This is a genomic window from Myxococcus sp. CA056, from assembly GCF_013336715.1.
GTDB lineage: Bacteria > Myxococcota > Myxococcia > Myxococcales > Myxococcaceae > Myxococcus > Myxococcus llanfairpwllgwyngyllgogerychwyrndrobwllllantysiliogogogochensis.
This window is the reverse complement of sequence record NZ_JABUMT010000001.1, coordinates 626,375-683,289: the sequence shown is the minus strand read 5'-3', so window position 1 is coordinate 683,289 and position 56,915 is coordinate 626,375. Positions and strand designations below refer to the sequence as shown.

The 56,915-nt window shown below is 69.1% G+C and carries 47 protein-coding genes and 1 tRNA gene (2 of these 48 running past the window's edge); 22 read left to right on the top strand and 26 right to left on the bottom strand.

Going from position 1 to position 56,915, the window contains the following annotated elements; genetic code table 11:
• The 4 genes from HUA76_RS02775 to HUA76_RS02760 all read right to left on the bottom strand — a co-directional run.
• Positions 1-9, bottom strand: partial view of a phospholipid scramblase-related protein gene (locus HUA76_RS02775; protein WP_141647572.1) — the start only. It extends 633 nt beyond the left edge of the window; the window shows 9 of its 642 coding nt (coding positions 1-9); the start codon lies at positions 7-9; its stop codon lies off the left edge, out of view.
• 32 nt (positions 10-41) lie between these two features.
• Positions 42-1,181 (bottom strand): hypothetical protein, encoded by a 1,140-nt coding sequence (locus HUA76_RS02770; RefSeq protein WP_174457388.1) that lies wholly within the window; start codon positions 1,179-1,181, stop codon positions 42-44.
• Between the two features lie 96 nt (positions 1,182-1,277).
• On the bottom strand, positions 1,278-3,869 hold the full coding sequence (locus tag HUA76_RS02765; RefSeq protein WP_174459922.1) for a VIT domain-containing protein: 2,592 nt from the start codon (positions 3,867-3,869) through the stop codon (positions 1,278-1,280).
• Positions 3,866-4,363, bottom strand: coding sequence for a MerR family transcriptional regulator (locus HUA76_RS02760; RefSeq protein ID WP_141649444.1), 498 nt, complete (start codon positions 4,361-4,363; stop codon positions 3,866-3,868). The genes HUA76_RS02765 and HUA76_RS02760 overlap by 4 nt, the downstream gene beginning before the upstream one ends.
• Before the next feature lie 200 nt (positions 4,364-4,563).
• Between HUA76_RS02760 and HUA76_RS02755 the strand changes: the two genes are divergently transcribed.
• On the top strand, positions 4,564-5,049 hold the full coding sequence (locus HUA76_RS02755) for a DUF2721 domain-containing protein (RefSeq protein ID WP_174457385.1): 486 nt from the start codon (positions 4,564-4,566) through the stop codon (positions 5,047-5,049).
• 9 nt (positions 5,050-5,058) lie between these two features.
• On the opposite strand, the gene HUA76_RS02750 is transcribed toward HUA76_RS02755, so the two are convergent.
• Genes HUA76_RS02750 through HUA76_RS02740 form a run of 3 tightly spaced genes read right to left on the bottom strand, consistent with a single transcriptional unit; the run spans position 5,059 to position 8,574 of the window.
• A complete protein-coding gene (locus tag HUA76_RS02750) occupies positions 5,059-5,904 on the bottom strand; it encodes a slipin family protein (protein ID WP_141645532.1) in 846 nt (281 codons plus the stop codon).
• On the bottom strand, positions 5,901-7,211 hold the full coding sequence (locus HUA76_RS02745) for an NfeD family protein (protein ID WP_174460441.1): 1,311 nt from the start codon (positions 7,209-7,211) through the stop codon (positions 5,901-5,903). The genes HUA76_RS02750 and HUA76_RS02745 overlap by 4 nt, the downstream gene beginning before the upstream one ends.
• A gap of 52 nt (positions 7,212-7,263) precedes the next feature.
• Complete coding sequence (locus HUA76_RS02740; RefSeq protein ID WP_174459921.1) at positions 7,264-8,574, bottom strand: glycosyltransferase; 1,311 nt, start codon at positions 8,572-8,574, stop codon at positions 7,264-7,266.
• 220 nt (positions 8,575-8,794) lie between these two features.
• Here HUA76_RS02740 and HUA76_RS02735 point away from each other — a divergent pair, with 220 nt between their 5' ends.
• Together HUA76_RS02735 and HUA76_RS02730 are read left to right on the top strand one after the other, a co-directional pair.
• On the top strand, positions 8,795-9,016 hold the full coding sequence (locus HUA76_RS02735) for a hypothetical protein (protein WP_174457384.1): 222 nt from the start codon (positions 8,795-8,797) through the stop codon (positions 9,014-9,016).
• Positions 9,017-9,197: 181 nt separating this feature from the next.
• Positions 9,198-10,781 (top strand): amidohydrolase, encoded by a 1,584-nt coding sequence (locus tag HUA76_RS02730; RefSeq protein ID WP_174459920.1) that lies wholly within the window; start codon positions 9,198-9,200, stop codon positions 10,779-10,781.
• An 18-nt stretch (positions 10,782-10,799) separates the two neighbouring features.
• Here HUA76_RS02730 and nhaR read toward each other — a convergent pair whose 3' ends face one another.
• Positions 10,800-11,699, bottom strand: a complete 900-nt coding sequence (gene nhaR, locus HUA76_RS02725; RefSeq protein WP_141645528.1) for a transcriptional activator NhaR — start codon at positions 11,697-11,699, stop codon at positions 10,800-10,802.
• 121 nt (positions 11,700-11,820) lie between these two features.
• Between nhaR and HUA76_RS02720 the strand changes: the two genes are divergently transcribed.
• On the top strand, positions 11,821-12,615 hold the full coding sequence (locus tag HUA76_RS02720; RefSeq protein WP_174459919.1) for a sigma-70 family RNA polymerase sigma factor: 795 nt from the start codon (positions 11,821-11,823) through the stop codon (positions 12,613-12,615).
• Positions 12,616-12,702: 87 nt separating this feature from the next.
• A tRNA-Phe gene (locus HUA76_RS02715) sits at positions 12,703-12,775 on the top strand.
• A 391-nt stretch (positions 12,776-13,166) separates the two neighbouring features.
• On the opposite strand, the gene HUA76_RS02710 is transcribed toward HUA76_RS02715, so the two are convergent.
• Positions 13,167-16,991, bottom strand: coding sequence for a DEAD/DEAH box helicase family protein (locus HUA76_RS02710; RefSeq protein ID WP_174459918.1), 3,825 nt, complete (start codon positions 16,989-16,991; stop codon positions 13,167-13,169).
• A 76-nt stretch (positions 16,992-17,067) separates the two neighbouring features.
• A complete protein-coding gene (locus tag HUA76_RS02705; protein ID WP_174459917.1) occupies positions 17,068-18,687 on the bottom strand; it encodes an LVIVD repeat-containing protein in 1,620 nt (539 codons plus the stop codon).
• A gap of 491 nt (positions 18,688-19,178) precedes the next feature.
• Here HUA76_RS02705 and HUA76_RS02700 point away from each other — a divergent pair, with 491 nt between their 5' ends.
• On the top strand, positions 19,179-20,927 hold the full coding sequence (locus tag HUA76_RS02700; RefSeq protein ID WP_174459916.1) for a hypothetical protein: 1,749 nt from the start codon (positions 19,179-19,181) through the stop codon (positions 20,925-20,927).
• On the opposite strand, the gene HUA76_RS02695 is transcribed toward HUA76_RS02700, so the two are convergent.
• From HUA76_RS02695 to HUA76_RS02670, 6 genes are all read right to left on the bottom strand, one after another.
• Positions 20,856-21,698 carry a glycosyltransferase family 2 protein gene (locus HUA76_RS02695; RefSeq protein ID WP_217439205.1) on the bottom strand — a complete coding sequence of 281 codons (843 nt, stop codon included), beginning with the start codon at positions 21,696-21,698 and terminating at the stop codon, positions 20,856-20,858. The genes HUA76_RS02700 and HUA76_RS02695 overlap by 72 nt on opposite strands.
• A gap of 66 nt (positions 21,699-21,764) precedes the next feature.
• A complete protein-coding gene (locus tag HUA76_RS02690; RefSeq protein ID WP_174459914.1) occupies positions 21,765-22,514 on the bottom strand; it encodes an NTP transferase domain-containing protein in 750 nt (249 codons plus the stop codon).
• Positions 22,515-22,542: 28 nt separating this feature from the next.
• Positions 22,543-24,705, bottom strand: a complete 2,163-nt coding sequence (locus tag HUA76_RS02685) for a lysylphosphatidylglycerol synthase domain-containing protein (protein WP_174459913.1) — start codon at positions 24,703-24,705, stop codon at positions 22,543-22,545.
• Complete coding sequence (locus HUA76_RS02680) at positions 24,702-25,247, bottom strand: HAD family phosphatase (RefSeq protein WP_217439204.1); 546 nt, start codon at positions 25,245-25,247, stop codon at positions 24,702-24,704. Before HUA76_RS02680 ends, HUA76_RS02685 begins: the two co-directional genes overlap by 4 nt.
• Positions 25,248-25,419: 172 nt before the next feature.
• Entirely contained in the window at positions 25,420-25,953 is a 534-nt protein-coding gene (locus HUA76_RS02675) for a hypothetical protein (protein WP_174459911.1), read from the bottom strand.
• A 337-nt stretch (positions 25,954-26,290) separates the two neighbouring features.
• Positions 26,291-27,493 (bottom strand): C39 family peptidase, encoded by a 1,203-nt coding sequence (locus tag HUA76_RS02670; protein WP_174459910.1) that lies wholly within the window; start codon positions 27,491-27,493, stop codon positions 26,291-26,293.
• 222 nt (positions 27,494-27,715) lie between these two features.
• Between HUA76_RS02670 and HUA76_RS02665 the strand changes: the two genes are divergently transcribed.
• From HUA76_RS02665 to HUA76_RS02645, 5 genes are all read left to right on the top strand, one after another.
• On the top strand, positions 27,716-28,258 hold the full coding sequence (locus HUA76_RS02665) for a hypothetical protein (RefSeq protein WP_141645510.1): 543 nt from the start codon (positions 27,716-27,718) through the stop codon (positions 28,256-28,258).
• A 98-nt stretch (positions 28,259-28,356) separates the two neighbouring features.
• Positions 28,357-29,766 (top strand): pitrilysin family protein, encoded by a 1,410-nt coding sequence (locus tag HUA76_RS02660; protein WP_174459909.1) that lies wholly within the window; start codon positions 28,357-28,359, stop codon positions 29,764-29,766.
• Complete coding sequence (locus tag HUA76_RS02655; RefSeq protein WP_174459908.1) at positions 29,763-31,232, top strand: pitrilysin family protein; 1,470 nt, start codon at positions 29,763-29,765, stop codon at positions 31,230-31,232. Before HUA76_RS02660 ends, HUA76_RS02655 begins: the two co-directional genes overlap by 4 nt.
• 276 nt (positions 31,233-31,508) lie before the next feature.
• Positions 31,509-33,068 carry a fibronectin type III domain-containing protein gene (locus HUA76_RS02650; RefSeq protein WP_371823439.1) on the top strand — a complete coding sequence of 520 codons (1,560 nt, stop codon included), beginning with the start codon at positions 31,509-31,511 and terminating at the stop codon, positions 33,066-33,068.
• 238 nt (positions 33,069-33,306) lie between these two features.
• A complete protein-coding gene (locus HUA76_RS02645; protein WP_174459906.1) occupies positions 33,307-34,872 on the top strand; it encodes a hypothetical protein in 1,566 nt (521 codons plus the stop codon).
• A 44-nt stretch (positions 34,873-34,916) separates the two neighbouring features.
• Here the strand turns inward: HUA76_RS02645 and HUA76_RS02640 are convergent, their stop codons facing one another.
• From HUA76_RS02640 to HUA76_RS02620, 5 genes are all read right to left on the bottom strand, one after another.
• Complete coding sequence (locus tag HUA76_RS02640; RefSeq protein WP_174459905.1) at positions 34,917-36,167, bottom strand: DUF1615 family protein; 1,251 nt, start codon at positions 36,165-36,167, stop codon at positions 34,917-34,919.
• Between the two features lie 188 nt (positions 36,168-36,355).
• Positions 36,356-37,000 (bottom strand): hypothetical protein, encoded by a 645-nt coding sequence (locus tag HUA76_RS02635; RefSeq protein ID WP_217439196.1) that lies wholly within the window; start codon positions 36,998-37,000, stop codon positions 36,356-36,358.
• Positions 37,001-37,318: 318 nt separating this feature from the next.
• A complete protein-coding gene (locus tag HUA76_RS02630) occupies positions 37,319-38,128 on the bottom strand; it encodes a hypothetical protein (protein WP_174459903.1) in 810 nt (269 codons plus the stop codon).
• 201 nt (positions 38,129-38,329) lie between these two features.
• Positions 38,330-40,135 carry an acyl-CoA dehydrogenase gene (locus HUA76_RS02625; RefSeq protein WP_174459902.1) on the bottom strand — a complete coding sequence of 602 codons (1,806 nt, stop codon included), beginning with the start codon at positions 40,133-40,135 and terminating at the stop codon, positions 38,330-38,332.
• A 22-nt stretch (positions 40,136-40,157) separates the two neighbouring features.
• Positions 40,158-40,361, bottom strand: coding sequence for a hypothetical protein (locus HUA76_RS02620; protein ID WP_217439194.1), 204 nt, complete (start codon positions 40,359-40,361; stop codon positions 40,158-40,160).
• A 310-nt stretch (positions 40,362-40,671) separates the two neighbouring features.
• On the opposite strand from HUA76_RS02620, the gene HUA76_RS02615 reads away from it, so the two are divergent.
• Positions 40,672-40,926 (top strand): hypothetical protein, encoded by a 255-nt coding sequence (locus tag HUA76_RS02615; RefSeq protein ID WP_174459900.1) that lies wholly within the window; start codon positions 40,672-40,674, stop codon positions 40,924-40,926.
• A 73-nt stretch (positions 40,927-40,999) separates the two neighbouring features.
• Complete coding sequence (locus tag HUA76_RS02610; RefSeq protein WP_371823421.1) at positions 41,000-42,097, top strand: serine hydrolase domain-containing protein; 1,098 nt, start codon at positions 41,000-41,002, stop codon at positions 42,095-42,097.
• A 16-nt stretch (positions 42,098-42,113) separates the two neighbouring features.
• Here the strand turns inward: HUA76_RS02610 and HUA76_RS02605 are convergent, their stop codons facing one another.
• The gene (locus HUA76_RS02605; RefSeq protein ID WP_174459898.1) at positions 42,114-42,671 is read right to left on the bottom strand and encodes an ECF-type sigma factor; all 558 of its coding nucleotides are present in this window, start codon (positions 42,669-42,671) and stop codon (positions 42,114-42,116) included.
• Between the two features lie 553 nt (positions 42,672-43,224).
• Between HUA76_RS02605 and HUA76_RS02600 the strand changes: the two genes are divergently transcribed.
• Entirely contained in the window at positions 43,225-45,273 is a 2,049-nt protein-coding gene (locus HUA76_RS02600; protein WP_174459897.1) for a methyl-accepting chemotaxis protein, read from the top strand.
• Positions 45,274-45,474: 201 nt separating this feature from the next.
• On the opposite strand, the gene HUA76_RS02595 is transcribed toward HUA76_RS02600, so the two are convergent.
• Both HUA76_RS02595 and HUA76_RS02590 read right to left on the bottom strand, forming a co-directional pair.
• Complete coding sequence (locus tag HUA76_RS02595; protein ID WP_174457364.1) at positions 45,475-45,768, bottom strand: hypothetical protein; 294 nt, start codon at positions 45,766-45,768, stop codon at positions 45,475-45,477.
• 55 nt (positions 45,769-45,823) lie between these two features.
• Positions 45,824-46,120, bottom strand: coding sequence for a hypothetical protein (locus HUA76_RS02590; RefSeq protein WP_174457363.1), 297 nt, complete (start codon positions 46,118-46,120; stop codon positions 45,824-45,826).
• Between the two features lie 275 nt (positions 46,121-46,395).
• On the opposite strand from HUA76_RS02590, the gene HUA76_RS02585 reads away from it, so the two are divergent.
• From HUA76_RS02585 to HUA76_RS02560, 6 genes are all read left to right on the top strand, one after another.
• On the top strand, positions 46,396-47,331 hold the full coding sequence (locus tag HUA76_RS02585; RefSeq protein WP_174457362.1) for a proline racemase family protein: 936 nt from the start codon (positions 46,396-46,398) through the stop codon (positions 47,329-47,331).
• A complete protein-coding gene (locus tag HUA76_RS02580; protein ID WP_174457361.1) occupies positions 47,328-48,464 on the top strand; it encodes an FAD-binding oxidoreductase in 1,137 nt (378 codons plus the stop codon). The genes HUA76_RS02585 and HUA76_RS02580 overlap by 4 nt, the downstream gene beginning before the upstream one ends.
• Positions 48,457-48,726, top strand: a complete 270-nt coding sequence (locus HUA76_RS02575) for a (2Fe-2S)-binding protein (RefSeq protein ID WP_174457360.1) — start codon at positions 48,457-48,459, stop codon at positions 48,724-48,726. The genes HUA76_RS02580 and HUA76_RS02575 overlap by 8 nt, the downstream gene beginning before the upstream one ends.
• Positions 48,727-48,882: 156 nt before the next feature.
• Positions 48,883-50,160: an FAD/NAD(P)-binding oxidoreductase gene (locus HUA76_RS02570; RefSeq protein WP_174459896.1), complete on the top strand. Its 1,278-nt coding sequence runs from the start codon at positions 48,883-48,885 to the stop codon at positions 50,158-50,160.
• Complete coding sequence (locus tag HUA76_RS02565) at positions 50,157-51,047, top strand: dihydrodipicolinate synthase family protein (protein WP_141643007.1); 891 nt, start codon at positions 50,157-50,159, stop codon at positions 51,045-51,047. The genes HUA76_RS02570 and HUA76_RS02565 overlap by 4 nt, the downstream gene beginning before the upstream one ends.
• 76 nt (positions 51,048-51,123) lie before the next feature.
• The gene (locus HUA76_RS02560) at positions 51,124-52,698 is read left to right on the top strand and encodes an aldehyde dehydrogenase (NADP(+)) (RefSeq protein WP_174459895.1); all 1,575 of its coding nucleotides are present in this window, start codon (positions 51,124-51,126) and stop codon (positions 52,696-52,698) included.
• 42 nt (positions 52,699-52,740) lie between these two features.
• On the opposite strand, the gene HUA76_RS02555 is transcribed toward HUA76_RS02560, so the two are convergent.
• A complete protein-coding gene (locus HUA76_RS02555) occupies positions 52,741-54,981 on the bottom strand; it encodes a M9 family metallopeptidase (protein WP_174459894.1) in 2,241 nt (746 codons plus the stop codon).
• Positions 54,982-55,117: 136 nt separating this feature from the next.
• On the opposite strand from HUA76_RS02555, the gene HUA76_RS02550 reads away from it, so the two are divergent.
• Entirely contained in the window at positions 55,118-55,921 is an 804-nt protein-coding gene (locus HUA76_RS02550; RefSeq protein WP_254613965.1) for an AraC family transcriptional regulator, read from the top strand.
• Between the two features lie 74 nt (positions 55,922-55,995).
• Positions 55,996-56,592, top strand: coding sequence for a hypothetical protein (locus HUA76_RS02545; protein ID WP_371823420.1), 597 nt, complete (start codon positions 55,996-55,998; stop codon positions 56,590-56,592).
• Between the two features lie 3 nt (positions 56,593-56,595).
• Here the strand turns inward: HUA76_RS02545 and HUA76_RS02540 are convergent, their stop codons facing one another.
• Positions 56,596-56,915: the 3' portion of a hypothetical protein gene (locus HUA76_RS02540; RefSeq protein ID WP_174457353.1), read on the bottom strand. 292 nt of this gene lie beyond the right edge of the window; only the last 320 of its 612 coding nucleotides appear in the window; the start codon falls outside the window, past its right edge — the gene reads right to left on this strand; its stop codon occupies positions 56,596-56,598.

Below are 56,915 nucleotides of genomic sequence, written 5' to 3'. Positions count from 1 at the left end.
GACGGGCATGGGCGCTTTCCAGGCACTGCGAGGCGGCGTGATTAGAACTGACCCGCCAGCGCCATGCCCGCGCCTTCCTTGCCCATCAGGGTGGGAGTCAACATCACCTGGGGGAGCCGGGGCGCATCGAAGTTGCGCGTGAGATAGGCCGTGAGGGCCAGCCCGCCCAGGACGCCGACGCCCGCGCTGATGAGGATGGCGTCGCCGTTGTCGCCGCTGTCGCCGTCGTCGCCGCCCGTGAAGGTGTACATGGTGCTGGCGCCGAGCAGTCCGCCGACGATGCCGCCCGCGTCGATGAGCAGCATGCGGCCCCGGGACACGGGCAGGCTGCGCGACAGCACCGCGAAGCCGATGATGCCGGCGGACGTCGCGGCCAGCTCGGCGGCGAAGAAGGCCTTCGTGTTGTCGCTCTCCGACGTGGCCAGGAACAGGGCCGTCACCACGCCGGCCCACAGGCCACCGGAGTTGGCCATGGACACCTGCCCCGCGGTGGGCTGCACCAGGTTGGCGAGCAGGACGCCCACGCCGGTGAAGCCCGCGCCGCCGATGATGGCGGCCCTCAGCGCATCATCGTCCTCCAGGTCGAAGGCGAGCATCGACGCGATGCCGAACCAGAAACCCCACACCGTTCCGGAGTTGATGACGGCCGCCTGCCCGGAGGTGATGCCACCTTGCGAGAGCAGCAGCGCGCTGGTGACTCCCGCGCCCGCTCCGAGCATGGACGCGGCCACGTAGCCCTGGTCCCTGCAGTCCGCGATGGCGCACAGCAGGATGCCCTGCGTCGCGCCGTGCAGCGTCTGCACCACCGTCAGCGACGCGACGGCGGCGCCCGAGCGACGCTCCGTATTCTCATAGACCGCCGCCTGCGCCAGCTTCGCGCCGGGCTTGAGCCGGGCCCGGGTGAGCCGTCCGAACTCGGTGGCGTAGGGGTGCTGGGGACAGACGGCGAGGACCTCGGTGAAGGCCTCGGAGGCCTGGGTGTCCTTGCCTTGGATGAGTGCGTTGAAGCCCTCGTTGTAGCGAGCCTCCGCTTCGGCAGGGCACGCATCGGGCGTGGTCATCAGCGGAGGCGCCGTCAGGGTCTCCGACGTGAGAGGTGCTGATGAGGCAGGTCCGGTCTGCGCTTCATCCCCGACTTGGGTGGCACTGAGAGCAACGAGCAGGAGGGTGGCGAGCGTCATGGGCGTCATCCACTCTATGCGACGACCTCGGCCCGTTCACGAGGGAGGGGCCGAGGTCGCCTGAGACTTCGAGGGGGTGTGCCCAGGCGCGCCGCGTCAGCGGGTGGCGAGGGTATCGACGTGCTGACGCAGCTCGGCGTCGTTGCCCAGTCGGCCGTTGAGCCCGGCGAGGGGCCTGGCCGCCTGCTCGATGCGACCCCGGGTGCGCGGGCCCGCCGCGACGAGCCAGGCCACGCCCAGGGCCAGCTCCGCGACCTCGGGAGCGCCGGTGAGTTGGGCGGCGAGCGTCAGCAGGGCCTCCACCGCCTTCTTCACCTGGGCACCATGCAGCGCGTGGCTGCTGGTGATGCCCTCGCGCAAGAGCTCCAGCAGCGCGAGCGCGGTGGCGCGGGCCTGCTGCACGGGCTCCGGTCCGGGGCCGGTCCCCGCCCACAGTCCATTGGCGAGCTGTCGTCCCAGCAGGGCCTCCGCGCCCGCTTCCTGGGGTGCGGCGTCGCGGGCGGACGCGGAGAAGCCCTCCTCCTGCTCGGAGGCCAGGCCGTCCGCGTAGGTGTCGTCATCATCGGAGTAGGAGGGTGGCTCCATCTTCGACTCCTTCATCACGGACTTTTCGGCCGAGCCTCCTCCGAAGAGGCCTCCCAGGAGGCCTCCCTTCTTCTTCTTCGCCATGTCCGGGGCCTGGGCCGTGCTGACAAGCTTCCTGAGCGGGGCGGCCGGTGCGGGGGCGGGAGGAGGCGGGGGTCCGCCGGCGGAAGCCATAACGGCGTGAGCGGGGGCCTGCCTCGACGGGGGGCCCGCGGCCACGGGTGCGCTACCACCCCGGCTTCGCGCACCGGGGCGCTGGATGATGGGAGCGACCTCGGCCTCTTCGTGCTTCTGCGTGCCGAACATGGCCCAGCCCGCGGGCGCATTCACCGGGACGACGCGCGTCTCCGGCTGGCCCGAGGCGCGCCTGTCACCGGTGCGCTCCTCCACGACGACGAAGGACGTGTAGCGCGTGACAATCTGGTGCTCGACGGCGAGCTCGACGATGCGCTTCTTCATGGAGTCGGCGCGGCGGCCGGTGAGGCTCGCGGCCTCCCAGCCCTTGATGCGCTCGGCGGCCCACAACTTCTCCACGGCGGGACGGTCCGACTCGGCGGGAAAGTCCACGCGAACGGTGAGCGCGAAGGGCTCGCGGCCCGAGCGGCCCCGCAGCGTCACCTTGCCGGTGCCTGGCGTGGGGTAGCGGCCCAGGAGCGTCCAGGGCATGCCGTCGACCATGGGAGGCAGCTCGCCGGGGGCCAGCTCCGTGCCCTCGACGCCGTCGAAGTAGACCTGGAGTTCAGTGATGCGCGGCGCGAGCGCGCGGGAGAACTGGGCGACGACCTTGTCGTCGATGCGCTCGCCGGGGTGGATGAACTCCACGTCGCCGCCGGTCTGCTTCGCCATGTCGCGCAGCAGGGCATCGCTGACGTTGGTGCCGATGCCGAATGAATACACGCGCGCCGACTTCCGCTCGGCGAGCACGGCGCGGAGGATTTCGTCCTCGTTGCCCACCTGTCCGTCCGTCAAGAGCACGAGCACGCCGTCCGGCGCGGTGCGAGCGGCGGTCTGCATAGGCCCGAGCAGCTCCGTTCCGCCGCCGGCCCGGAGCGCAGCCACCCACCGGTCCGCCTCTTCCAGCATGCGCTGGGTGAAGGGCACGGGCAGGGGCTGGAAGGAGTGGAAGGAACTCTCGAAGGCGATGACGTTGAAGCGGTCGCCTTCGCGCAGGTGTCGCAAGCAGAGCCGGAGCGCGGCCTGGGCCTGGGGCAGGCTGTCGCCGTCCATGGAGCCGGAGACGTCCACCAGGAAGATGACCTCCTGCTTGGGGGGCGCGGAGGCCATGCCCAGGAGGTCGGGCACCACGGTGAGGGCGAACGTGCCGGGCTTGTCGCCCTTGCGGTGCGTGGCGAGCGGGGTGAAGACGGCGCTCGTGTCGGAGCTGCGCAGGGAGAGGACCAGGTCGCGGTCCAGGGACACCTCTCCGCGAGAGAGGCTCACGCGGGCGCGGGTGCCGCTCTCGCGGGTGACGGTGATGGCGTGCGAGGGGCTCTCGACGATGACCTCGCGGCCCAGGTCGACGAGCAGGTCCATGCGCAGGCCGTACTGCACCTGGCCGATGGGAGGAGAGATGCGGTCCGCGTCGGGGACGCGCGGCGTGGGCTCGGCGCTGCCGTGGCCGGTGCGGTCTCCGGCGGGCTTGCCGGGGATGTAGCGCGGGGCGACGAGCGTGGGGAGCATCCACCGGACGCTGCCTTCCTCGGCGGTGACGGCCTGCAGGAACTCCACCTCGACGATGGTCTCCTCGTTGGGGAGGAGGTTGCCCACCTGGGCGGTGAAGACGTTGGAGCGCTCCTCGTCGAGCAGGGCGGCGCCATGGCCCGCGGTGACGGCGTCGTCATAGGCGCGGAAGGCCTCCTCGCGCTCCTTGACGATGCCTTCGACGCGGCGGCCCGCGCACGTCATGGAGAAGGCGGAGAGGGTGCCATCGGACGGAAGGGGAAAGGTGTAGACGGCTTCGATGGGGCGGGGCTCGTCGTTGCGGTAGCGCTGGCGCACGCGCACGCGCGCATGTCCGCCGAGCAGCTCACCAGTGACTTCGACGCCCTGAAGGGGAACCTGCGCGCCCTCGCGAGTGAACAGCCCTGCATGCTCTTTCGTCATGGCTTCTCCTTGTCCTGGAACTCTTCGATGAGGGCTCGTACGCGCTCGGCGAGGGCTCGAACCTTGGCATCCGCTGAATCCGCCACATGCAGCTCCAGACCGGGGATGAGTTCCCAGCGCTGGTAGCGTGTCGTCGTCGTGGGACGCGGGCCGGTGGCCGGCGGTGCCACGATTTGTGAATCGGTGAGGCTCGTCGGCCCGTACGTGGGCGGAGTCGGGGTGACGTCCGACTCGGCGAGCTTGCGCAGCTCGTCGAGCGACAGGCGCTGGAGCTCCACCTGGATGGCATCCAAGGGGAGGAACCGTGCCTGGAGGACCCGGATGGCCTTGAGTCGTATGACGTGCTCCTCGCCATACACGGTGTCCGGCCCCCGAAAGGGCGGCGCGGGGAGCAGACCCCGCTGGACGTAGTAGCGCACCGTGCGTGGCGAGACGCCCGCCTCCTCGGCCAGCTCCGCCAGCTTCCACTCGCTCTGTGTCTTCCGCGTGTTCACGACTCAGACAGTATGACTCGACACTTCGAGTGTCAAGTCATCAGTGTCTAGTTTTCACGAGGGTGGTGTCGAGATGTCCGGGTGGGATGGTGTCGGAATGGTGCGGTTCGAGTGTCGAGATGGACTGTCGAGTTCGAGGGGTGAGGAGGGGGCCGAGGGGTGGGTTGCATGGGGGAGGGGAGGGGTGGAACAGAGGGGGGATGAACGGTGTGTCGGATGGGTTGGACCTCTCGTCGATACGGCTGATTGGGACGGCGGTGACGCCGGCGGTGATGGTGTCGGCGTGCGGCATCGTGGCGACGGGGTTGGACAACCAGATTGCGCGGATGACGACGCGGATGCGGGAGATGTTGAGGGAGGCGCGGCAGTTGCCGGAGGGGAACTCGCGGCGGGATTTGTTGCGGCAGGAGGTGGTCATCCTGGACCGGCGGCACGCGATACTCGCGAGGGCCATCGCGCTCACGTACACGGCGCTGTTGGCGTTCGTGGTGACGTCGTTGCTGTATTTGACGAAGCGTCAGCTCGACATCCCGGAGTCGCTGCCGGTGTTGTCCTTCGCCATCGGCGTGTTGTTGCTGGGAGCGGTGGCGGTGCTCGCGTTGGCCTCGCTGCGGCTGAGCCGCCTGGCCATCAAGCTGGAGCGGGAGGAGCTCTTCGGAATCACCCGCCCGCCACCGCGCCTGTAGAGGGCCGCGTCAGGTGAGGCCACCCACGGGAGGTCCGTCCTCGTCGCCATGACTGTTGGAGTGGCGCCTGTCGTCCTCGCCCGAGCCGAAGCCGCTGCGAGCCGCCGCGGCGCCAACGGCGCGCAGGATGTCGAGCGGGATGGGAAGGATGGTGTGATTGCCACCGGTGGTGATCTCCACCAGCGTCTGCAGATAGCGGAGCTGAAGCGTGGCGGGGTTGCGGCTGAGCACGTCCGCCGCCATGGCGAGCTTCTCCGCGGCCTGGTGTTCACCCTCGGCGGCGATGATTTTCGCGCGACGCTCGCGCTCAGCCTCCGCCTGTCGAGCGATGGCCCGCTGCATCTCCGGGGGCAGGTCGATGTGCTTCACCTCCACGTTGGAGACCTTGATGCCCCACGGGTCCGTGCGCGCGTCGAGCACCTGCTGGATTTCGTGGTTGATGCGCTCGCGCTCGCTGAGGAGTTGGTCCAGCTCCACCTGACCCAGAATCGCGCGCAGCGTCGTCTGCGCGAGCTGGCTGGTGGCATAGAGATAATCCTCCACCTGGAGCACGGCCTTGTCCGCATGGATGACGCGGAAGTAGACGACGGCGTTGACCTTCACGCTGACGTTGTCGCGGGTGATGACGTCCTGTGGAGGCACATCGCGAGTCACGGTGCGCAGGTCGATGATGACCATGCGCTCCACGAAGGGGATGAGCCAGCGAAAGCCCGCGCGCTTCAGCCCCACGAAGCGGCCGAGCCGGAACACCACGCCGTTCTGGTACTCGTTGACGATGCGCACTCCGGACATGAACAACAGGAAGAGCACGCCCAGCGGAATGAGGAACCCGAGCAGTCCGAACAGGTCGGTCATGTCTTCACCTCGTCGACGAAGAGGGTGAGCCCTTCCACGCGCCGCACCACCACGTGTGCGCCGCGCTGGATGGGTGAGGGAGAGGTGGCGCGCCAGCGCTCACCATGGACGAACACTTCACCGCTCTCGGGAGTGACGGGGGCCAGCGTGGTGCCCTCCTCGCCCACGAGTCCCACGTCTCCGCCGCGCTGGGGCAGTCGCCGCGTCTGCGCGCTCCTCCACGCGACATAGGCCGCCGCGCCCGCGAGGACCAACGTGGTGGGAATCAGCCACGCCCACGACACCCCGAAGGAGCGGTCCACGAACCAGTCCGGGTCCACGCGGTCCACCAGGAACAGTCCTCCCAGGCCCAGCAACACCACGCCCGTGGCGCCGAGCAGTCCACTGGTGACGAACAGCTCCGCGATGATGAGCGCCGCGCCGAGCAGCAAGAGGAGCAAGGCCCCCGTGCTCACGGGCAGCGCGGACGAGGCCACCAGCGCGAGCACCAGCGCGACCACGCCGATGAGTCCGGGGGCGATACCACCCGGGTGTGCCAGCTCGACGACCAGTCCCAGCGCGGCCATGAGGAACAGCAGATAGACAATCGCGGGATGCGCGAGCGCATGGACCGCGCGCTGTGAAAGGCTCGGAGTCAGCTCCACGAGTCGAGCGTCGCGAGTGGACAGCCGCACCGTGTCCCCCCCCGCCACCTGCACCGAGCGCCCATCCGCCCAGGCGAGGAACTCCGACTCGCTGGAAGCGAGGTGCTCCACCACGCGCAGTTCGACCGCGGCGTTCGCGCTGATGGCGACGCTGTCGCGCACGGCGGAGGCGGCCCACGAGGCATTGCGGCCCCGCTGCCGAGCGATGCTCTCCGCGAACGCGACGGTGTCGTTCTCCACCTTCCGAGCCATCTGAGCACCACCGGTCGCCTCCGGGTCCTGCCCGGTGATTCCCGCGACAGGATGCGCGGCGCCGATGTTGGTGCCGGGAGCCATGGCCGCAAGAGTGGAAGCCAGGGTGATGAAGACGCCCGCGCTGCCCGCATGCGCGCCGGAGGGCCCCACCCAGACGAGCACCGGCACGGAGGATCCAAGGAACGCCCGGACGATGGCGCGAGTCGCCTCCAGCGAGCCGCCCGGCGTATCCAGTCGAACCAGCAGCGCCGAGTGTCCACCAGCCGCCGCGCGCCGCACGCAGTCGGACAGATAGGCGCCCGAGCCGGTGTCCACCACGCCTTCCAGTTCACAGGAGGCCACGGTGGAGGAGCCGGGCGTGGGGCTCGCTGGAGGTGTCGCCGCGAGCAGGCCCAGGGCCATCAGCATCAAGAGCAACGCGGCTCCGGTCTTCCCGAGCTGGACATGGCGTGAGCGCAAGTCACACCCCCTGAAGAGAGAGGGGGGAAGGATGCGATGGGACGATGTCTCGCGCGGGGAGGGGCCGTGCGGAGGACATGGCGTCGAGCAGCCTCAGGTGGTCCAGCAGCAGCCGTGGCATGAGGAAGTGCTGGCGCACATGCTCTCGGCCGCGTTCACCCAGGAGGTGGGCCTCTTCCGGCTGGCGCAGCAGGTGGAGCAGGGCCTCGGCGCACTCCTCTTCTGTGTCCACGAGGACTCCGCCCGTGCCCTCGGGAAGCTGCAGCGGAATGCCGCCCGTGCGACCGCCGACGACGGGAGTGCCCTTCCAGAGCGCTTCGGAGACGACGAGCCCGAAGCCTTCGCGCAGGGACTTCTGGACGACGACCTCCGAGCGCGCCTGGAGCGCGTTGACCTCGATGTTGCCCACACCGACCAGGTTGGTGAGGACGTGGATGAGTCCATCGTGCCGGGTAGCCGCGCGGAGCTCCTCGTAGACCTCCCAGCCTTCGGGGTCATCCAGGGCGAGCGAGCCGACCAGCGCGAGCTGCAGGTCGGGGACATGTGGACGCACGCGCTGGTAGGCGCGGACGACGCCCAGCGGGTCCTTCCAGCGGTCGAAGCGACTGACCTGCGTGACGAGGGGCCGGTGGGTGCGGATGCCAATCCACTCGAGCACGTCGCGCGCGAGGGGCTCGGGAAGGGGATGGTTCTTGGGACTGAGCGGGTCGATGGCCGGCGCGTGGACGCGCACGTTCCGGATGGGGAGCGCGGGAGGAATGAACTCCGGCAGGGTGAAGATGGCGGCGTCGTAGTCGAGCAGGTAGGGCGACAGCAGTTCCCAGAAGCTGGGGTTGGGTCGAGACGTGTCGATATGGCAGCGCCATATCCAACGCGCGTCGCGATTGCCGCTGAGGGCCGCGAGCGCCGCGGGCTGCGGGTCGTGGACGAAGATGAAGTCGTAGTCCTCGGAGTCGGAGATGAGTCGGCGGGCGTTGAGCTGGGAGTTGGCCAGATAGATGGCCTTCTCGGACTCGGTGAGCTCGCCCGGAGCGCCCTGGAGCCCGTTGTGGATGCGTTTGGTGACCTGGAAGAAGGCCTCGTCGCCGTGGATGAGCTTCCAGTCGGTCACGATGCCCAGGTCGTTGTAGAGGGGGACCAGCGAGCGGAGGATTTCGGAGACGCCTCCCCCATAGGGCGTGGCGCTGAGGTGCAGACAGCGAGCGCCGCGCAGTCGTTCAGCGCAGTGGGAGAGGGCGTCGAGCTGCGCGTCGGGAGCGACACCGCGATAGGTGGCGAGTGAGCGCTTGCCGACATCCACGACATCCAACATGGCTTGAGGCTCCCGGGGTGTGAGGCCACTCCCGAGCCAACGGTGCTCATGCCCGACGGGGTCTTCCCGAGGTGCCGCGTGCATGTCCGGTAGCCGGCATCAGAAGTGGGCGCCAGCCTGTCGGGCTGCTCACCGGGTGGTGAGCGCGCGCCACAGGCAGCACCTTTCCTCGTGCGGCGTGGGCCGCCCAAGTCGTGCCAAGACTCGAAGGGGAGGAGTCATGCGCCGTGTCGTCCTCATCGCCGCCCTGTGCCTGGCCGCCGTACCGCTGGCTTGCAAGACCACCCAGCCCCCTGGGGCGGAAGAGCAGGAGCCGCTTCAGGGCCCTGACCAGGTGAGGGAGCCCGTGCAAACCGTACCGGACGAACCGCCCGGGCCCGCCACGCCCATGCCCGCCCAGCCCGACGCGGGCACGACGGAGACGCAGCCGCAGCCGGAGTAGCGCGGCGTCACGCGACGGAGGTCCGCCGCGGCGAGTCGCGAGCCAGGAGGGTGCTCCTCTCCTGGTCCGCGAGGTCGTGACACACCACCCGACGGTCCTCGTGACACCGCCGCTCGGCTCGCGCACAGTTCGCGCGGACCCGCGTGGAGGCTGAATCCGCCGGGACAGGCGGAGGCGCACGGTGCAGACCACGGTCTATCTGGCAGAGCGAATCTGGACGCTGGACACGGAGCGTCCGCTGGCGCGAGCCCTGGCGGTGCGTGACGGGCGCGTGGTGGCGGTGGGCACTCGCGACGAAGTGAGAGCGACGGCTCCCGGTGCGCGAGAGGTGGACCTGGGAGCCGCCACGGTGGTGCCAGGACTGGTGGATGCTCACGCGCATCTGCACGGCCTGGGTCGCAGTCTGACGACGGTGCGACTGGAGAAGTCGCCGTCCGTGGAGGAGGCGGTGCGTCGGTTGTCACAAGCGCCCGAGTCCAGCTTCCAGGGCGACTGGCTTCTGGGAAGAGGCTGGGACCAGAACGAGTGGCCCGGTGGTGCCTTTCCGGGGAGGGCCGAGCTGGATGCCCATTTCCCCACGACGCCCGTGTTCCTCACGCGAGTGGACCACCACGCGGCCTGGGTGAACGGCGAGGCGCTGCGCAGGGCAGGCATCTCCCGCGACACGCAGGACCCCGAGGGTGGCCGCATCTTGAGGGATGCGAAGGGAGAGCCCACGGGCGTGCTGGTGGACAACGCCATGGACGTGGTGGCCGCGGCGATGCCGCCGCCCACGAAGGCGCAGCTCGAGACGCGGCTCCGGGCGGCGCTGGAGCGCTGTGCACAAGTAGGACTGACGGGAGTCCACGACGCCGGCATGGACCTGGATGCCTTCCGCCTGCTTCAACAGTGGGACGCGGAGGGCACGCTCCCGCTGCGCATCTACGCCATGGCCGCGGGCCAGGGGGACGAGCGGCACGCCTATCTGGAGCAGGGCCCCTGGCAGGGACGGATGTTGAAGATGCGGGCGGTGAAGTTCCTGGCGGATGGTGCGCTGGGCAGCCGGGGCGCGGCGCTTCATGAGGACTACTGTGACGAGCCCGGGCAGCGCGGCCTGTTGTTGATGTCGCCCGAGGAACTCGAGTCGCGGGCGCGTGCCTTCATGTCGAAGGGCTTCCAGGTCTGCATCCACGCCATTGGAGACCGTGCCAATACCTTGGTGGTGGATGTGCTGACGCGCGTGTCGGAGGAGACAGGCACGAAGGCGTTGAGGCACCGCGTGGAGCACGCGCAGATTCTGCGGCGCGAGGACATCACCCGCCTGGGGGCGGCGGGGCTGGTGGCGAGCGTGCAGCCCACCCATGCCACCAGCGACATGCCGTGGGCGGAAGCGAGGCTGGGCCGCGAGCGGCTCCGGGGTTCCTATGCGTGGCGCAGCCTGAAGGAAGCGGGGGCGAACCTCGCGCTGGGCAGCGACTTTCCCATCGAGAACCCGGACGTCCTGGCGGGGCTGTACGCGGCGCGCACGCGACAGGACGCCACGGGAAGACCGGAGGGCGGCTGGCTGCCGGAGGAGGCGCTGTCGGGGTACGAGGCCCTGGAGGGCTTCACGCGGGGGCCGGCGTGGGCCTCCTTCGAGGAGGCCAGGCGCGGCGGGCTGGCGCCAGGACAGGACGCGGACTTCGTGGCGCTGTCGGTGGACCCGGTGGAGGGACCCGCGAAGGCGCTGGTGGATGCACAGGTGCTGGCGACGGTGGTGGCGGGCGTGGAGGTGTACCGCGCCTAGCCTTGAGCGCCGGAGGGCTCACACGCTGAAGATTTGAGAGCGCGCCGCCTCGGCGATGGCGACGACGGCGGGGTGGCGCAGGCGGCGCTCGACGGTGATGGCGTAGAAGCAGGTCTCGATTTCGTCGGTGCGGCCGATGACGGAGCAGTTGTACTCACGCTCCATCTGCGCCTCGATGACGGAGGGCATGGCGAAGACGCCGTGGCCGCTCTGTCCAAAGGCCTGGAGCAGCGCGCTGTCGTCGAAGTCACCGGCGATGAGGGGGCGCAGGCCCTGTCGCTCGAACCAGAGGTCCAGCGAGCGGCGCACGGAGGACTCGTCCGAGGGCAGCAGCATGGGCGCGCCGTCGAGGGAGCGGGGGAAGTCCTTCTTGAGATGCCGCAGACTGTCGGCGGCGAAGAAGGACACGCCACACTTTCCGAGCAGGTGGTTGAAGGAGCGGACGCTGACGGGCTCGGAGCTGGGAGCGTCGGCGAGCACCACGTCCAGCTCGTGCAGGGCGAGCGAGGCGAGCAGCTGAGGCAGGGGGCCTTCGCGGCAGATGATGCGCAGCGACGGGCCTGCTTCGAGCGCGGGCTTGAGGAGCTGCTCGGCCACGAGCTTGGGAATGACGTCGAGGATGCCCACGTTGAGGCGGAGTTGTTGGCCGGGGGGCAGGCCAGCGACCACGTTCTTCAGCTCGTTGCCCAGGCGGAAGATTTCATCGGCGTAGCGCATGACGGTGCGCCCCACGTCCGTGAGGACCAGCTTTCGGCCCTGTCGCTCGAAGAGCTTGTGGCCCAGCGACTCCTCCAGCAGCTTGAGCTGGCTGCTGATGGTGGGTTGAGCGAGGTGCAGTTCTTCGCCCGCCTTGGCGATGCTGCCCGCCCGCGCGACCGTCCAGAAATACAGGAGATGGTGGTAGTTGAGCCAACTCATACCCATAGAGATAACCTATGGGTTGCGTTCAAACTACCTAATTTTCTTAAGAAAGGTCCTGGCTTATCTCTACGTGCATTCGGGGGCGAGTTCATCGCCCCGAAGAGACCGGAGGAGGTCCATGGAAGCCATCAACGTGAGCGTGTCCTGTGAGTCGCCTGAGCTTGTCGTGGTCGACGAGGCGGTGGAGGCGCGGGTGCGAGAGCACCTGGTGCTGGTGGAGCGGCTGGCGTGGAAGTACCGCTGGACGGGGTTGCCGCTGGACGAGCTGGTGGCGGAGGGCAACGTGGGGTTGATGGAGGCGGCGGGTCGGTTCGAGGAGCGGGGGATTCCGTTCGGGGCGTACGCGAGCCAGTGGATTCGGGCGCGCATCCGGGCGTACGTGGGCCGCAACTGGAGCATGGCGGGCGGGCGGGCGCCGTGGGTGGTGTTCCAGCTTCGGCGGGAGCGGGCGCGGCTGGAGGCCCGGTGGGGGGAGGGGCACCCGGAGGTGATGCGCCGGCTGGCGGACGCGCTGGGGAAGAAGGAGGAGGACGTGGCCCGAGCCACTGAGTCGTTGGCCAGGGACGTGTCGCTGGACGCGCCGGTGACGCCGGACGGGGAGGTGACGCGGCTGGAGGTGTTGGAGGGGGAGGGTGAGTCGCAGGAGGAGGTGGTGGACCGGGCGCAGTGGGCGGCGAGGCTGCGGGCGAGCGTGGAGGAGGCCTGGCCGGAGCTGGACGCGAGGGAGCGGGCGCTGGTGGAGGAGCGGATGTTGGCGGAGGAGGCGGCGAGCGCGGAGTTGCTGGCCCGGCGCTTCGGGGTGACGGCGGTGCGCATCCGGCAGATCGAGCAGGGGCTGAGGGCGAAGCTGAAGAAGAGGCTCACCGCGAGTCTGACGACCTGGGACGCGGAGGCGATGCCTCGTGCCGCATGACGAAGGGAAGGGGCGCCGGGAAAAGGGTGCTTGACGGCCCTGGGAAGGGCTCGATATGAGAGCGCGGCCTCTCGCGGTGACCCGTACGCCCAGGTAGCTCAGTCGGTAGAGCAGGGGACTGAAAATCCCCGTGTCGGTGGTTCGATTCCGCCCCTGGGCACACAGAGTTGAAAAGTTTGGGGCCCTGGACTTCGGTTCAGGGCCCTTTCTTTTTGGCCTGGAGGGCCCACGCTGACAGGGCCCCCCAGGGTGTGCGTGCCGACGTCCTAGTTACAGGGCGCGCCGCAGACGCCAGCCTCACGGGCCACACATTGGGGCGTGTTGAGGCAGGGCAAGCCATCGCCCGTGCAGCAGCCGATCAACGCCTCGGACTCGACCGGTGGATTCGCGGGTGGAGCCGAGGGGACGAACAATCCCACCGCGAGGGCGAAACTCAGGACGACTCCCGAAACGAGCTTCAGCATCATCTGGGGCTCCTTGGGTTGAGAGGCATCTGGAAGGGTGCTCTCAATGGGGCTTCAATCCAAGACGCCCTCTGTCGATGGAGCCGTTCATATGTTGAGCGTCCATCGGTTTGTCTGTTCATCCCACTGCGCGCTTCCCCGGTACAGCCAGGGGGCCAGAGGTGCCTCTCGGCTGAAGACGAATGCGGTCTCTCCAGGTCTACGGTCCGCGATTCGCGACGCCATGACGCCGAGCGCCTCGAATTCGTCTTCTCCCGTGGCGATGAGGAGCAGGTGGCCTTCGTGTCGTCCTGTCTTTGGGACGGCGCTCAATCCAAATCGGCCCATGAGCTGCTCGTCCGTGAGTTGTGCTCCTGGCGTAGGGCCCACGCTTTCGGGTGTCACGACCTCCACCAGCAGGGCGATGGGCATCAGGCCCTCGGCTGCCTGTGACGTGGCGTAGCTTGGATTGTCGGACCTCAGGACCCAACGGCCTTCGTCCTTCGCGAGCCTCTTCACTTGATAGGCATACCCTGCGGCGTCGGGGACCTGGATGAGCGCCACCCTGCCTTCCATCGCCTGGAGTGAGAGGTCGCGCGCGTAGCGCATCACCAGCCAGTCGCCGTTCCGGATGGGCCGCTCTCCTCCGTTCATGGAGTCGCCAGTGGCCCTCACCGCGAACAGCCCGTCACCCTGTGCCTGGATGGGAAGCCGGACATGTTCCGCCTCGGGTGCCTGCTCCAGCGCCAGTACATGGCTCGCGGCCCCCGCCGCGGCGCGCAGGGTGGGGAACGCGACACAGCGCACCGCTCGCTTGAAGGGAATCACCTCGGCCTGTATGGGCTCGACCGACCAACCCTCTGTTCGTGGCGTGAAGCGCACTCGAAATGCCGTGCCCCGCTTGCCAGCGGCGTCGCCGAACCATTGCGTCAGGAGCTTCGGGAGCTGGTTCTCCTCCGTCCCAGATGGCCTCGCGACGTTGACGGCGATCTTCACGAAGTTGAATCGCCAGACGGCTCCATCCGGAACCCTGACGTCGGTGAGGCCACTGGGAAGGTCCGGACGCTGCTGTCGCTCGGGCAGCTTGAGAATCGGGTGGCGCCCGTTGGTGATGACCTGTGCCTCGAAGGCTGTCCCTGGAGCCTGACTCTGGACGAGCCGGCGACGACGGTATTGCGCCAGTCGGTACTCGACCAGCTCTCGCGTCATCTCCTCGAAGGCTGCTCGTGTGTCCTCGGACACCGTGAACCGGGGCACGAGCCTGTCTCCCTCGATGCGGAACCACCTGCCGTCCTGTGTCCACTCGGTGACCGGGTTCGCCGTCCAGAACGCGAGGAACTTCGATGCGCTCGGCTCCCGTGGGTCATCCAGCGTCGTGACGCCATCGAGGTCCTGGAGCAGCTCGGGCGAACGCTGGAGAATGGACAGACTCCGGTGGGCCAGCTCGGACAATGACAGTCCTCCCCACAGTGCCTCCGCTTCGAGCAAGGCCTCCAGCAACACCAGCTTGAAGCACTTGCTCATGGGCGTGAGCTCGAGGTTCCGGAACCAACCCGGGTCCTGCTTCAGGGTGCGTGCCTGTGCTTCGGTCAGGTCGCGCTCCGCTTCCACGAAGTGGAACCAACCCGCGTACTCATCCCGCTTGAGCAAGGAGGCGGGGGAGTAGCCCGAGCGGTAGAGTTCTCCGATGGTCGGACGCTGGCCGCGCACGGTCCTCAGCTCGCGATACATGCGCGCGACATCGGTTTCGCCAGGGGCCAGGAAGTGTTGAAGCAACTGCTTGGCTTCCAGCGCGACCTGCACGGAGCAGCCCGGAGGGAGCTCGGGTTGCTTGCCTTGGACCAGGAAGTCCCTCAGCGAGACGGAACTCCGGCCCAGTGCCAGCAGCGTGCGCACCCGGTCGAGGAACATCCGATGGTTGCCCACGAAGTCGATGACGGTGACGCGCTCCTTGCCGTCGTGCTTGCGCAAGCCACGGCCCAGTTGCTGAAGGAAGACCACGGGTGACTCGGTCGGTCTGAGCAGGACCACGCGGTCGATGCTCGGCACATCCACCCCTTCATTGAAGAGGTCCACCGAGCACACCGCGTCCAGCGTGCCGTTCCCCAGTTCTCGCAAGGCCTGCGCCCGGTCCGCGGAGTCGGGCCCCGAGTACACCGCCGCCACCCGCACGCCCTGCCTGCTCAGCCACTGCTGGACGCAGTTCGCGTGGGAGACGGAGACGCAGAACACCAGGGTCCTGCTCGCCGCGTGCTCCTCCCAGGCGCGCCACAGCGTCTTCATGCGCGCTTCCGTCTGAACCGCCTCGCTCAACGCCTCCGGGTCGAAGCTCCGGCTGCGCCACGGAATGTTCTCGTACGGAACGTCGTCCTTCAGCCCGAAGTAGGCGAAGGGCGCGAGCAACCCTTGCTGAATGCCTTCGCCAAGGTCCGCGCGGTAGGCCAGGTGGTCATCGAACAGCCCCAGGATATCCCCGTCGTCCGCTCGCTCGGGCGTCGCCGTCAGGCCGAGCAGGAACGCCGGTTCGAGACGCGAGAGGATGGCCCGGTAGCTCGCGGCGGCGGCATGGTGCACCTCGTCCACGATGACGTAGTCGAAGGCCGCCGCTTCTCGCAGCGCCTGGAGTCCTTCGGGATTCGAGAGCTTCTGGACCGAGGCGAACACCAGGTCGCCCGCGAGCGACGACTTCGCTCCGACAAACCAACCGAAGCGCAGCGACGGGAACTGGCGGCGGAAGGTCTCCGCGGCCTGGACGAGCAGCTCCTCACGATGGGCCAGGAACAAGACGCGCGGCTTCTCGGCTCGCTCGTCACCGAAGGCCGCGACGTCCAGCGCGGCGAGCCACGTCTTGCCGAGTCCCGTCGCGAGCACCACGAGTGCTCGGCGGCGACCTTCTCCGCGACTCGTCCTCAACGCGAGCAGGGCTTCCTGTTGGAGGATGTGCGGCTGGCGTGGCGGGAGCGCGGGTTCCTGCTCCACGGGGGCGACGACGCGTTCCATGATTCGTGCACGGCGGGCGTACTGCTCGACCCAATCCGCTTCCAGGGGCGAGGCCCTTTCCCACCACAGCTCGAAGGCGTCGACCACTTCGCTCCAGGCCTTGGGGTCCCGGTCCTGCTCGACGCGCAGGTTCCACTCGATGCCTGTCTTCAGCGCGGACCGGGAGATGTTGCTCGAGCCCACGTATGCCACCGCGAGCCCCGGGCCCTTGAAGCGCCAGGACTTCGGATGGAAGGACGACACACGCGCCTTCTCCACTTCCACCACGCGCGCCTCGAAGTGTCCCCGGGCACCGCCTTTCAGGACCGTGTCTTCATCCATCCAGTCCAGCAGGCGACGCAGGGCCTCCGCCTGGGTGATGGTCAGATAGTCGCCCGTGAGGATTCGCACCCGCGCTCCTCGCGCCAGGGCCGCATCCACGGATTGCCGCAGCACCTCCAGCCCGCTGTCCTGAACGAAGGCCGCGAGCACCGCGATGTCCAGCGCGCGAGAGAACAACGGCTCCAGGTGAGTAAGGAACGGGTCCTCCAGTCCACCCGTGGCGAGTGGCTTTGTCTGAGCCGCCAGATAGTTGCCCTTGCCCGGGATGACGTGACGGATGCCCCCGCGCGCGTCCGCGACGTCATCCTGGAACCTCGGGATGACGTGTACATGCAGATGGAACACCGTCTGCCCGGCCGCCACGCCCACGTTGATGCCCAGGTTGTAGCCGTCCGGTCGCAGCTGCGTGTCCAGCCCCCGCTTCACCTCGTCCACCAGCTCGAAGAGGGCCCGCTGCTCCTCGGCCGTGGCGTCGAACCAGGTGGCCACGGAGCGGCGGGGAATCACCAGCGTGTGCCCGGGACTGACGGGAGAGCCATCCCGGATGGCGAAGGCGAGCGTGTTCGAGGCGACCCACTCGGCTTCGGGAATCAGCAGGAAAGGGGAGGACACCTCGCCACCCTATCCCAGCCACTTGGTTCTTCAGGACGGACCTGGCGTGTGGAGTGACATCGCCTCGCGGAAGGACTCAGAGCTCGTTGAAGATGAGCAGGCCGCGGGTCGAGTCCACGACGTACACGTAGCCGTCTCCTGGGACGCGGATGCCCATGGCGCCTTCGACATTCCAGTCACCTCGGTCGGGGTCGGACTCGCGGAAGGTGTTGAAGTAGGCGATTTCGCGCGGGTTGGTCGGAATGGAGACGTCCAATACCCGCAGCCCCTCCTGGTAGTAGGCGATGTAGAGCCGCTTGTCCTTGAGGATCATGTTGTGGATGGAGGCGTGGAAGCGGAGCTTGTACGTGCCGATGAGCGGGATGTTCGTGGGGTCCGTGACGTCCAGCACGCGCAGATGGGTTCCCTGTCCTTCTCCACCCTCGAAGGCGATGGTCCTCCCCGCGAAGGTGCCCACCGCGCCCGCATGGCTCATGGACGAGCTGTTCTCGGTCTGGAAGGTGTATGTGCCCAGCTCGCGCGGACTCATCGGGTCCTTCACGTCGAAGACCACATAGCCCGAGCTGAAGTGGTTGATGTAGAGCCGGTCCTGGTAGGCGAAGGCGTCGTGCGCCGAGGGGATATAGGACGTGGTGTCCGAGACGACGATGCGGTTGAGCAACGTCGGGTCGCGCGGCGTCGAGATGTCGAACACGAGCGTCTCCCCGGTGGGCGCGGGCCCGGGCGACACGGCATACAGCCTGTTGCCATCCACGAAGAGGGTGTGGACGTTGATGGGCTCACCCCCCGGCACATTGCGCACGAAGAGGGGGTCCGCGGGGTTGGAGATGTCGAAGACGATGACCCCTGAGTTCCTGCTGGCCACGTAGAGCGTGTCGTCCTTCGTCCACGCGGCGTTCCAGAACGAGTCCCCTGGCAAGGTGATGCTCTTCTTGAGGACGGGGTGGCTCGGGTCGCTGACGTCGAACACCGCGAGCCCACCCTCTGTCCCCGCTTCGAGGCTGGTGGACACGACGTAGGCGTGCTTGTGGGCGACGTAGACGTCCACATGGAGCCCGTTCTGGGGGACATCCGATTCGGAGATGAGGCGCAGGCCGCCCGATGACTCGCTCTCCCCTCGTCCCCACGTCATCCGCGCGGCCTCGAAGGTGCCCCAGGAGGCTTTTCCATTGGCGCAGCGGGCGAAACAGCCCGTCACCATCCCAGATGGCTGAACGCCACACCCGACGATGACGGTCTGCCGGACCAGGTTCCGCAGGGTGTAGCGTGACGAGAACTGGAAGCTTCCAGTCACCTGCTGACGTGTGAGGGGGCGGCCCTCCATCGTTCCCGTGCTGCCGTCCGGCGGAATCCGGACGCCAACGAAGTCCGGATAGCCCGCGACGTTGCGCACGTCCACCCCATAGATGCCGTGCGCATCGAGGGTGGAGAGCGAGGCGGTGTCACACTTCGACAGGTCGAAGAGCGATGGCGAGTCGCAGTCGACGATGGAGCCCTGCACCCCGGTGAAGGTGCACGGTGCGTAGGGGCCCCGGTCGACCCAGTCCGTCGTCTCCACGAGCGGCGTGTACGTCCCGTCCCAGGGTTCCACGGGAGGAGGCGGTGGCTCCGCCGGCCCCGGCTTGTCGGAGCAGGCGAAGCACAGCAAGGCGCAGCCAATGACAACCGCACGGGGGGACAGTGAACCGAGGGCCATGCGAGGCTCCTATCGGGAGGCGAGGTCCGGAACGGACGCCGCACGCGAAGGGAGCGATTAGCGCAGGATTGCCCTTCGGGTCTGTATGGCAATGCCCTTAGCCCGGCGGGATGGCATTCACTGGACAAGGATTGTTTGACCTCCGGACCAGGAGGTGCTCACCGCGCCGGAGGCTTCACCCCAATCACAGACCCTCCATGGATGCGGCGGCGATTCGCGGGGCATGGCCGCCAACGTGGGATGCCCGCGCGTGAGGCCGCCCGCTTGCCGCGCCCATCCCAGCGAGCGCCTCCGCCCCCGTCAGGAACATGGCCATGTCAGGCGCCGTGATTCGCCGGCGGACAGGCAGGCGAGGAAGCCCCTCCTGCCGAGGTGCCGTGCCTCCCGGGAAGTCCCGCGAGTCGCCTCGGCACTCGTTTCGGGATTCAGGTACGGTCGGCCCGTTTCAGCAATGGCGTGGCCGTCGACAGCGGCCCGGAGGGTAGAGCGCGATGGTGGTGAGAAGCGAGGCGGGACCGACAGACTCGACCCGACAGGGGCGCCGGTTGCCGCCAGGGATGGGCCAGGTCCTGCTGGCCCTGCTCGCGGGCGGCATCGTGTTCGGGGGCATGCGGCTGACCTGGCCGTCAGGTCCCTTCCCCCGGTTCGAGCGACACGTGCTCCAGACGAGCGACATGTTTCTCGCGCTCGTGGTGGCGGTGGGCACCTTCATGGTCGCCTGGTCCTTCAGCCAGGGCGCCCGGCGGGAAGACCCGGTCTCGGTCCGCCATCGGTGGCGCCTCTTCCTGGGGCTGTGGGCGCTGTTCGCCCTTCCCCTGCTGCTGTGGTGGGTGGGCGAGTGGCCCGGCCATCTGCACAGCGATGCACGCCAATCGCTGCTCATCTCGTCGCTGCTCCGCGTGGAGCCCTGGCTGAGCACGCTCTGGAGCATCTGGGTGCAAGGGATTCACCGGTCCACCGGTCAATTCCCCTTCCTCTCCCTCTTCTGCGTCGTGGGCCTCGCCGCGCTGCTGGCGGACTTCTTCTCCCTGCTGCTGCACCTGGGGTTGTCGCGACGCCTGGGCGGCGTCTTCATCGCGCTCGTGGCGACGTCCATCCCCGTCGCCGTGCTCGTCACCAACCTCTCCCATGACGCCCTCAATGCGCTGCTGCGGCTGGGAATCGCGCTCATCCTGCTGCGGGTCCTGTCGCGGAAGGTGCTCTCCGGACAGTCCGGCGTCACGCCCGTGACGTTGCCCTCACTGGCGCTCCTCACCGGGGTGGCCACGTTGCTGCGGGGCGACAGCTTGGTGCTGTTCCTCTATGTCCCCGCCGTGCTGCTCCTGTCGCGGCAGGTGCGCATCGGCGCCGCCGTGGTGTTGTTGCTGGTCCCGGTGGCCATCAACCAGGTGTTCCGTCGCGTCATCGAGCCGCGATTGATACTGAACGGGCCCGAGCTGGCGGAGCGGTATGCGGTGTCGCTGCTGCTCAACCCGCTCGGGTTCATGGTGGTCAACAAATACGTCACCGCCACCCCAGAGGAGGACCAGGCCACCATCGAAGCCGTGGTGACCTACTCCTGCCTGCGGGACCGCTACATCCTCGAGGAGTCCCCCTGCTACTGGAGCGACCTGCGCGCTCCCATCACGCCCGAGAAGATTGTCAGGCTGCGCGCCCTCGTCCTTCGCATGGCGCGAGACAACCCGGCGCTGATGCTCTCCAACCGGCTCATCACCTTCGCGGGCACACTGGGCCTCAGCCCACGCGCCTCCTTCCCCGTCATGGACTTCCGGGAGACGGTTCGTCCCGAGGACCTCTACTCCCCCAACGGCGCGGAGTTGCTCCGGCGATACGGGTTGGAGCACTCCAAGGCGCCCCAGGCCCTGGCGCGTGTCACCCACTGGCTGCGCGATGCGAGCCTCCCCTACGAGCATGGACGCTGGCTCTACTTCCCCTGGAATGGCCTGCCAGCGCTCCTGCTCACGTTGTGGCTGGTGTCGCGGTGGCGCACCCTGCCCGTGTCGGCGATGGTGGCGGGCGCCATCCTGGCACCCGCGGGTCTCGTCTTCATCGCCGCGCCCGCCAGTCACCCCTCCTACGTCACGGACCTCTGGGTGTTTGGCTACCTCGCCGTGCCGCTGGCCTGGTTCGAGGCCCGCGTCCTGCGCGCGAAGGCCGCTTCCCGGGCCTCAGCGGCTGGGGAAGGCGGGAGCGCGGGTGCGGTCGACGTGGCCCCCGCTCACCTGAGCCACCACCGTTGAGGTGTATGGCCGTCCGGGACGGCTGCTCCAGTCCTTCGCGAGGAAGGCCTCCGGGCGCCTCGCGAACTCCAGCGCGATGCGGCCCGTCTGGAGCGACTGGCGCACCATCCGCACGTTGCTCACCTGGTCCTCCTCGCGCCAGCTGAGCGGGAAGAAGCCGAAGCGCGAGCGCCGGTGGATGCCCGCCAGCAGCATGTGGATGTTGAAGGTGAGGCTGTCCGGAAAGCCCAGGTAGAAGCGGGGCTCCAGATAGCGGGCCGAGTACAGGTTGAGACCCGAGCCCAGGTCATGGACGCGGTGGCGCGCCGCCGCGGAGAACAGCAGGTTGAAGACGTGGTTGCCCAGGGTGCGCACGTGCGAGTAGCCCTGGAGCCGCGAGCCGCGCATGAAGCGGCTGCCCAGCAGCGAGTCCTGCGCCCGGTACGTCCCTTCGTCCAGGTGGGGCACCAGGTCGTTGATGTCCGCCTGGTCGTCGCCGTGGAGGACGACCACCTGGTCGAAGCCGTGCGCGAGCGCGTACTCGAAGGCCACCTTGTGGGAGCCGCCCAGGTTGTAGTTGTCGTCGTTGACGAGCACCTTGCCCGGCAGATGGACCAGCTTGGACAGGCCCGTCACGGCGGCCTCCACGCCGTTGTCGCGACTGCCGTTGTCCACCACGATGATTTCGGCGAAGCGACGCTGGAGGGCTTCGCCGAAGCGGGCGAGCACCCGGGGAATCTGCCGCTCGCAGTTGTACATGGGGATGAAGACGAGCATGCGTTCGGCGGCCACGAGAATCTCCTTCGAGGGATGAGGTGCTGCGACGCGGGAGCTGCCTGGCGGGCCCCTTCGCGCCATTCAAGGCACGGTGGGGCCCTGGGCCTCGTACTGGCGCAGCTCCTCCGGGGTGCCAAAGGAGGCATAACGGGAGACGCGCGCGGAGCGCACCGTGCCTCCGGCCTCCAGGAGCAGGTTGTAGAGCAGTGACAGGTAGTACTCCCGCATCCCCTCCGTGATGGGCCGCTCCATGAGGTGCTGGCCCGCGGTGAGGAAGTGGCGCTCGGTGGCGAAGAAGTACGCGCCCATGATGGCCGCATCGGAGATGACCACCTTCTCCGCCGTGCGCACCACCTGGCCCGCCTCGCTCTTCGCGTAGCTGTAGCGGGGAAGCTGGGAGGGAAAGGTGAGCAGGCCGCCCGTCAACGTCGGGTCCTCCCCGGAGAGCGCGCCGCGCACCAGCTCGCGGTAGGCGGGGCTGTCGAACCACAAATCACAGTCCATCACCAAGAGGCCGCGCTCGCCCGTCATTCGCCCGGAGGCCGCCAGGGCCGTCTCCACCGCGCCTCGGGTCATCTCCTCCAGAATCACCACGTCCAGCCCAGGGATGGCCTCGCGCAGCAGCGTGGCCAGTTGGAACTGCTCCTCGTGGGGTCTTCGCACCACGGCGGTGTGCACCACGTCCAGCCCCCAGTCCGACAGGCTGGAGAGGGCCTTGAGCACCATGGGGATGCCATCCACGGGGATGAGGGGCTTGGGCGTGGTGAAGCCCGCATCGGCGAAGCGCGAGCCGAGGCCCGCCATGGGCAGCAGGACGTGGAGCGGACGCATGAGGGCGGGGACCTTTCCGGAAAGACGCTCAGGCCAGACGCTTGCGCGAGGGGTCCTCGCCCTGGAGCGGACTGGCGGACGTCTCCGACGCGTACTGGTCATTGAACTGGTTGAAGAGACGCACGGCGGTGGCGAAGAAGGCGGGCAGGCTGCTCGGGTTGATGCGGGCCCGGTAGGTGAGCATGCGGCAGTAGTGCACGGCCTCGTGGAAGAGCACCGTGCGGCGCACCTCGGGCGGCAGCGTGGTTTCGAAGCGCCGCTGGAGGTGGAGGTACAGCTCCGCGTAGCGCGAGGACATGGACTCCTCATACTCCACCACCGCGCCCTCCACCTTCGCGCGGGAGACCTGGCAGAGGAACTCGTAGCCGGAGTGCAGCGACTGGCACAGCTTGCCCAGGTCCACCACCGGGTCGCTGATGGCGTTCTCGTTGTTGGGGTCCAACACCAGGAAGTCGCCGTCCTCCTTGCGGACGATGAGGTTGTCCACCGTCAGGTCACCGTGGATGGGGGTCTGCCGCATGCTGGCCAGCTCCGCCAGGGCGCGCGGGTTGGCTCTCAGCCGCGCGAGGGCCGGGCCCATGTTCTCGTAGTGCTGACCGTTGATGCAGAGCGTGTCGTGCGCGAGCAGCGCGGCCAGCGTCGGGCTCAGGGCCGCGGCGTCGTTCACCTTGGCCACGACCTTCTCGCGGAGGTAGCGCTCCAGCATGTCCGGCTCGTCGCGGCGCTCGGCGTGCTCGTAGAGGTGCTGGTCCACGAAGTCGAGGACCCGGTCCAGCACCTGCTTGCCGCGCTCCACATCCTCGGAGTGGATGAACTGGAAGAAGGGGACGTACTCCTTCCGGTACTCCAGGTCGAACGCGTAGTAGTCCTCCGTGCGCAGCTCCCGCAGGGGCCGTGGCAGGTGGGGCAGATGGCGGCGGGACTCCAGCCAGTCGTGCTGCGCCTTCAGCTTCTCCAGGTGCTGGGGCAGCGTCACCTTGCGCACGCGCAGGCCTTCACCGTCCCAGACCAGCAGGGTGCTCGCGTTGGAGCCGCCCTTGAAGGTGTGCACCATGCGGAAGTCGCCGCGCAGCTCGCCGGTGGACAACACGTGGCTGAGCGCCTGTCCGGAGAAGTACTCGTCCAGGAAGTGGCTGAACTCACGACTGATGTCCGAGTCGCGGTGCAGCTTGTTCTTCAAGGGCTCCAGGGCGACGGGGGCATCGGCGGCCTGCTCGCGGCCGCGCTGCAGCAGGAAGTAGAGCCCCACCGCGGAGAAGGGGCCGATGAGCACCGCCCAGGACACCAGCGACAGGCCCAGCGGGACGCCGTCGATGCCCAACATCCCGCGCGCCAGCTCGGAGAAGTAGTAGTGGAAGGTCCCCAGGAAGCCCGGCCCCGACGGCACGCCCACCGCGAGGTAGGCGGAGACGGCGGTGCCCAGGATGGCGAGGGCCCCGTGGCCCGGCGCGAAGCCGTGGGCCAGCGCGGCCATGGAGCCCAGGTAGAGCACCCACATGCCCATGGAGGTGACGACGAAGCGGCCCAGGCGCGCGGAGCGGAAGATGACGTGGGTGCCGTAGATGATGGACCAGAGCACGAAGCGCGTCCGGTCCTTCAGTCTGTCATTGAGCAGCGCGGTGAAGGCGCCGACCGCGCGCAACATGCGGCGGTTCTGCGTGAAGAGCAGCCAGGCGAGGACGGCGACGGCGACGCTCGCCGCGCCCACGCCCATTGCCAGGCGCAGCATCAGCGCCGCCGCTTCAGGGGCCTGCGCGCGTGTCGCGAGTCCGACTCCCACCGCGCACAGCGCCAGCACGAGTCCATCCACCGCGCGCTCGAAGAGGATGGTGAAGAGCACCACCGCGCGGCTGATGCGCATCTGCCGGCCGATGAGGTGCGCACGCACCAGCTCACCGAGCCGGAAGGGGAGCAGGGCGTTGAAGAGGAAGCCGACGGAGAGGCCGGAGAAGAGGATGCGCCATGTGGTGGGCCGCACCACCCGCAAGAGCCGCTGGGCGTTCTTCGCGCGCAGGACGTGGGCCAGCCCCTGGCAGAGCACGGCGAGGGGGATGACCCACACCGCCAGGGTGCTGTCGGGCACCCACTGACCGGACTGGTGGGACCCGTCGACGAAGCGGGAGAGGAAGGCGGCGCTGACGAGCAGCCCCACCGCCACCAGGGCCAGGCCCCAACCGCGAGCATGCTTCAAGGGGCCTCCTGGACGCGGACCACGGTGATGCCCGCGGCCTCGGCCGCCGCCACGCCACTGGCGCTGTCCTCGAAGGCGAGGCACTGCGCGGTGGGCACGTCAGCCAGTCGCGCCGCGCGGAGGTAGCCCTCCGGATGGGGCTTGGGGTGCTCCACGTCCTCGCCGAAGACGGTGACGTCGAAGAGGTGGGCCAGGTCGAAATGCGCCATCAGCGCGCGCGCGTTGGTGGTCGCCGCCGTCGTCACCAGCCCGGTGACATGGTGGGCGCGCACCGAGCGCAGCAAGCCGATGAGCGGCAGGTTGGGGCGCACCTGGTCGAAGGACTCCGGATAGAAGCGGGCCTTGGCGTCGCGGACCCGCACGGCGGCTTGTGTGTCCAGCTTCGCGCCCACCTCGCGCACCATGGCGTCGAAGCGCAGGCCGAAGGCGCGCTGGTAGGCCGCTCGCTCCAGATTGAAGCCCTCCTCCGCGAAGGCTCGCCGGTACGCGACGAAGTTGGCCTCCTCCGTGAAGAGGAGCGTCCCATCCATGTCGAACAGCATGCAGCGGATCATCGACTCCCCGACGACGTGGCCTTGACCTTCGGGCACGCAACGCAAGGCCAGATACCGGGCCCCTGGCGTGAAGGCAAGGTTGGGCCCTTTGGTTTTCGTGGGCCTGGAGTCCTCGGGGCAGGGGCGGGGCCTGTGCTTCCGGTGCTTCCTCGCCCGGTGCTCACCCGGCCGGCGGGGCGAGCGAGGGAGGGGCCGACGCTCGGTGTCGCCACAGCCAGCGAAAGACAAGCAGGTGCCCGAACAGCGCCGCCTGGACCAGGACCACCGGCAGCCAGATGAAGGGCGCGGTGGTGATGACGGTGTTGCGCGGCGTGGCCTCGAACACCCGGGCGAACGGTGGCGATGCGAGCACCGCGATGGCGACGATGGTGAGCAGGAGCACCAGACCCGCCGTGTTCCAGGCTCCCACGAGCGCGCGGGGCGCTCGCCCCCGGTGGATGAGCCAGGCCATCACCGGCGCCGTCAGTCCCGTGAGGATGTCGAAGTTGAGGCCCTCGAACGTCATCTCGACCGGCGCGATGCCCTCGCGGTGCAGCGCCCAGAGCGCCACCTCCACCGCGACGCGGAAGACCTGAAACCCCACGAGGGCCTCCAGCGACAGCCCGAGCACCAGTCGCTCGCCAAACCTGGAGCCCGCGAGCACGAGCGTCAGCACCGTCGCGGGCAGGATGACGCCGAACACTGCGGGCGGCATCGGCGAGCGCGCCGCGCGCCGCGAGCACGCCACTCGAGCCCAGCACGAAGGCGACGACACCCACGGACAACGCCGTCCAGCGCAGCGTCCCACGTGGGGTCTCCCCGAGTCGCCGCCCCGCGTGCCAGGTCGCCACCACCAGGAGGCCCGCGACGGTCAGGACCAGCACCACGAAACCGCTCGTGACGACCGACGACGGAGCCTGCATGGTGGTGTCTCCCGAGCACTCCTTCTAGCTCGACCCTCCGTGGCGCGGCGAACGGGGACGGGGTTTCTTCGACGGGGGCCCGCTCCACGCCGGCTGGGGTCGAGGCGCCAAGCCCTCGATGCGGCGCCACTACAACGCGGGCACCGGCCAGCCCCGCGGGTAGATGAGATAGGCGGTGCCTCCCGAGCGTGACAGCCACAGCGGCTCCAGCTCCGAGCGGAAGTAGGTACGACGCACGACGGTGTCGCTGGCGCCGGCCGGGTCGTTCACCACGGGGTTGCCGGTCGCGTCGAAGCCCGCGAGCACCAGGAGGTGGCCCGCGGTGGAGGGAATGGGAGCGCCGGTCAGCTCGCCCTTGCCCCACGCGACGCTGAGGATGGCCGGCACACCGGCGGAGAGCCACGGCTCCAACTGGGCGAAGCTCGTGAAGCGCGCCACGTGGGCCTGGAAGCCCTGGCGGGCCGCATATGCCGTGTTGAACGGCCAGTTGCCGTGACCGCCGTAGTACCAGTCGTGGGTGCCGCTGACCGCCGCCCGCACACTCGACTCGCAGCCACCGGTGTCCTGCAACCAGTACTTCAGCACCATGGCCGTGGACGTGGGGCTGCACCAGACCTCGCCACCATCCGGGTAGACCATCTGCGAGCACCGGGGCACGTCGAGCACCTGGTTCCAGCGAGCGGGGTTGCCAGCCGGGACGGTGGGCCTGGCCTCCGGCGAGGTGGAGAAGGTGAGGGCGCTGGCATGCAGCGTGGGCGTGGCCACGCCGTCCGCGCTGAACAGCCGGGTCTTCACCTGCCACGCGCTCGCGGCCGACTTCTTGGCGGTGACGAGCAACGTGTCGATGGAGACCCTCGCCACGGTGTCCGCCTGCGAGTCCACCGAGTGGCGCCGCACCGTGGCGCCCTCCGAGGCCCACACGCCCAGGCTGAACCACTTCGTCCAGGCACCCGCCACCTGCACGCGGACGAAGGTTTCCACCCAGGTCCCCGTGGGCGTGGTGGCCTCCCAGGAGGCGATGGCCTCGCGGAAGCCGAACGCACTGGTGATGATGGGGCTGGTGGCCTCGCCTTGAACGAACGAGCCGCCGTTGTAATACGTGCCGCCATGGTAGCCCCCGGGTCCGTACGGGTCCGTGCCGGCCCAGGCCTGACCTGGAAAGAGCTGAAGGGCGCCATCCGCCGCCCTGCTCACGCCGCTGAGTTGCCAGGTGACGAAATCGCCCCGGCTCGCCGCCCAGCGAATGGAGGCGCTCTGCCCCGCGGTGGCCATCGCCGGTACGAGCGCGAGGGCGATGAGCAGCACGAGCACGGCCGACCTGCACTCCCTCATGACGCCTCCTGGGTATCCTGGTCCGGCATTTATTGCCTGTTTGGGCGCCGAGCGCATCCCCAGGGCCCTGGGGGCCCCAGGTGATGTCTGGATTTGAAGCAGGGGTCCTGGGGGTGACGGTGGCTGCCTCCGCAGGGGAGGCGAGCGGACGTCAGCGTGCGAAGCCGGGTGCACTGGAGGCCCGGGGCGGGGTAGAGAGGGGGCTCGGAGGCGTGAAAAGAGATGGACGCGAACGCAGTGGCGGAGCTGGAGAAGGCGGGCGTGAGGGTGGACGCTCCGGACCGGCTGTTTGTCGCAGTGGAGTGGGAAGACCAGAAGCACGTGGTTCCCGTCGGCGCTCGCGCCCAGGTGCGGGCCGGCGAGGTGCTCACGCACGTCACCCTCCAGCCCATCTCCAAGCTGTGGACCGGTGACAAGAAGCCCCCCAGCTTCGCCAAGACCCCGCCTCCCGAGTACCACCCCTTCTTCATCCTCATCGAGGCGACCGCCGCTGGCTATTGCCGCGCCGTGCGCAACACGGAGACCGACCAGGAGTTCGAGCGGCTCTACCGCCACCTGGCGCGCCGGCCCGACGGCACCGACCGCAACCCCCTGTTCTCGTACCTCCAGGGCGCAGCCCGGCTCTACATGTCCCTGCGCGACGTCAGCCAGGCCGAGTTCGAGGCCGTCGTCCTGCGCCTCCACCAGTCCGCCAAACACCACCAGACGCACGTCGGAAGCATCAACTACTTCCAGGACGTGCTGCGCGGCGTGCTCGGGGCCTGAGCTTCACCCGTCCCGCCGCGTAGGTACGGGGGGCTGAAACTGGAATATCGTGCGCCGCCGCCCGTTCCCGGGCGTCTTCCTCTTTGACAGGAGCACGGATGTTCCGTCAGTCCCTCCTCTGGACGTCGTGCCTGGCGCTGCTGGTGGCTCCCGCCGCCGGCGCCCAGGCGCAAGGCAAGGCGGCCTCCAAGCCCGCCGCCTCGTCCTTCCAGAAGCTCGGCGCCAGCGTCGAGACCCGCACCTTCAAGAACGGCCTCAAGGTCATCGTCTGGCCCGACCACGACATCCCCAACGTCGCCCTCTACAACTGGTTCCGCGTTGGCAGCCGCAACGAATACCCAGGCATCACCGGCCTGTCCCACTTCTTCGAACACATGATGTTCAACGGCGCCAAGAAGTTCGGCCCCGGTGAGTTCGACCGCGTCATGGAGGCCAACGGCGGCTCCAACAACGCCTTCACATCCGAGGACGTCACCGTCTACCAGGACTGGTTCCCTCGCACCGCGCTCGACATCATCTTCCAGCTCGAAGCCGACCGCCTCCAGCACCTCGCCTTCGACCCCAAGGTCATCGAGTCCGAGCGCGGCGTCGTCTACTCGGAGCGCCGCTCCGGCGTGGACAACAACAACGAGGGCGCCCTCGCCGAGCAGGTCCAGGCCACCGCCTTCGTCGCCCACCCCTACCAGTTCCCCGTCATCGGCTGGCCCTCCGACATCGAGTCGTGGCGAATCGAAGACCTCCAGCGCTACTTCAAGACCTACTACGCCCCCAACAACGGCACGCTCATCTTCACCGGCGCTGTCACGCCCGCTGAAATCTTCGCGCTCGTGGAGAAGTACCTCGAGCCCATCCCCGCCCAGCCCGCGCCCGAGCCCGTCCGCACCCAGGAGCCCGAGCAGCAGGGAGAGCGCCGCGTCGTCGTGAAGAAGATCTCCCAGTCCCCGCTGCTCCAGCTTGCCTACCACGGCATGTCCGGCAAGGACGCCGACGTGGAGGCCCTCACCCTCCTGCTCAACATCCTCGGCGACGGCGACTCCTCCCGCCTCCACCGCCGCCTCGTCGAGGAAGAGCGCGTCGCCATCCGCACCAACACCATGTACACCCCCGGCTTCGACCCGGGCCTCGTCTGGTTCACCGCCGACCTGCCCACGGGCGGCGACCTGGCGCGCGTCGAAGCCCTCATCACCGAGGAGCTCGCCCGCGTCGTGAAGGACGGCGTCACCGACGCCGAGCTGCGCAAGGCTCGCAACATCACCCTCGCCAACTTCTGGCGCTCGCTGGAGACCATCAACGGGCGCGCGTACGCGCTCGGCTCCTCCGAGGTCTTCCGCGGCGACTTCCGCAAGGTCTTCGACGCCCCCGCCCGCTACGAGCGCGTCTCCCGCGACGACATCCGCAAGGTCGCCGCTCGCGTCTTCGTCCCCCAGCGTCGCACCGTCGGCTGGCTCGTCCCCACCGACGCCGCCGACTCCGCCACCCCCGCCACCCGCAAGGAGGCCGCGCGATGATTGCCCCCCTCTCCTGGAAGACCGTCCTCGCCGCCGTCCTGCTCTCCTCGGGCCCGGCCGCCGCCCAGGGCGCCACTCCTCCGAAGCCCGCCGCCGCGACCACCGCGGTCCCTCAGGGCGTCACCCTCCCGAAGCCCACCACCGTCACGCTGAAGAACGGCGCGCGCGTGCTGCTGGTGGAGCGCAAGGACCTGCCGCTCGTCGCCTTCAGCGCGTGGCTGCGCGGCGGCGCGCTCGCGGACCCCGCTGGCAAGGAGGGCCTGTCCGCCCTCACCGCGGAGCTGCTCCAGAAGGGCGCGGGCACCCGTGACGCCCGCCAGTTCGCCGAGGCCGTGGACGGCGTCGGCGGTGTGCTGGAGACGCGCGCGGAGCTGGAGAACCTGGTCGTCAGCGGCCAGTTCATGTCCCGCGACAGCGCGCTGATGGTGGAGCTGCTCGCGGACCTGCTCACCCGCCCGCGCTTCGCCCAGGACGAACTGGAGAAGACGCGCGCGCGCATGGCCTCCGAAATCACCGCCGCCAAGGATGGTGACCCGCGCGGCCTCATCAACACCTACTTCGAGGCCTTCCAGTTCACCGGTCACCCCTACGGCACCCCCGTGGACGGCACCGAGGCGTCCCTGCCGGGCCTCTCCCGCGACGATGTGCTCGCCTACGCCAAGAGCCAGCTCGGCGGCGACAGGCTCATCCTCTCCGTCGTCGGTGACTTCGACAGCAAGGCGCTCGCCGCGAAGCTGGAGGCCGCGCTCGGCGGCTGGGCCCGCGCCGCCAGCCCCGCCCCGGAGGTCGCCACCACCACCGTCTCCAAGGGCCGCCGCGTCCTGCTGGTGGACAAGCCCGACGCCACCCAGACGTACTTCTCCATCGGCAACACCGGCATCGCCCGGAACGACCCGGACCGCGTCACCGCGAACCTGGCGGGCACGGTGCTCGGCGGACGCTTCACCTCGCTGCTCAACACCGAGCTGCGCGTGAAGTCCGGCCTGACCTATGGCGCCCGCGCCGGCTTCTCCCCGAGCGCCCACCCCGGCCCGTTCGTCATCAGCTCCTTCACCCAGACGGACAAGACAGACAAGGCCATCGACATGGCCCTGGATGTCTTCACCCGCTACCGCAAGTCTGGCATGGATGACGCCATGCTGGCGTCCGCCAAGTCCTACGTGCTGGGCCAGTTCCCGCCCCGGCTCGAGACGGGCGGCCAGGTGGCCGACAAGCTTTCGGAGCTGGCCTTCTACGGCCTGGATGCCAGCGACGTGGATGGCTTCGCCACCGCCGTGGCCGCCACCACCCGCGAGGGCGTGGGCACCGTCATCCAGCGCGCGCTGCCCGCCCCGGAGAACCTCACCTTCGTCCTCATCGGCAAGGCCTCCGCCATCCGGGAGATGGCTCGCAAGTACGGCCCCGTCACGGAGATGAAGATTTCAGACAAGCGCTTCTCCCCGCCGCCCGCGCCCACCAAGCGCTGAAGCAAGCTCCCACGTCATCCGGGCCCGACACACTTGAGCACCCGTCGGGCCCGGGTGTCACACATGGCGCGCAATGCCTTGCGCCGTGAACACGAATGCCCCTGTTGGGCCTCCCCGATGCCATCGGCTAGGGTTGACTGGCCTTACTTGAATTGGGGGCTTCACGTGAAGATGCTGCGTTTTTCTTTCCTGCTGGGCGCGACGTGTGTCGCGGCTCTGGCGGGGTGTGGAAGTGATTCGTCCGTGCCAGGGGGACTCGGAGAGGGCTTGTCCTCCGTGGACACGGATTCCAATGCCTCGGGTGACGGGACGTGGATGGGGGAGCCCGTCGCCGAGGGTTGTGGGCCGGATGCGGGAGTGCCCGGGGATGGTGGCTCGCCCGACGCCGGCGTGGATGGAGGGCCTTCGAATCAGCGCGCGGTGCTGGTGAAGGACACCACCCGCTTCTACACGTCGGTGGGCGTCGCCGAGCGCGAGGAGGACCTGTCAGCGAATCCTCCCGAGGTGCTCGTGTTCAACGGGTCCACCTTCACGCTGTTCCTGGGCTCGGCGGCGAACGGAGGGTGGCTCTTCACGGGGGTTCCGCCGGGGCCGTTCTACCTGCGCACGGGGGGGACCTACCTGGTGACGTCCTCGCGCTACGTGGACATCGGCCGCAACCGCCTGGGCCGGCCGGATGCCGAGTACGCGGATGTCTCCATCTCGCCCCTCCAGGCCAACCTGCTGGGCCTGGCGCCGTGGAAGCCCTACACGGGCAGCTTCCAGCATGGCTCCAGCCTGCAGCTCACCTCCGGGCAGGTGGACCTGTATGCGTCTCCCTTCTTCTACGAGGGGGTTGCCGACGGAGCCACCTCCATCGTCACCTCCCAGGCCGAGCTGGGCTCGAACCTGGGCCACTTCCCCGTCTTCGAAGCGGACCGAGGGGACCGGCTGTACATCAATCAGCTCAGTGAGTTCAGCGCGGGCTCGCTCCCGGATGGACGTCCGCTGGGGTACTCCGCCGTGGAGCGCGCGGTGCAGGCGGGTGCTTTCGACCACAGGCCCGACGGCATCACCCCGATTCCCGTCACGGGTCTGCTCCAGCCGGTGCGGATGCGGGAGTTCCCCCTCGAGTGGCGCCTGCCGGAGTTCGCCCGGCTCACTTCGGAGGTCCATCCCAACGCGCTGCCCGGACTGCCCCGGTTCGATATCGTGCCTGGCCCGCACGGGCTGGCGGACGGGTGGATTGGTTATACCGGTGAGCTGCTCACGGTGGACCTGCCCCGGGGGGCCGCGTATGACTTCACGGCCCGCCTGAAGTTCGGCAATCCCTATCCGTCGAACTGGGGCCTGGTTGGCGTGGTGTCCTACTCGTTCCGGAATCAGGAGGCGCTGCCGGATGGCTCGGGCAGGCTGGGCAGCATCTCCGGGAGCTACACGGCCTGGGATGAGTTTGACCACCTCATCGCGGGGCCCGTGGTGCCGCGGGTGTCGCCGCCCCGGTCCTTCACCATCGACGGCGTGCCCGCGAGCGCTCCGCGCAAGGTGGGCACCGCCAGCCCCGTGCTTGCCTGGGTTCCGCCGGCGATCGGCACGCCCGCGGCCTACCGGGTGTCCATCTCGCGGCTCGACCTGGAGTCCGGCTTCTCATCGACGTGGAGGGCGTTCTACCTGCCCGGCTCGGCCACCCAGCTCCGGCTGCCTCCGGAAGTCCTGGAGCCCGGCACCACGTACCACGCCACGGTGGCCGCCATCGACAGCCCCCAGCTCGACATCGAGTCGTACCCCTTCAGGACCCTGGAGCGGCTGCCCTACCGCTCCGCCAGCACCGTGAGCTCCTACTTCACCACGCCGTGAAGCGTGCGTGACGGTTGATGGAATGGCACCCGGGCCCCGGCGTTCTTCATGACGCCGGGGCCTTCGTGTGTCTGGTGTTGCCGGTGGCGAGCGCCCCGCGCGCGCGAAACGCACGGCGCCTCGAGATGTCTCAGGGACGTCTCAAGTACTTGCGCGGTGAAGGCGGGTCAGGCGTCCCTGGGGAGTCTCCATGGTATCGGGCGGGGAGCACGATTCCTCCTGAGACAGGTGTTTCTTCATGATGATGCCGCGGAGTTCTTCCCTGCTGGGCGCGACGTGTGTCGTGTGGCTGGCGGGGTGTGGAAGTGGTGCGTCCTCCTCCGAGCGGGAGCCCCAGGCGACAGGCCAGACGCTGCTCGCCGATGACACGGTGCTGGTGACGAGCACCACGCGCTTCTACACCTCGGTGGGCATCGCCGAACGCGTCGAGGACCTGTCGGCGAGTCCTCCTGAAATCTACACCCATGACGGGGTCCGCTTCTCGCGAAACACCGGCTCCGCGGTGCCGGGAGGGTGGCGATTCACGGGCGTGCCGCGAGGGGAGTACTACCTGCGCGCGGACCGCATCAACATGACCGACATCCTCACGTCCGCGCGTCACGTGGATATCGGCATCAACCGTCTGGGGCGTCCGGATGCCGTCTATACGGACGTCGACTGGTTTCCCCTCCAGCTCGACCTGCGAAACCTGTCGCCCTGGGTGCCGTGGACGGGCGACTACCAGCAGGGCTCCAGCTTTCAGGTGGTCTCCTCGGAGGTGGACATGTTGGGGGAACTGGCCCTCTTCGAGGCTGTCCCCGAGGGGGCGACCTCCCTCGTCACCAATGAAGCGGGGCTGCTCTCCTATCTCTGGACCAACATCCCCGTGTTCCAGGCGGACCGGGGGGACCGGCTGTACGTCAATCAGTTCAGTGAGTTCATCGCGGGCAGGACGTCCGATGGGACGTTGGTGGGCTACTCCTCCTTGACGCGCTCCGTGCGACTGGCGCCCTTCGACCTGGTGCCGAGCTGGGAGGAACCCTTGCCCCTGCCCATCTCCACGGAGCTCCAGCCCGTGGATGAAAGGGAGGTCTCTTTCGATTGGCGCCTGTCCGAGTTCGCTCGCATGGCTCCGGAGGTCCACCCGCGCGCCGTCCCCAGGGGGTCCTCGTTCGCGGTCCGGCCCGCTCCCCATGGACCGGCGGATGGGTGGGTTGGCTACGCGGGGGAGTTGCTCTGGATGAACATGCCCCAAGGGACGGCGTCTGACTTCCCGACTCGCCTGCGGTTTGGCAACCCGTACCCTTCGAACTGGGGCGTGGTCGGCAGTGTGTCCACCGTTTATTTCTCTCCGACACAACTGCCGAGCAACCCGGCGCGTTTCATCAATCTGGGGAGTTCCTATACCGCGACCGAGGCGATCGAGGACCTCACCGCCGGCCCGGTGATTCCGAAGGTGTCGCCGCCTCGCTCCTTTCGCATCGACCGGAAGCCGGCCAGCGACCCTCAGCGGGTGAGCTCGCTCAACCCCATGATCTCCTGGGTCCCTCCCGCCGTCGGCAAGCCCACGGCCTATGAGGTCAAGGTCAGGCAGTACCTCCCCGAGTTCGGGGCCATGCTGGACCTGGGGTCCATCTATGTCCCCGGCTCGGTCAGGGACGTGCGACTGCCCCCCGGAAAGTTGGAGCCGGGCGCCGAATGCTACGTGACGGTGACCGCCGTCTACGCGCCCCTGTGGGACGTGGAGCATGCTCCGTTCAGCACGCGGGACACGGTGCCCTACCGCTCCGCCGGCGCCTTCAGTTCCTTCTTCACCGTGCCCTGAGGCGGCGCTGATGGCCCCTGGCGTCCGTCGTGACGCCGGGAATGTCACTTGGGGCGGGTGACGTTCCGGGGCGGGGCGGGCGGCTTCGTCAGCGCGCTGTAGCGGCCCTGGCACTTCTGGAAGCGCGCATCCACCGAGCGCGCGAACCACGCCGTGGTGCGCTCTCCCTTCAGCTTGGGGCTCTGGAGCGTCACCTGGGGGAGCTGGGCGTACGCGGGGGATTCCCCTGTCTGGTTCGCGTACACGCGCTTCACCGCGCGGAAGGTCTCCGTCGACTCGAAGTCCTCTTCCTTCTCCTTCTTCACGTCGCGGCGGACCTGTCGCTCGCTCAGCTCCGGGGCGTGGTCTCGACGGAAGGCGAGCAGCGCCGCCAGGGACTTGCTGTCCTCCGAGCGGGGGTCGCCGTTCTTGTCATAGAGTTGCAGGTCTCCGTCCAGCACCAGCGACACCCGGGTGAGCTGGCCCACCTGGGCCTGGAGCGCGGCGTTGCGCGAGGCGTAGACGCCAGCGTTGTAGTCGGCGAAGCGGAAGAGGGGCTGGGGATACGCGGCCTCGTAGCCGAGCAGCCGCGCGGTGCCGAAGCGCACTCCACCCGCGCGTGTGTACAGCGACTCGCGCACCTTCACCGGGTCCGCGTCCTCGCCTTCCTTCTCCACGGCGTACCGGACGCTCACCTGCATGGAGCCCGCGGTGGTGACGGGGTTGAGGTCCTCCAGTCGCCGCGAGGAGAACAGGGCGCTGGCCAGGTTCATCGTCGCGAACGTCGTGGGGTACTCGGCTTCGTAGTACGCGAGCATGTCCCGGAAGAGTCGGTCGAGGTCTCGTTCCGTGCGCACGGTGCGCAGGCGCTCATCGAAGGTGCGCTTCTGGCCGGCCGCCTTGCCCGCGAGCACCGAGGCCAATGCCTTGTGGCCCAGCGGGCCCAGCGTGTCCGCGTGCTCCTCCAGTCGCGTGCGGACCATGCGCGGGAGGTTCGGGACCGCGGGGTCCGACTGGAAGCCGGATTCCTGTTCGATGACGGCGAGCACGGAGCACACGGCCGAGGGCGACGGCGGCACGTCCTCCGCTTCCAGCGCGGCGAGGACGTCTCGTGCCCAACCCTCGCGCTCCTTCACGTGGGGCGGGAGGAGCTGGGTGACCTGCTGGACCGAGAGACGCGGCGGTGGTGGCACGGTGGGCTCGGGCGTGCCCACGCCTCGCGGGGTGCACGCGGCGAGTGCGCAGACCAGGGCCCAGGCGACGCGTGCACGTCCGCGCCGCCGCGTTCCGGTTCCACCTGGGCCTGGGTCATCCATCCGCTTTGCCTCCGGGCACGACACGAGGTTCCACCGAGGTTCGACGGTGGAACAGCCGGCGCGGCGACATCGTCCCGCCGCCGTGTTCCTCGACGGCGGGGCAGCGGGGCCATTCAGTCCGTGACTCGGGGCGTCATCCTACCTTGCCCCGAGGTGGCGGAGGGAGTGGGTTTCAGGCGGACTTCGGCTCAGCGGCGGATGCGCACGTCGCGCGCCACGGAGCGCCCGCCCATGAGGACGAAGCGCGCTCGCACGGGGGTGCCTGCCTGGAGCTGGCGCAGGGAGACGCGCCGTCCCTGGCGAACGCCCTGGCTGCGCTCGTCGAGCGTCAGCACGTAGTCGCTGCCGTCGCTGTCGCGCACGGTGATGGTGTCGCGGCTCACGCGGGTGACTCGGCCGCTCACGGCGCTGGAGGCGATGACCACGTCCTCGAGCGCGCGGTTCGAGGTGTTCTCGGGGAGCGCGGCCTGCGCTGCGCGCGCGGCGCCCTTGAACCAGTCTTCATCGTCGCTCGCCTGGACCGCTTCCGTGCCGATCATCACCCTGCCGGCTCCGGGGGCCTGGGCTGTCGCGCCGGTGGTGGTGCCGGTGCCCGTTGTGTTGCCGACCGCGGTGTTGCCGGTGCCCGTTGCACTGCTGGCCGACGTGTTGCCCGTGCTCCTCGTGGCGTTGCTGGTGTTCCGCGCCGCCGCGTTGCCCGTGTTCCCGGTCGCCGCGTTGCCAGTTCCCGGTACGGTGCCGGTGTTCCTCGCCGCGTTGCCTGGAGCTTCAGCGGAGTCCTGCGTGGCGCCAGTCTGGCCCGCGACTCCTCCCGCCATGCTCGGAGCTGGCACCGCCTGCTCCGACTGTCCACTCGCGGACCGCGCGCTCGTCGCGGGGTCCTGTCCTTGCCGCTCGGCACACCCAGACACCCACGCGCAGAGCCCCAACATTCCCACCCACGCCCATCGCCTGCCCATCCAGTCACCTCGCGTTCCCATTCCGCGTTACGTGCCAGGAGACCTGTGCAAGAGGCGTGCTCCTATCGACCAGGGCGTGGGCCTGAGCGCTCGTGAGGGCTCACCGCGAAGTGCCTCGGGCAGCCGAGGGACTTCAACGCCTGGTCGCCTGCTCGCGAGGTGAGGCGGCTGGGGGCGCGACGTCCGCGTTGCTCAGGCGGTCATCGTGCGAGCCACGGCCTTCACGTGCGTGCGCACCAGTTCCCGCGCCGCCATCAACTCCGTGGCGTTGGCGGGCGTGTATCCCAGGCACAGCACCACGTCGTCCTCGGGTGACGCCCGCACGCCCAGCTTCATGTAATCGAGCATTCGCGGCACCGGCTCGCCCTCCGTGTCGCGCGTGAAGCGGCCGAAGACCGCCGCGTTCGGGTCTCTTCGGGGCGCTGTCTCCTTCAGCGCGAACAGCCGCCGTGTCGCCGCGAGCACGTCCGGCTTCTCCACCATCCGCTCCGGGCGCGCCGGTCCCGCGAGCTCCCACTCCAGCAGCCGCAGGCAGCCGCGCACGAACTCCACGTCGGTGATGACCAGGCCGTACAGGTACCAGTCCGCGCACGCGGCAAGCACCAGTCGCGCCTGCGCGTCCGTGAGCCAGCCGAAGGACGGGCAGGTGAAGGTCTCGCACACCGATGAGCGGTAGACGCCGCAGTCGCGCAGGTCCGCGCCCCCCGTCACCTTCGGATGCCCCAGGCACCCCACCTGCTTGCGCTCCTTGTCCAGGAAGCCCAGCAGCGGACACACCCGGACTGCGGCGAACATCGGCGCCGCGCGCCGTGCCTCCACCAGCTCCCGCGCCGCCGCATGCCACGACTCCGGCTCCATGGGCGCTCGACGCAGCCGCTCCGTCTGCATGGCGAGCTGCTCCGTCAGCGCGACGCGCGAGTGGTCCTTGAAGTTGTAGAGGCCACAGCAGGCGCCGCACGAGGCGCCTCCACCGGGCTGACACAGGTGGAAGGAAACCGTCACGAGTCACATCTTACGAACACCAACGATTTATGCAGCGGAATCGTAGCGAGCAGGCGGGCAACCGGCCCCAGGAGGGCAGGCGAGCGGGCGCCTCGGCCCGTCTTGGAGGCTCGCTCCACTCCTTCGAGGGTCGCCCCCCGGGAGAAAGACTCCCGGGCCTCGGCGTGGCTTCACCCCTTCACCCGGCGGTGGGCGGTGGGCTCAGAACCACTCGGGGCGCATCCGGGCGTAGGAGTCCTCGCCGGTGCGGCACAGGTGAATCAGCAGGGGAATCCGGGGCAGCTCCACGGCGAACCAGTACTGCGCCGTCGCGAGCTTGCCCTCGTAGAAGTCCGCGTCGCCCTGGCCCCGCGCGAGTCCTTCTTTCGCGGCGGCGGCCTGCTCCAGCCAGCGCCACGCCACCGCCAGCACGCTGAACAGGTCCAGGAAGTCCGCGCTGTGGCGCAGCATCAGCTCCACCTCTCCCGCCGCCCCCCGAGCACCCAACTCCGCGACCAGCTCCGCCACCTCGCCCGTGGTGCGCTCCAGCGCCTCACCCCACGTGGCCTCCACGCCGGCCTTCCGGGCCCGCGCCACGGTGCGGCCCACCGCGTCCGCGAACGTCGCCAGCGCCGCGCCACCACCGGCCACCACCTTGCGACCCAGCAGGTCGAGCCCCTGGATGCCCGTGGTGCCCTCATGGATGCTGTTGAGCTTCTGGTCCCTCAGCCATGCCTCCGGCAGGTACTCACTGGAGTAGCCGTAGCCGCCGTGCACCTGCACCGCGAGCGCGTTGGCCTCGAAGCCGCGCTCCGCGGGGAAGCTCTTCGCCACGGGCGTCAGCAAATCCACCAGCAGCCCCGCGCTGCGCCGCGTGTCCTCGTCCTGGGCATGCGTCGCGAGGTCCGCCTGATACGCCGCCGTCACCAGCAGCGACAGGCCGCCTTCGACTATCGCCTTCTGACGCAACAACATGCGCCGCACATCCGCGTGCTCGATGATGGGGTGCTGCGGGCGCGTGGCGTCCTTGGCTCCCACGGGGCGGCCCTGGGGTCGCTCGCGCGCATAGGCCACGGCCTCGTGGTACGCGACGGACGCGGTGGCCACGCCGTTGAGGCCGACCATGATGCGCGCCTCGTTCATCATCTGGAACATGCACGCCAGCCCGCGCCCGGGCTGCCCCACCATCCACCCCCGGCAGTCGCCCGACTCGCCGTAGTTGAGCACGAGGCTGGGGATGCCCTTCCAGCCAATCTTGTGGATGACGCCAGCCACGCGGACGTCGTTGTCCACCAGCGCGTCACCCTCGCGCCGCCGCGCCGGCACCGCGAACAGGGAGATGCCTCGCGTGCCGCTCTCCACGCCCTCCGTGCGCGCCAGCGTGAGGTGCACGATGTTCTCGCTGAAGTCCTGGTCTCCACCGCTGATGAAAATCTTGGAGCCCTGGATGCGCCACGTCCCATCCGCCGCCAGCGTCGCGCGCGTCCTCACGTCCGCCAGGCTGCTGCCCGCCTGCGGCTCGGTGAGGGCCATGGTTCCCGTCCACTCGCCCCGGTACAGCGGCTCCATGAAGGCCGCCTTCACCTCCGCGGTGCCGAAGGCCTCCAGCAGGTGCGCGGCGCCGTGCGTCAGTCCCAGATAGGCATACGCGCTCAGGTTTGCCGCCATCAGATAGGCGCTGGCCAGCGCGTGGACGGTGAGCGGGAGCTGCTGTCCGCCGACTTCCGGAGGCCTTGTGGCGGTGAGCATCCCCAGCTCCACCAGGCGCGGATACAACTCGCGCATCAGCGGATGGACGCGGACTCGGCCGTTCTCGAACGTGGGCGGCTCCGCGTCCAGCGTCCGATACGTGGGGTAGAGCACCTCGCGAGCGAAGCGACGCGCGCTGTCCAGGAGCAGGCCGAAGGTCTCTCGTGAGTGCTCCGCGAAGGCGGGCAGTTCGCACAGGGCGGCGACACGCACCACCTCGTCGAGCTGGAAGTCCACGTCGCGGTCCGACAACAACGGATTGGGGCGGGGCGCGGTCATGCCCCGGTTGTTAGCAGGAGCGTTACCAGGAGGCGATGGCCACTTCGAAGTCGAGCGCCTCCTCGTCGCGCGCTTCGCCCGCCCCGCCGCCGCGCGTTCGCAGTGCGGAACGTCGCCAGCGCTTTCCCGGTCGGCGCGGTGACTGGTGTCGCTCACCCAGGGCTTCCAGAACGGCGAAGGTCATCGGCTCCACGCCCAGTCCCCTGCTGCCCGCGGGCCGACGCATCCGCCCCAGGATTCGGCGCCTCCGAGGTCCTTCATCCCAGCCCGATGCTGATGTGCTCCACATGACAGGCTCCTGCTCCTCGGAGGCATGCGTTTCCACTTGCACGTCTGGCGGCTGAAGTTGGGTCTGCACCTGGGTCCATGCCAGTGTGGGGAGCGCTCGCCCCTTCGCCGTCAGTAGGGAGGGCAACGGAGAGGCCGAGCGATTGTCTGCTCGTCTGCCATGACCCGCCGACCACTCACCCCGAGGACTCGACCGTCCGTCGAGGCTGTCCGCGCGGCGCGGTGTCGGGCACCGGATACTCCCGTCCATGCGACGCACGCTCATGCTCCTGGCCACGGCGCTGACGCTGGTCGCCGTCTTCCTGCTGCTGCACCTGCTGGGAGGACGCCAGTACGTGGGCGCGCTGTCGTCCGGCACGAGGGAGGGCGGCGCGCTGGGGCTCGTCCTGGGCCTGCTCTACGCGCTGGCGTGGTTCGGCGCGGTGCTGTTGGCCCCCATCCTGTTGCTGGCGGGACTGGCGGGAGCCTCGCTCCAGGGGGCTCCACCCACGCGACGCGGTTGAAAGTCCGCGCGAGGCCCGCGCGTTCTCGCGCATCATCGGGCGCATGAACCGCCCCGCGCTCGGAGCCGTCCTCGTGTCCGTTCTCTGCGTCCTCACTGGCTGTGCCGGCACCGCGCCGAACGTCCGGCACGCTCCCGAGGTGGACGCGCTCTTCGCGGACTACAGCGGCCCGGAGCGGCCCGGGGCCAGCCTCGTCGTGCTGAGGGAGGGGAAGGTCGTGCTCAGTCGCGCCTATGGCCTGGCGGACGTGGGCACCCGGACGAAGGCCACGCCGGAGAGTCATTACCGGCTGGCCTCGCTCACCAAGCAGTTCACCGCGATGGCCATCCTGCTGTTGGTGGACGAGGGCAAGCTCCGGCTGGAGGACCGCGTGGTGGACGTGCTCCCCGGGTTCCCCTCGTACCTGGGCGAGGTCCGCATCCACCACCTGCTCCAGCACACCTCCGGCATCTGGGACTACGAGGCGTTCGTCCCGGCCACGCAGACCGAACAGGTGAAGGACCGCGACGTGCTCCAATTGCTCTCGCGCGCGGACCGCACGTACTTCCCGCCGGGAAGCGCGGTGCGCTACAGCAACTCCGCCTACGCGGTGCTCGCCCTCGTCGTGGAGCAGGTGAGCGGCACGTCCTTCGCCAGCTTCCTGCGCGCACGAATCTTCACCCCCAGCGGCATGGCCTCCGCCGTCGCCCACCAGGAGGGGGTCTCCACGGTGTCCCAGCGCGCCTACGGTCATGCGAGCCGCGAGGAGGGCTTCGTCCCGAGGGACCAGAGCAACACCAGCGCCGTGCTGGGGGATGGCGGTGTCTATGCGTCCGGGGTGGACCTGGCCGCGTGGGATGTCGCGTTGGATTCACACGCGCTGGTGGACGCGAAGACGCAGGCGCTCGCGTGGACGCCGGTGAAGCTCCCGGATGGCGCCTCCGGACGTTATGGCTTTGGCTGGTTCGTCGACGAGGACCAGGGCCGCACGCGCCTGTCACATCACGGTGAGACGTGTGGCTTCACCAACGCCATCGTGAAGTATCCGGACCAGCGTCTCACCGTCATCGTCCTGACGAACCGCGCGGGCGGCTCGCCGTGGACGCTCGCGCAGCAGGTCGCCGACCTGTGGCTGGGCACGGCCGCGACGCCGCGCCCCTGGCCTTTCGAAAGCATGGCCAACGCGCACTGAAACAGCGCGACAAGCCTCAGTGGCTCAGCCGCTCCGTCAACCAGACGCGCGCGTAGGCCCAGTCTCGTTTCATCGTGGCCTGCGACACACCCAGCGCCGTCGCCGTCTCGGGGAGGCTCAGGCCCGCGAAGTAGCGCAGCTCCACCAGCCGGGCGAGCCGGGGCTGGAAGGTCTCCAGCTCCGACAAGGCCCCCTCCAACTGGAGGACCTCCAGGTCAGGGCCCGGGGCTTCCAGGTCCAGGTGGCGGATGCTCAGCCACTCCCGCCGCGCGTCGCGACGCTGATGGAGTGAGGCGCGGGCCCGGTCCACCAGCACCCGCCGCAGCGCCTGGACGGCGACCCCGAAGAAGTGGCGACGGTCCTCGGGTTGGAGCGCATCCGTCCCGAACAAGCGCGTCCAGGCATCCTGAATCAGCACGGTGGGCTGTAGGGGATTGTGGGGAGCCACCTCGGGTTGGACGGCGCGGGCCATCCGCCGCAGCTCCCGATAGGTGGCCGCCGTCAGCGCGTCCCTCGCGCCCAGGTCTCCCTCGCGTGCTCCCTCCAACAAGATCGCCAGCTCCGTCGTGCTCATGGTGTCCCCCGCGGCTCCAACCGCGCCGCCCCACGGAAGCTCTCTCCGCGTCCCTCCTTAACGACGGATTCGCGGGAAATCCTTGAGTGGCCGGAAAGTACCCCTCACGCGGAAACCATCAGGCAAGGCCCGGAGATCGGGGTGGACGCCCGGAGCACGGCGCCGGGAGGTCGCGAGCGCTCGGCGGCCGTCCGCGCTTCGATACATCCCGAGTTGATACATCGACACGGACGCGGGCGGGCTTGTCACCGGGCTCAACGCAGCTCGTCGTTTGATGACAGGTCGCTGTTCCATGAACACAGTGGAGTTCTGCTCCAGATGTCGAGCCTGTCGACATGTCACAAGGTATCGCGCGAGGAGCAGACGGGCGGGGCGAGGAGGACCCGTTTACATTCGTGTCCAAGAAGCCCGAGCATCGTGTTCATCCATGCTTTTGCTCCGCGGTTCGTGTCACGTGTCGACAGCTTGTCGTGTCTCGGGTTTTTCAACGTGTCCCCCTGTGCAGGGTGGTTTCGCGGGGAGGGCCGTCTCGGGGTTGGCGAGGCTGGGGTGGATGGTGCTCATGCTGCTCGTGCTCGCGCCCTCGGCGCGGGCGGAAGGCCCGGGCGCGCGGAGCGTGGAGCTGGAGAGCGGGTGGCGTTATCGCTGGGGTGATTCGCCGGTGGGGCCGGATGGCGTGCCCACGTGGGCGCACGAGGCGGACGCGGAGGACTGGCGGCCCATGGTCGCGTTGCGTGAGCCTCCAGGGAAGGGGTCGAACACCTTCCTGTGGCTGAGCCTCCCCGTGCCGCACGGGACGTGGCCGGAGCCCGCGCTCTTCCTGGGCACGGTGGCGAATGCGTTCGAGGTGTACGCCGGGGGCCGCCGCGTCTACGCGAGTGGGACGCTGAATCCGTCGGGCCATGAGTCGATGGAGAACATGGCGTGGAACCTGGTGACGCTGCCTCCCTCGGTGCCAGGCACGCGGGTGCTGCTGCGCATCCAGAGCACCGGGCAGACCATCGGCGCGAGCCGGGAGGCGCGGGTGGGCTCGCGGCACGAGCTGGCCGCGCGGGTGACGCGTGACGGGCTGGCGCCCTTCGTCATGGGCACACTGCTGCTCGTCGTCGCGGCGGTCTCCGCGGGGGCGGCCCTGCTGCGGCGCCAGAGACGGATGTTGGTGGCGCTCACGGTCTTCGCCGGAGGTTCGGGGCTGATGTTGCTGGGCTCCAGCGGGCTGCTGGTGTCCCTCTGGGACGCGAAGCTCTTGAGCAGCCAGCTCACGCTGCTGGGCGCCTACCTCCTCCTGCCGGGACTGGGGTGGTTCATCTCCGACAGCATCCTGGAGGGCCAACTGCGCTGGTTCCGCTGGGGCGCGACGGTGCTCTCCGTGCCCGCCGCCCTCCAGAGCCTGATGTTGTTCGTGGACCTGGGGACCGTGTATCGGCAACTGCACCTCTTCACGTTCTACTCGCTGCCGTGCCTGTTCCTGTGCGTCATCGTCGCGGCCCGCGCCGCGTGGCGGGGGAGCATCGACGCGCGCATCTTCGTCGTGGGCCTGGGCGTGCTCACCTTCGTGCTGCTGCTCAGCACGCTGCCTTTGCTCGGGTTCACGGAGGTGACGGGCACCTACCACCACTGGGGCTTCATGGCGCTCACGGTGTCCCTGGTGGGCATCGTCGCGCGGCGCTCGACGATGGTGGTGCGCTCATTGGCGTCACACACGCGCCAGTTGGAGGCGCGGAGCAAGGACGTGCGGGAGCTGGCCACGGGCATGGGCCGCGGCGCCGGGGAGCTGGCGACGGTGGTGCAGCAGCTGCGCACGTCGAGCGAGGAGCAGACGGTGGGCATTGGCCGTCAGGCGACGGCGCTCAAGGAGTTGGAGCAGACGGTGCAGGAAATCCGTCAGGGCTCGCTGGTGACGGCGGACAAGACGCGCCTGCTGGCCAGCTCCATCGTCGTCGCGGAAGAGGCGGGTCGCGACGGCGGCGCGGCCATCGACCGGACGTTGAGCAACCTGGAGGCCATCCGGGTGGAGGTGTCGGAGATGGCCCGGCGCATCCTCGCGCTGGATGCGCGCACGCGGGAGATTTCCGGCATCGTCGACACGGTGAAGGGGCTCGCGGACCAGTCCAACATGCTGGCCGTCAACGCGGCGATTGAAGCCGCGCGCAGCGGTGAGCACGGCCGGGGGTTCGCCGTGGTGTCGCGCGAGGTGCGCAGCCTCGCGGACCAGTCCATCCTCGCCACGCAGCGCATCCGCGAGGTGCTGGAAGGGGTGAACACCAGCATGCGCGAGGCCGCGAAGATGAGCGAGCAGGGCGAGCAGCGGGTGAAGGTGAGCCTGGACGCGGTGCGCGTCTCCGGCTCGCAGCTGCAGAAGCTGGCGGGCATCATCGGCGACACCAGCAGCAGCGTGCGGCAGATTTCCATGGCCGTGTCCCAGCAGGACGCGGGCACGTCCCAGATAGCCATGGCCATCCAGGACCTGTCCGGACAGATGCAGCAGACGCTGCGGGTCGTGGAGGAGACGCAGCGGGTGTCGCGCTCGGTGCAGACGCTGGCGGAGAGCATGTCCGGCGCGGCCGGCAAGGCGCTCCAGTCGGGCACGCTGGGCGCCTGAGTGCCCGTGACGACGCGTGGCCACGTGCAGGTGCGTGCCGCCATGGTCGAAGCGCGTTCCCGGCGCGGCGACGAGGGCCAGCGTGGAGTGGGTGTTCACACACGCGGCCAGGGTGATGCCAGGCCGCGTGGTGAACGGGTGCTCCTTCTCCATGCCCACGCCCGGTGGGCCGAGCGAGGACAGGCCATGTCCCAGCTCAGTTCAGCGAGTGGGCTGGCCCGGACAGACGCCGCTCCAGTACCCGACATACGGCGTCGAGGTGTCACCCCACGTGACGACGGTGCCTCGGCACTTGCAGATGATTCCGCCCACCTGCTCGAAATGGGAGGCGTCGCTGTAGAAGTTGTACTCCCACAGCAGCGTGCCGTTGCACGCGTCGAGCGCACCCACCTGGCTGACGTTGGGGGCCTGCTCCGAGTCTTCCTCGCCCGTGACGCCGCACCCCGAGAGGACTCCGAACGCCAGCATGGCTCCGATGAGGTGACGCGACTTCATGTCGAACTCCGTGGGTGGAAGGTCTGATGCCACTGCGTGGCGATAGTAATCGAAGTCAGGGGTCGATGGGGGCGGGGCAGAGGGGGATGACGGAGTCGCACGCGAAGCGCTGGGTGCAGTAGCCGCCCGCCTGCGTGGGCCAGGCGTAGGCCGTCCCGTAGGCGGAGCCCGGGGGACACTCCAGGGTGTGCTCACTGACATGGCACCATTCAGCGGGGTCGCACTCCCAGGGGCCGGAGAGCGACTGGCGGACCGCGGCCTCGGCCTCGGGGCCTTGCGACTCAGCGCCTCCTCCACAGCCAGTCAGCAGCAAGGCCACCACGAAGGCACCGCTCCACGTCTGACGATTCATTGAACGCTCCCGGGGATGAGGGAGTGCGACTTCACTTCCAGTGGCGGCTGGCGCCAAGGAGAATCGAGGGGCCGGCGGTCCTGGCCGGTCGCGTCACCACCCGCTGGAGCCACCCCTGTCGCCGGCGCGCGCGTCCCGGCGCGTGTCCCCGAGGAGGCCTGCTCGCTGAGGCATTTGCGTGATTGCCTCGCGAGTGTGGTCGAATCTCCCAAGAAACAGCGCCTCGGGACTCCTAGGGTGGCTCATGGGAGGCCCGGGTAGAGGGAGTGGTTCGCATGCGGCGCATTCGTGTCATCGACAGTCATACCGGGGGTGAGCCCACGCGCGTGGTGACGGACGGAGGCCCGGAGCTGGGAGCGGGCGATCTGGCGAGCCTGCGCGAGCGCTTCCGCGAGAAGTTCGACGCCTTTCGCAAGGCCATTGTCTGCGAGCCTCGTGGGTCCGACGTCATGGTGGGCGCGCTGCTGTGTCCGCCCGTCAGCGCGGCGAGCGTCGCGGGCATCATCTTCTTCAACAACGTCGGCTATCTCGGGATGTGTGGCCACGGGACCATCGGCGTGGTGAAGACGCTGGAGTACCTGGGGCGCATCGGTCCTGGTGTCCACTCGCTGGAGACCCCTGTCGGCGTGGTGAAGGCCACGCTGCATCCGGACGGGCGCGTCAGCATCGCGAATGTGCCGAGCTACCGGTGGGCGCACGACGTAGCCGTGTCCGTGCCGGGGCATGGCGAGGTGCGCGGCGACATCGCCTGGGGTGGCAACTGGTTCTTCCTCTCCCGCGCCACGCACCTGCCGCTGGAGCTGTCACGGACGCCCGCGCTCCTGGCGTACACCTCCGCCATCAAGCAGGCGCTCGCGGACCAGGGCATCACCGGGGAGGGCGGCGCGGAAATCGACCACGTCGAGCTGTATGCCCCGTCTCCGACGCCGGGGGTGGATGCTCGCAACTTCGTGCTCTGTCCGGGGCTGGCCTATGACCGGTCTCCGTGCGGCACCGGGACGAGCGCGAAGGTCGCGTGCCTGGCCGCCGAGGGTGTGCTCGCGGAAGGCGCGACGTGGGTGCAGGAGAGCATCATCGGCAGTCGCTTCGAGGCGCGTTACGTCCGTGACGGTGCGCGCATCCTGCCCACCATCACCGGCACCGCGTCCGTCAACGCGGAGGCCACGTTGCTGGTGGACCCGACGGACCCGTTTGCCTGGGGCATTGGATGAGCGCCTTCGACTGCGTCATCGTCGGCGGTGGCATCGTCGGCGCGGCGCTCGCGGATGTGCTCAGCGCCGACGGTGTGTCGGTGGCGCTCGTGGAGGCGCGGTCCATTGGCGCGGGGACGACGGCGTGTGGCATGGGCCACCTGGTGGCGATGGATGACAACGCGGCGGAACTCGCGCTGACGTCGTGGTCCGTGTCGCTGTGGCGAGAGCTCGCGGACGGACTGCCTCGCACGGTGGAGTACGACGCGTGTGGCACCCTCTGGCTCGCCGCCGATGACGAGGAGATGGCCGCGGTCTCCGCGAAGGTGGCGAACTACCGCGCCGCGGGTGTCCGTGTCGAAGTGCTCGACAGCGCGGCGCTCTATGAGGCCGAGCCCGCGCTTGCTCCGGGACTCGTGGGGGCGCTGCGTGTCGTGGATGATGCCGTGCTGTATCCGCCGCTCGCCGCGCGGACCTTCGCGCTGCGTGCCCAGGCCCGTGGCGCGCGGCTGATGACGGGGTGTCCGGTTCGGGAGCTGCGCCCGGGAAGTGTCGTGCTCTCCAACGGTGACGTGCTGACGGCACGGCACATCGTGCTCGCGGCGGGGGTGGCCAGTCCCGCGCTCTGCCCTGGGCTGCCCATCTCGCCGCGCAAGGGGCACCTGCTCATCACCCGGCGCGGGGCTCCCGTGGTTCATCACCAGCTGGTGGAGCTGGGTTACCTCAAGAGCGCGCACGGCACGGACGGCGCTTCCGTGGCGTTCAATGCCCAGCCACGTGTCACGGGGCAGCTCTTGCTGGGCTCGTCGCGACAGCCGGGTGATGCGACGCGCGAGGTGGACGCGGCGCTCCTGGAGCGCATGCTGAAGCGCGCGGCGATGTTCCTGCCGGGGCTCGATGGCTTGCAGGCGCTGCGCGTCTGGACGGGGCTGCGTCCGGCGACCCCCGATGGGCTGCCGTTGTTGGGGCCGCATCCGGAGAAGCCGTGGCTCTGGCTGGCTTGTGGCCATGAGGGGCTCGGTATCACCACGGCCACGGGCAGCGCGCGACTGGTGGCGGACCAACTGCTCGGGCGCACCAGCGCCATTGATGCGCGTCCGTATTCACCCGCGCGCTTCCTGACGGTGTCTTCTCGGGAGACTGCTCATGCGTGAGACAGCGTCGAAGGCCGTCACGCTCGTCACCCTGCGCATCAACGGGCGCGCTGTCACGGTGCCGGTGGGGACGTCTGTCGCGGCTGCGCTGGCGATGACGGACAGCTTCGTCAGTCGCGCGGACTTGAGCGGGCGCCCTCGTGGGCCCCTCTGTGGAATGGGCGTCTGCTTCGAGTGCCGAGCCACCATCGATGGTGTGCCCGAGGTCCTCATGTGCCTGACGCCGTGCCGTGATGACCAGGAGGTGGTGACCGATGCGTGAGGCCTGTGACCTCTTGGCTGGTGCCGGTCTCGGAAGGTTCGCCGCGGCTTGCCGCGCGGATGAGGTGTGCACTCATGCGTGAGGCCTGTGACCTCTTGGCTGGTGCCGGTCTCGGAAGGTTCGCCGCGGCTTGCCGCGCGGATGAGGTGCGCACTCATGCGTGAGGCCTGTGACCTCGTGGTCGTCGGCGCAGGACCGGGCGGACTCGCCGCCGCTTGCCGTGCGGCCGAAGCTGGGCTGGATGTCCTTGTCCTCGACGCCCAGCCAGAGCCCGGTGGTCAGGTCTGGCGAGGCGAGGCCCGAAAGGGCACGAATCGTCTCGCGCGTCGGTGGCTCTCCCGCTTCTCCGCGTCGGGCGCTCGTTTTCGTCCAGGCGCCCGCGTCGTCGCCGCCCCCGAACCGGGCGTGCTCCTGGTCGAAGAGGGTTCCTCCTCGTTCGCGGTGCGCTACGGCCGTGCGGTGCTCGCCACCGGCGCACGCGAGCGCTTCCTCCCGTTCCCCGGTTGGACACTGCCGGGCGTGCTGGGCGTCAGCGGACTCCAGGTACTCGTGAAGGACGGCCTCCCCATGCGTGGCAAGCGTGTGGTGCTCGCCGGCACGGGTCCGTTGTTGCTCGCCGCCGCCGCGACGATTCACGCCCACGGTGGCGAAGTCCTCTACATCGCCGAGCAGGCCTCCGCCGCGAGCCACTGGAGCTTCGCCCTCCAGCTCTGGCGACACCCGGCCAAGCTGCTCCAAGGCGCCCTGATGTCCGCGACGCTCATCAGCGTGCCCACGTCCACGGACGCCTGGGTCATCGCCGCTGAAGGCGAGGACCGGGTGGAGTCGGTCCGCCTGTCCGTGCGCGGTCGCGAGGAGCAACTCCAGTGTGACTACCTGGGCGCGGCCTACGGGCTCGTGCCCAATCTGGAAGTGGCCCGGCTGCTGGGCTGTGAGACCTCGGCGGGAGCGGTGGTCGTGAACGAGCGCCTGGAGACACGCGTCCCCAAGGTCCACGCCGTGGGCGAACTGCTCGGCATCGGCGGCGTGGACCAGGCGCTCGTCACCGGAGAGCTGGCCGGACTCGTCGCCGCCGAGCAACCCATTCCCATCGAGCTGGAGCGCACCTGGCATCGCGTCCGCGCGTTCGCCGCCCGGCTCGCGCTGCATGACGCGCCCCGCGCGGAGCTACGACGACTGGCCACGCCCGACACGCTGCTGTGCCGCTGCGAGGACGTGCCCATGTCCGCGCTGGAGGGCTGTCAGAACCTGCGCGAGGCCCGGCTGTACGCCCGGCTGGGTATGGGCGCCTGTCAGGGCCGCACCTGCGGAACGGCGGCGCAAACCCTCTTCGGCTGGTCGGGCGAGGACGTGCGCCCACCGTGCCTCCCGGCGCGCATCGGCAGCCTGCGCCTTCCCTCGGAAGTTTCCTCTACCCACACGAGAGAGTCATGAGCCTCTGGACTGGTGTCCTCCCCGCCATCACCACCCCCTTCAACACGGACCTGTCCGTCGACCACGGCACGGTGCGCTCACACGTGCGCTGGCTGGTGTCGCAGGGCTGCACCGGCATCATCCCCTGCGGCTCACTGGGCGAGGGCGCGACGCTGAGCCTGGAAGAGAAGGCCGCGGTGATGCGCACGTGCGTGGACGCGGTGAAGGCGCCCGTCATCCCGGGCATCGCCGCGCTGTCCACCGCGGAGGCCGTGCGGCTGGCTCGCGCCGCGGAGGAGGCGGGCTGCGCCGGGCTGATGGTGTTGCCCCCGTATGTCTATTCCAGCGACTGGCGCGAGATGAAGGCCCACATGTCCGCTGTCCTGCGCGCGACGAAGCTGCCGTGCCTGCTCTACAACAACCCCGTCGCCTACAAGACGGACTTCACCCCCGCCCACCTCGCGGAGCTGGCCGCCGAGCATGACAATGCGGTCGCCGTGAAGGAGTCCTCCACCGATGCCCGTCGCGTCACCGCCATTCGCGCCCTCCTGGGAGACCGGCTGGCCCTGGGCGTGGGCGTGGACGACTGCCTCGTCGAGGGCGTGGACGCGGGCGCGCGCTTCTGGGTGGCGGGATTGGTCAATGCGTTCCCCGCCGAGTCCGTGCGACTGCTCGAGCTGGCCCTCGCCGGAAAGAAGCAGGCCGCGTTCGAGCTGTACCGCTGGTTCCTGCCGCTCCTGCGCCTGGACACCGTCACCAAGTTCGTCCAGCTCATCAAGCTGGTACAGCAGGAAGTGGGCTGGGGCCACGAGCGGGTGCGTGGGCCTCGGCTGGAGCTGGCGGGTGCCGAGCGCGAGGAGTGCCTGCGCGTGTTGCGCGAGGCCCTGGCGAACCGGCCCGCGCTGTAGTGGCCGTTGCGCGGTGCGAAGTGTCCTGTATCGAAGCTGGAGGGGCGATGGGCCCCTCCCGGAGTGAGGTCGCTGCATGAGCTGGATGGGACTGTCCTTGATTGGCGCCGAACGCGGCGAGCCCGGTGGGCCGACGTTCACCGGCTGGAATCCCGCGGAGGGCGTGGCGCTCGAGCCTCGCTTCCACGGCGCGCGGCCCCAGGAGGTGGAGCGGGCCTGCGTGCTCGCGGAGCAGGCCGCCCCCACGCTCGCGGCGCTTTCCTCGCGTCAGCGCGCCGTATTCCTGGAGCACATCGCCGAGGCGCTCCTCGCGGCGGAGGCGGACTTCCTCGCCGTGACGCCGAAGGAGACCGGCCTTCCCCCCGCGCGCATCCAGGGGGAGCTGGGCCGCGCGGCCGGACAGTTCCGTCAGTTCGCTCGGCTGCTGGAGGAAGGCAGTTGGGTGGATGCACGCATCGACCGGGCCTTGCCCGAGCGCCGTCCCCTGCCGCGTGCGGACCTGCGCTCCCTGCTGCGCCCCGTGGGGCCCGTGGCCGTGTTCGGCGCGAGCAACTTCCCGCTCGCGTTCTCCGTCGCCGGAGGTGACACCGCGTCCGCGCTGGCGGCCGGCTGTCCCGTCGTCGCCAAGGCCCATCCCGCGCACCCCGCGACGTCCGAGCGCGCGGGCCTGGCCATCCGCGCGGCCGTGGCGGCGTGTGGGCTGCACGAAGGCGTGTTCTCGCTGCTGTTCGATGCGGGCACGGAGGTGGGCGCCTCGCTCGTGCGTCACCCCGCCATCCGCGCCGTCGGCTTCACGGGCTCTCGTGGCGGAGGTCGCGCGCTGATGGCGCTGGCCGCCGCCCGGCCCGTTCCCATTCCCGTCTTCGCGGAGATGGGCTCCATCAACCCCATCTTCCTCCTGCCGGAGGCGCTGGCCGCTCGTCCCCAGGCGATGGCGGACGCGCTGGCCGCGTCCATCCTCCAGGGCGCGGGCCAGTTCTGCACCTCGCCCGGATTGCTCGTGGCGGTAGAGGGCCCGGGGTACGAGGCCTTCCGCGCGCGGCTCGCGGAGAAGCTGGGGGCCGCCTCGGCCGCGCCCATGTTGTCGCCCGCCATCGCCGAGCGCTTTCGCGAGGGCGTGAGCCGTCTCGCCGCTCGCACGGACACGCGGACCTGTGCGCGGGGTGAGTCGAAGGCCGCGCTGGGCGCCGCCGCGCTGTTCGAGGCGGAGGCTCGCGTGGTGCTCGCCGAGAGCGCGCTCACCGAAGAGGTATTCGGAAGCTGCGCGGTGCTGACCGTGGCGCGTGACGCGGCGGAGCTGGTGCGCGTGGCCTCGCGACTGGAAGGCCAGCTCACCGCGACGGTGATGATGGATGCGGGAGACACGGCGCTGGCCTCCGAGCTGCTCCCCACGTTGTCGGACCGCGTGGGGCGAGTGCTGATGAACGGTGTCCCCACGGGCGTGGAGGTCTGCCCGGCCATGGTGCATGGCGGTCCCTTTCCGGCCAGCTCGGATGGCCGCTTCACCGCCGTGGGAACGGGCGCCATCCGCCGCTTCGTGCGGCCGGTGTGCTTCCAGGATGTGCCGGACGCGCTGCTCCCTCCGGAGCTGCGCGAGGCGAACCCCCTGGGCCTGTGGCGAACGGTGGAGGGTGTACTGCGGCGGGAGTGACTCCCGGGTGCCCCGTCTTCACCCGGGAGTCACTCCCGGGCTTCACGGCGTCGCGTCGAAGCGGGCCTCCAGCTTCACGCCCGCGAACGCCGCGCGGGCTCTCACCATGGCGTAGTAGTAGACGCCGGTCTGCGGCGAGGGGATGTCCACCACCTCGTTGTTGCCGGCCAGATACGGGCGGTAGTCATACGCCGTCGTCGACGGCCACTGGTTGGCGCGGATGTAGAGGTCCGCGTTGCCCGTGCCGCCGCTCATCTGGAAGCGCAGGTTGCGCGCGCCGGCGGGCACCCAGAGGTAGAAGTACTGGATGTTGTTGCCGGCCAGCGGGCCCCGGTAGCAGCCGTTGTCCAGCATCCGCGTGTCCGCGCCCGTGCACGCCGTGCCGGTGCCAGGACCGGGGCCCGGGTCCGGATTCGCGCAGGTGCTCGGGTCGGTCGCGGTGGAGACGCAGTCGATCCACTGGTGGAACTCCGCGTCGTACGCCGAGCCCAGGCCGTCCAGCGACGTGCGATACCCGGTGTAGTTCCCCGCGCGGAACTGGCCGACGAAGGTGTCCACCTGCGTCGAGTGGCGCTCGAACATGAAGCGCACCGCGAGGTAGCCCCAGTAGTACACGCGCTCGGTGCCGCTGTTGTAGTCGTTGCGCAGAACCTGGCTGAGCTGGAAGCTCTTGCTGGTGCCCAGCTCCACCGCGTCCGCGTTGTCGTCCTTCTTGGAGACGTACTCACCCAGGCCCTCAATCCACCAGATGGTGGGCTGGCTGATGCTGTCGCCGAAGTCGCCCTTCATGTCGAAGCGGCCGTCCAGGTAGTGGACGTACTCGTGGCGCAGGTTCCAGATTTCGAACGCGGGCCGAACCCACTCCGCCTCGTAGGCGATGAAGCGGGCCTGATTGCCGGACGCCGCCGGGTCTCCCTCCAGGTACATGCCGCCGTTGTTGGTGTCGATGCCGAACAGCGCGCCGGCATACGTCTGGTAGTCCAGGCTGCTGTCGAAGATGACCATCTCCAGCGACGTGTTGTTGTCACTGGCGACGGGCAGGCGGCCCGTCTTCAGCTTGTCGTGGAAGTAGGTCTCCTGCGTGGCGAGCAGGCCACAGCTCTGCGTGAGCTGCGTGGCCGTCATCTCCTGGGCGCGCATGCGCAGCGTGGCGCCGCAGTTGTGCGTCACGCGCAGCACCGCCTGCTCCAGCGTCCTGCGGAAGTCGCAGATGCCGTAGTACGCGCAGTTGGTGCCGTCGTAGTAGTCGGCCATCTCCGCCGCGCCCACCCAGACGCCCGCGGTGGGGCCCGTCATCGAGTGGTTGGTGATGAGCGCCTTCACCTTGGGGCGCGTCTTCGTCTGCACCGTCCCCGGGTACTGGAGGAAGCGGGACAGCTCGCGGGCCGCGTTGACGGTGAGATACTGGTTGTCGGTGCCCAGCAGGTGCTCGGTGCGCAGGCCGAAGGAGTCCAGCGAGTCGATGATGGACGTGTCCTGCTGCACGGCCGCCACGAAGTCGTCGTTGTAGTGGCCGCGGAACAGGCCGACGAAGACGTTGTTGGTGGCGCTGCGCATGTACCAGGAGGCCAGGGCGGTGTTGTTGAAGCGGTCCAGCAGGCCCTTGAAGGTGCCCAGGTGCCGCGCGTTCTCGCTCGAGCTGTCGATGAGCGTCACGAACTCACTGAGCACCGCGCCGTGGTCGTCGTTGACGTCCCGGAAGTGGCTGTTGGCCACGAAGGCGGCCAGGGCCGGGCGGATGGCGTTGGCCAGCGCCGTGCCGTAGCTGCCCACGACGTCTGGGGCGTAGTACTGCACGTAGTACCCCGCGCGCAGGAACATGATGAGCTGGAGCGTCTGGCCGCTGTTGTTCCCCACATAGGCCTGCGCGCTGGGGGTGAGCGCGTTGGCGATGGTGACCATCTTGCTCTCGATGAACACCTGCCGGGCGAGCGTGCCCGAGACGCTGAACAGCGTGTTGATGCAGTCCGTCGGGGAGCCCTTCACCAACGTGACGAGCGCCGTGCCAGAAGCGGACCCGAAGGCCGCCGCGTCACACGCCAGCAGGGAGCGCTTCGGCGCGGGCGGGGTGAGCGCCTGACGCAGCTGCTCCGGGGAGACATCCGGCTGCCGTTCGTCGGGTTGGATGCGTTGGTGCGCATGCTCCAGTCCATGGACGCGCTGAGCAGGCTCGGCCGGGGGAGGACCTCCAGGGCGGGCGTCCGCTCCGGGTGCGAACAGGGTGAGACAACAGATGGCGAGGACGATGTGACAGCGACACCAATCCGTGATTGGACTGCGCATGGCTTCGTGCTCCTCGAGTGGGGGGCTTGCCGCACGGTGTCGTCCCTTCCGAGTGACACCGACGTGGGTTTCACGCGGTGTTCAAGGTATTCCTGAGCACGTGTGACGTTCTTGTGTCTTTCCCTTGTGGGGACGAATGGAAACCACCAAAACGCGTGAAACCTTGGAACACTGGCGGATGGGCTTCATGGGGCGGGTGGCGAATCCGCTGTTCGCGGAGGAGCTGTTCGACCGGGTGCCGGACATCGTCTTCTCGGTGAAGGACATCCGGGGGCGCTACGTGTGCATCAGCGAGGCGTGCGCGGAGCGCTGTGGCCTGAAGAGCAAGGCGGCGGCGGTGGGGCGCACGGCGCACGAGCTGTTCCCCCAGCACATGGCGGACCGGTACGTGCGACAGGACGAGAAGGTGTTCCGGACGGGGCGCGCGCTCGTGGACAACCTGGACCTGACGTTGTTCAACAGCCGCAAGCCGGGCTGGTGTCTGACGAGCAAGGTGCCGCTGTTCGACGCCACGGGCGAGGTGATGGGGTTGGCGTGTCTGTCCAAGGACGTGCACGAGCCGGGGCGCGCGGGGTTGGTGGACGAGCGCTTCGCGGGGACCATCGACTACATCCAGGCGAACTATGGGGAGCGGCTGCGCATCGACTCGCTGGCGCGGCGGGCGGGGATGTCCGCGGCGCAGTTCGAGCGGCGGATGCGGCGCATCTTCCAGCTGTCGGCGGGGCAGTTCATCATGAAGACTCGCATCGACGCGGCGGCGGAGCGACTGGTGGAAGATGCGCAGCCCATCGCCGCCATCGCGCTGGCGGTGGGCTTCTGTGACCAGAGTGCGCTGTCGCGCCAGTTCAAACAGGTAACGGGGTTGAGCCCGCGACAGTACCGGCAGCTCGTCGTCGCCACGTCCGCGTCGGGAGCGCCACGAGGCAAGCGCTCCCGCTGAAGGGAGGGGGCCTTCCCCAAACCCTCGCGGATGTGGTGCGCTGGCGGGCACCGATGAAAGCGACCGCGTTCCCCGTGTCCACCGTCGCATTCCATGTCGTGGCGCTGGCGTTCTTCGGCGGCTGCGCGGCGTGGCTCGTCCAGGAGTCGCAGGCGCTCGGTGGGCGTCGGGGGATGATGGCCCTGGCGGTGGCCGTGGCCTCGGGAGGACAGGTGTTGCTGTCGCTCGTGGCGCTGGTGTCGCTGCTGCGGGCGCGGGCGCTCGTCGCGCTGGGCTCGCGGGCGCGGATGGGGACCTATCTCCAGATTCTCGCGGGGATGGGGTTGCTGGCGCTGCTCGGCGTGCACCTGGTGTATTCGGAGGCGCGGCCGGCGCTGGGGAGCTTCTGTCTGGGGTTGGCGGTGTGGCTGGGCGCCATCGGCCTGCACCTGGTGCCGGGGTTGTTCCTCGCGGGTGACGGCTTCATCGACCCCTTGGGGCGGCGCACGCGCTTCTCGGAGCTGGAGTGGTTCTCCTTCCAGAAGGGCGACGGCGAGCCGCCCCGGGTGTTGCTCCAGGCGGGACGCGGAGCGTCGCTGCGCCTGGAGGCGCGGCTCGCGCACGACGCGGTGGATGACGTGCGAGGACGGCTGCTGAAGGTGGGGCTGTCTCCGCGCGCGCCCGGGCGCTGAGGCTCACTTCTTGGACGGTGGCGCGGGGAACATGGCGGGCGTGGTCCGCTCCTTCCACGGGTCTCCGCCCACGCCGAAGTCGACGAGGTGGAACGGGTTCTCTCCGCCCATGCGCACCAGGCCCAGGCCGGGGACGGCGGCGGACCACTCGGCGGTGATTCCTCCGGAGAAGGTGTACTCCAGCACCTCCAATGTCTTTCCGGCGACGGTCTCCGTCGTCTTCTGGAGGAACTTCCCTTCGCGTCTGGATTTGGCCGCGTCCTTCTTGAAGGGCTCGGCTGTCTCGCGGGACTTCTCTCCGGGAATGGTGGCTCTCATCAGCA

Bases quoted from the DNA above. Each gene is read 5' to 3' on its own strand.
- HUA76_RS02655 (WP_174459908.1), top strand. From the start codon at position 29,763: ATGATTGCCCCCCTCTCCTGGAAGACCGTCCTCGCCGCCGTCCTGCTC.
- HUA76_RS02690 (WP_174459914.1), bottom strand. From the start codon at position 22,514: ATGCGTCCGCTCCACGTCCTGCTGCCCATGGCGGGCCTCGGCTCGCGC.
- HUA76_RS02570 (WP_174459896.1), top strand. From the start codon at position 48,883: ATGCGTGAGGCCTGTGACCTCGTGGTCGTCGGCGCAGGACCGGGCGGA.
- HUA76_RS02605 (WP_174459898.1), bottom strand. From the start codon at position 42,671: ATGAGCACGACGGAGCTGGCGATCTTGTTGGAGGGAGCACGCGAGGGA.
- HUA76_RS02550 (WP_254613965.1), top strand. From the start codon at position 55,118: ATGGAAACCACCAAAACGCGTGAAACCTTGGAACACTGGCGGATGGGC.
- HUA76_RS02680 (WP_217439204.1), bottom strand. From the start codon at position 25,247: ATGCTGTTCGACATGGATGGGACGCTCCTCTTCACGGAGGAGGCCAAC.
- HUA76_RS02670 (WP_174459910.1), bottom strand. From the start codon at position 27,493: ATGAGGGAGTGCAGGTCGGCCGTGCTCGTGCTGCTCATCGCCCTCGCG.
- HUA76_RS02770 (WP_174457388.1), bottom strand. From the start codon at position 1,181: ATGACGCTCGCCACCCTCCTGCTCGTTGCTCTCAGTGCCACCCAAGTC.
- HUA76_RS02580 (WP_174457361.1), top strand. From the start codon at position 47,328: ATGAGCGCCTTCGACTGCGTCATCGTCGGCGGTGGCATCGTCGGCGCG.
- HUA76_RS02595 (WP_174457364.1), bottom strand. From the start codon at position 45,768: ATGAAGTCGCGTCACCTCATCGGAGCCATGCTGGCGTTCGGAGTCCTC.
- HUA76_RS02700 (WP_174459916.1), top strand. From the start codon at position 19,179: ATGGTGGTGAGAAGCGAGGCGGGACCGACAGACTCGACCCGACAGGGG.
- HUA76_RS02625 (WP_174459902.1), bottom strand. From the start codon at position 40,135: ATGACCGCGCCCCGCCCCAATCCGTTGTTGTCGGACCGCGACGTGGAC.
- HUA76_RS02705 (WP_174459917.1), bottom strand. From the start codon at position 18,687: ATGGCCCTCGGTTCACTGTCCCCCCGTGCGGTTGTCATTGGCTGCGCC.
- HUA76_RS02665 (WP_141645510.1), top strand. From the start codon at position 27,716: ATGGACGCGAACGCAGTGGCGGAGCTGGAGAAGGCGGGCGTGAGGGTG.
- HUA76_RS02750 (WP_141645532.1), bottom strand. From the start codon at position 5,904: ATGACCGACCTGTTCGGACTGCTCGGGTTCCTCATTCCGCTGGGCGTG.
- HUA76_RS02590 (WP_174457363.1), bottom strand. From the start codon at position 46,120: ATGAATCGTCAGACGTGGAGCGGTGCCTTCGTGGTGGCCTTGCTGCTG.
- HUA76_RS02645 (WP_174459906.1), top strand. From the start codon at position 33,307: ATGATGATGCCGCGGAGTTCTTCCCTGCTGGGCGCGACGTGTGTCGTG.
- HUA76_RS02555 (WP_174459894.1), bottom strand. From the start codon at position 54,981: ATGCGCAGTCCAATCACGGATTGGTGTCGCTGTCACATCGTCCTCGCC.
- HUA76_RS02740 (WP_174459921.1), bottom strand. From the start codon at position 8,574: ATGTTGGATGTCGTGGATGTCGGCAAGCGCTCACTCGCCACCTATCGC.
- HUA76_RS02735 (WP_174457384.1), top strand. From the start codon at position 8,795: ATGCGCCGTGTCGTCCTCATCGCCGCCCTGTGCCTGGCCGCCGTACCG.
- HUA76_RS02755 (WP_174457385.1), top strand. From the start codon at position 4,564: ATGAACGGTGTGTCGGATGGGTTGGACCTCTCGTCGATACGGCTGATT.
- HUA76_RS02615 (WP_174459900.1), top strand. From the start codon at position 40,672: ATGCGACGCACGCTCATGCTCCTGGCCACGGCGCTGACGCTGGTCGCC.
- HUA76_RS02620 (WP_217439194.1), bottom strand. From the start codon at position 40,361: ATGCGTCGGCCCGCGGGCAGCAGGGGACTGGGCGTGGAGCCGATGACC.
- HUA76_RS02640 (WP_174459905.1), bottom strand. From the start codon at position 36,167: ATGGATGACCCAGGCCCAGGTGGAACCGGAACGCGGCGGCGCGGACGT.
- HUA76_RS02600 (WP_174459897.1), top strand. From the start codon at position 43,225: ATGGTGCTCATGCTGCTCGTGCTCGCGCCCTCGGCGCGGGCGGAAGGC.
- HUA76_RS02675 (WP_174459911.1), bottom strand. From the start codon at position 25,953: ATGCCGCCCGCAGTGTTCGGCGTCATCCTGCCCGCGACGGTGCTGACG.
- HUA76_RS02560 (WP_174459895.1), top strand. From the start codon at position 51,124: ATGAGCTGGATGGGACTGTCCTTGATTGGCGCCGAACGCGGCGAGCCC.
- HUA76_RS02720 (WP_174459919.1), top strand. From the start codon at position 11,821: ATGGAAGCCATCAACGTGAGCGTGTCCTGTGAGTCGCCTGAGCTTGTC.
- HUA76_RS02745 (WP_174460441.1), bottom strand. From the start codon at position 7,211: ATGCTGATGGCCCTGGGCCTGCTCGCGGCGACACCTCCAGCGAGCCCC.
- HUA76_RS02660 (WP_174459909.1), top strand. From the start codon at position 28,357: ATGTTCCGTCAGTCCCTCCTCTGGACGTCGTGCCTGGCGCTGCTGGTG.
- HUA76_RS02575 (WP_174457360.1), top strand. From the start codon at position 48,457: ATGCGTGAGACAGCGTCGAAGGCCGTCACGCTCGTCACCCTGCGCATC.
- nhaR (WP_141645528.1), bottom strand. From the start codon at position 11,699: ATGAGTTGGCTCAACTACCACCATCTCCTGTATTTCTGGACGGTCGCG.
- HUA76_RS02565 (WP_141643007.1), top strand. From the start codon at position 50,157: ATGAGCCTCTGGACTGGTGTCCTCCCCGCCATCACCACCCCCTTCAAC.
- HUA76_RS02765 (WP_174459922.1), bottom strand. From the start codon at position 3,869: ATGACGAAAGAGCATGCAGGGCTGTTCACTCGCGAGGGCGCGCAGGTT.
- HUA76_RS02585 (WP_174457362.1), top strand. From the start codon at position 46,396: ATGCGGCGCATTCGTGTCATCGACAGTCATACCGGGGGTGAGCCCACG.